Annotated in this window: 47 protein-coding genes and 1 pseudogene (1 of these 48 only partly in view); 16 read left to right on the top strand and 32 right to left on the bottom strand. The window is 65.5% G+C overall.

Going from position 1 to position 57,671, the window contains the following annotated elements; all coding sequences use genetic code 11:
* Positions 1–26: 26 nt before the first annotated feature.
* The 3 genes from IEX24_RS17545 to IEX24_RS17535 are packed head-to-tail and all read right to left on the bottom strand — an operon-like array spanning position 27 to position 2,538.
* A complete protein-coding gene (locus tag IEX24_RS17545; RefSeq protein WP_188680673.1) occupies positions 27–593 on the bottom strand; it encodes a DUF1697 domain-containing protein in 567 nt (188 codons plus the stop codon).
* Positions 594–597: 4 nt separating this feature from the next.
* Positions 598–2,235: a ribosomal protection-like ABC-F family protein gene (gene abc-f, locus IEX24_RS17540; protein WP_188680671.1), complete on the bottom strand. Its 1,638-nt coding sequence runs from the start codon at positions 2,233–2,235 to the stop codon at positions 598–600.
* Between the two features lie 39 nt (positions 2,236–2,274).
* Complete coding sequence (locus IEX24_RS17535) at positions 2,275–2,538, bottom strand: hypothetical protein (RefSeq protein ID WP_188680669.1); 264 nt, start codon at positions 2,536–2,538, stop codon at positions 2,275–2,277.
* A 92-nt stretch (positions 2,539–2,630) separates the two neighbouring features.
* Here IEX24_RS17535 and IEX24_RS17530 point away from each other — a divergent pair, with 92 nt between their 5' ends.
* From IEX24_RS17530 to IEX24_RS17520, 3 genes are read left to right on the top strand one after another with little or no spacing between them, the layout of a single operon-like run.
* The gene (locus tag IEX24_RS17530; protein WP_188680667.1) at positions 2,631–5,582 is read left to right on the top strand and encodes a phosphatidylglycerol lysyltransferase domain-containing protein; all 2,952 of its coding nucleotides are present in this window, start codon (positions 2,631–2,633) and stop codon (positions 5,580–5,582) included.
* 17 nt (positions 5,583–5,599) lie between these two features.
* The gene (locus IEX24_RS17525) at positions 5,600–6,604 is read left to right on the top strand and encodes an aldo/keto reductase family protein (protein WP_188680665.1); all 1,005 of its coding nucleotides are present in this window, start codon (positions 5,600–5,602) and stop codon (positions 6,602–6,604) included.
* 8 nt (positions 6,605–6,612) lie between these two features.
* A complete protein-coding gene (locus tag IEX24_RS17520) occupies positions 6,613–6,849 on the top strand; it encodes a hypothetical protein (RefSeq protein WP_188680663.1) in 237 nt (78 codons plus the stop codon).
* Positions 6,850–6,949: 100 nt separating this feature from the next.
* Here IEX24_RS17520 and IEX24_RS17515 read toward each other — a convergent pair whose 3' ends face one another.
* The 5 genes from IEX24_RS17515 to IEX24_RS17495 form a co-directional block, all read right to left on the bottom strand.
* A complete protein-coding gene (locus tag IEX24_RS17515; protein ID WP_372435817.1) occupies positions 6,950–7,897 on the bottom strand; it encodes an oxygenase MpaB family protein in 948 nt (315 codons plus the stop codon).
* Between the two features lie 60 nt (positions 7,898–7,957).
* On the bottom strand, positions 7,958–9,343 hold the full coding sequence (locus tag IEX24_RS17510; protein WP_188680661.1) for an NAD(P)/FAD-dependent oxidoreductase: 1,386 nt from the start codon (positions 9,341–9,343) through the stop codon (positions 7,958–7,960).
* A gap of 12 nt (positions 9,344–9,355) precedes the next feature.
* The gene (locus tag IEX24_RS17505) at positions 9,356–9,928 is read right to left on the bottom strand and encodes an isoprenylcysteine carboxyl methyltransferase family protein (protein ID WP_188680659.1); all 573 of its coding nucleotides are present in this window, start codon (positions 9,926–9,928) and stop codon (positions 9,356–9,358) included.
* On the bottom strand, positions 9,928–11,010 hold the full coding sequence (locus tag IEX24_RS17500) for a type III polyketide synthase (RefSeq protein WP_188680657.1): 1,083 nt from the start codon (positions 11,008–11,010) through the stop codon (positions 9,928–9,930). Before IEX24_RS17500 ends, IEX24_RS17505 begins: the two co-directional genes overlap by 1 nt.
* A 74-nt stretch (positions 11,011–11,084) precedes the next feature.
* Positions 11,085–12,323, bottom strand: a complete 1,239-nt coding sequence (locus tag IEX24_RS17495; RefSeq protein WP_188680655.1) for an MFS transporter — start codon at positions 12,321–12,323, stop codon at positions 11,085–11,087.
* 143 nt (positions 12,324–12,466) lie between these two features.
* Here IEX24_RS17495 and IEX24_RS17490 point away from each other — a divergent pair, with 143 nt between their 5' ends.
* Together IEX24_RS17490 and IEX24_RS17485 are read left to right on the top strand one after the other, a co-directional pair.
* Positions 12,467–13,135, top strand: a complete 669-nt coding sequence (locus IEX24_RS17490) for a GntR family transcriptional regulator (RefSeq protein WP_188680652.1) — start codon at positions 12,467–12,469, stop codon at positions 13,133–13,135.
* A 2-nt stretch (positions 13,136–13,137) separates the two neighbouring features.
* Positions 13,138–13,434 carry a hypothetical protein gene (locus IEX24_RS17485; protein WP_188680651.1) on the top strand — a complete coding sequence of 99 codons (297 nt, stop codon included), beginning with the start codon at positions 13,138–13,140 and terminating at the stop codon, positions 13,432–13,434.
* On the opposite strand, the gene IEX24_RS17480 is transcribed toward IEX24_RS17485, so the two are convergent.
* On the bottom strand, positions 13,336–13,938 hold the full coding sequence (locus IEX24_RS17480; RefSeq protein ID WP_188680649.1) for a GNAT family N-acetyltransferase: 603 nt from the start codon (positions 13,936–13,938) through the stop codon (positions 13,336–13,338). The genes IEX24_RS17485 and IEX24_RS17480 overlap by 99 nt on opposite strands.
* Before the next feature lie 114 nt (positions 13,939–14,052).
* Here IEX24_RS17480 and IEX24_RS17475 point away from each other — a divergent pair, with 114 nt between their 5' ends.
* Both IEX24_RS17475 and IEX24_RS17470 read left to right on the top strand, forming a co-directional pair.
* The gene (locus tag IEX24_RS17475; RefSeq protein WP_188680647.1) at positions 14,053–14,613 is read left to right on the top strand and encodes a TIGR03086 family metal-binding protein; all 561 of its coding nucleotides are present in this window, start codon (positions 14,053–14,055) and stop codon (positions 14,611–14,613) included.
* Positions 14,614–14,829: 216 nt separating this feature from the next.
* The gene (locus tag IEX24_RS17470) at positions 14,830–15,801 is read left to right on the top strand and encodes an SDR family oxidoreductase (RefSeq protein ID WP_188680645.1); all 972 of its coding nucleotides are present in this window, start codon (positions 14,830–14,832) and stop codon (positions 15,799–15,801) included.
* Positions 15,802–15,939: 138 nt separating this feature from the next.
* Here the strand turns inward: IEX24_RS17470 and IEX24_RS17465 are convergent, their stop codons facing one another.
* Positions 15,940–16,797 (bottom strand): LysR substrate-binding domain-containing protein, encoded by an 858-nt coding sequence (locus IEX24_RS17465; RefSeq protein ID WP_188680643.1) that lies wholly within the window; start codon positions 16,795–16,797, stop codon positions 15,940–15,942.
* A 300-nt stretch (positions 16,798–17,097) separates the two neighbouring features.
* Here IEX24_RS17465 and IEX24_RS17460 point away from each other — a divergent pair, with 300 nt between their 5' ends.
* Together IEX24_RS17460 and IEX24_RS17455 are read left to right on the top strand one after the other, a co-directional pair.
* Positions 17,098–18,375, top strand: a complete 1,278-nt coding sequence (locus IEX24_RS17460; RefSeq protein WP_229715533.1) for an MFS transporter — start codon at positions 17,098–17,100, stop codon at positions 18,373–18,375.
* A gap of 121 nt (positions 18,376–18,496) precedes the next feature.
* A complete protein-coding gene (locus IEX24_RS17455) occupies positions 18,497–19,156 on the top strand; it encodes a DUF1345 domain-containing protein (RefSeq protein WP_229715504.1) in 660 nt (219 codons plus the stop codon).
* Positions 19,157–19,245: 89 nt separating this feature from the next.
* On the opposite strand, the gene gatB is transcribed toward IEX24_RS17455, so the two are convergent.
* From gatB to mnmA, 7 genes are all read right to left on the bottom strand, one after another.
* On the bottom strand, positions 19,246–20,760 hold the full coding sequence (gene gatB, locus IEX24_RS17450; protein WP_188680641.1) for an Asp-tRNA(Asn)/Glu-tRNA(Gln) amidotransferase subunit GatB: 1,515 nt from the start codon (positions 20,758–20,760) through the stop codon (positions 19,246–19,248).
* Positions 20,760–22,343, bottom strand: a complete 1,584-nt coding sequence (gene gatA / locus IEX24_RS17445) for an Asp-tRNA(Asn)/Glu-tRNA(Gln) amidotransferase subunit GatA (protein WP_188680638.1) — start codon at positions 22,341–22,343, stop codon at positions 20,760–20,762. Before gatA ends, gatB begins: the two co-directional genes overlap by 1 nt.
* Complete coding sequence (gene gatC / locus IEX24_RS17440; protein WP_188680636.1) at positions 22,340–22,726, bottom strand: Asp-tRNA(Asn)/Glu-tRNA(Gln) amidotransferase subunit GatC; 387 nt, start codon at positions 22,724–22,726, stop codon at positions 22,340–22,342. The genes gatA and gatC overlap by 4 nt, the downstream gene beginning before the upstream one ends.
* A gap of 108 nt (positions 22,727–22,834) precedes the next feature.
* Positions 22,835–23,110: a hypothetical protein gene (locus IEX24_RS17435; protein ID WP_188680634.1), complete on the bottom strand. Its 276-nt coding sequence runs from the start codon at positions 23,108–23,110 to the stop codon at positions 22,835–22,837.
* A gap of 329 nt (positions 23,111–23,439) precedes the next feature.
* Positions 23,440–24,108 carry a hypothetical protein gene (locus IEX24_RS17430; RefSeq protein ID WP_188680632.1) on the bottom strand — a complete coding sequence of 223 codons (669 nt, stop codon included), beginning with the start codon at positions 24,106–24,108 and terminating at the stop codon, positions 23,440–23,442.
* Positions 24,109–24,192: 84 nt separating this feature from the next.
* Complete coding sequence (ligA, locus tag IEX24_RS17425; RefSeq protein WP_188680630.1) at positions 24,193–26,598, bottom strand: NAD-dependent DNA ligase LigA; 2,406 nt, start codon at positions 26,596–26,598, stop codon at positions 24,193–24,195.
* 19 nt (positions 26,599–26,617) lie between these two features.
* Complete coding sequence (gene mnmA, locus IEX24_RS17420) at positions 26,618–27,751, bottom strand: tRNA 2-thiouridine(34) synthase MnmA (RefSeq protein WP_188680628.1); 1,134 nt, start codon at positions 27,749–27,751, stop codon at positions 26,618–26,620.
* A 129-nt stretch (positions 27,752–27,880) separates the two neighbouring features.
* Between mnmA and IEX24_RS17415 the strand changes: the two genes are divergently transcribed.
* Both IEX24_RS17415 and IEX24_RS17410 read left to right on the top strand, forming a co-directional pair.
* Positions 27,881–28,873 carry an endonuclease/exonuclease/phosphatase family protein gene (locus IEX24_RS17415; protein WP_188680626.1) on the top strand — a complete coding sequence of 331 codons (993 nt, stop codon included), beginning with the start codon at positions 27,881–27,883 and terminating at the stop codon, positions 28,871–28,873.
* 69 nt (positions 28,874–28,942) lie between these two features.
* Entirely contained in the window at positions 28,943–30,820 is a 1,878-nt protein-coding gene (locus IEX24_RS17410; RefSeq protein WP_229715502.1) for a helicase HerA-like domain-containing protein, read from the top strand.
* A gap of 195 nt (positions 30,821–31,015) precedes the next feature.
* Here IEX24_RS17410 and IEX24_RS17405 read toward each other — a convergent pair whose 3' ends face one another.
* Positions 31,016–32,389, bottom strand: a complete 1,374-nt coding sequence (locus IEX24_RS17405) for a cysteine desulfurase family protein (RefSeq protein ID WP_188680624.1) — start codon at positions 32,387–32,389, stop codon at positions 31,016–31,018.
* Between the two features lie 58 nt (positions 32,390–32,447).
* Between IEX24_RS17405 and glgX the strand changes: the two genes are divergently transcribed.
* Positions 32,448–34,502 (top strand): glycogen debranching protein GlgX, encoded by a 2,055-nt coding sequence (gene glgX, locus IEX24_RS17400; protein ID WP_188680622.1) that lies wholly within the window; start codon positions 32,448–32,450, stop codon positions 34,500–34,502.
* A 106-nt stretch (positions 34,503–34,608) separates the two neighbouring features.
* Here the strand turns inward: glgX and glgP are convergent, their stop codons facing one another.
* Positions 34,609–37,218 carry an alpha-glucan family phosphorylase gene (gene glgP, locus IEX24_RS17395; RefSeq protein ID WP_188680620.1) on the bottom strand — a complete coding sequence of 870 codons (2,610 nt, stop codon included), beginning with the start codon at positions 37,216–37,218 and terminating at the stop codon, positions 34,609–34,611.
* Between the two features lie 191 nt (positions 37,219–37,409).
* Here glgP and IEX24_RS17390 point away from each other — a divergent pair, with 191 nt between their 5' ends.
* Both IEX24_RS17390 and glgB read left to right on the top strand, forming a co-directional pair.
* On the top strand, positions 37,410–39,527 hold the full coding sequence (locus IEX24_RS17390; protein WP_373283858.1) for an alpha-1,4-glucan--maltose-1-phosphate maltosyltransferase: 2,118 nt from the start codon (positions 37,410–37,412) through the stop codon (positions 39,525–39,527).
* 82 nt (positions 39,528–39,609) lie between these two features.
* Positions 39,610–41,829 carry a 1,4-alpha-glucan branching protein GlgB gene (gene glgB / locus IEX24_RS17385; protein ID WP_188680618.1) on the top strand — a complete coding sequence of 740 codons (2,220 nt, stop codon included), beginning with the start codon at positions 39,610–39,612 and terminating at the stop codon, positions 41,827–41,829.
* A gap of 132 nt (positions 41,830–41,961) precedes the next feature.
* Here glgB and IEX24_RS17380 read toward each other — a convergent pair whose 3' ends face one another.
* From IEX24_RS17380 to IEX24_RS17370, 3 genes are all read right to left on the bottom strand, one after another.
* Positions 41,962–43,098 carry an AI-2E family transporter gene (locus IEX24_RS17380; protein ID WP_188680616.1) on the bottom strand — a complete coding sequence of 379 codons (1,137 nt, stop codon included), beginning with the start codon at positions 43,096–43,098 and terminating at the stop codon, positions 41,962–41,964.
* Between the two features lie 85 nt (positions 43,099–43,183).
* Positions 43,184–44,212 (bottom strand): tetratricopeptide repeat protein, encoded by a 1,029-nt coding sequence (locus tag IEX24_RS17375; protein ID WP_188680614.1) that lies wholly within the window; start codon positions 44,210–44,212, stop codon positions 43,184–43,186.
* Positions 44,209–46,068, bottom strand: coding sequence for a DUF8094 domain-containing protein (locus IEX24_RS17370; RefSeq protein ID WP_188680612.1), 1,860 nt, complete (start codon positions 46,066–46,068; stop codon positions 44,209–44,211). The genes IEX24_RS17375 and IEX24_RS17370 overlap by 4 nt, the downstream gene beginning before the upstream one ends.
* Before the next feature lie 122 nt (positions 46,069–46,190).
* Here IEX24_RS17370 and IEX24_RS17365 point away from each other — a divergent pair, with 122 nt between their 5' ends.
* Entirely contained in the window at positions 46,191–47,246 is a 1,056-nt protein-coding gene (locus IEX24_RS17365; protein ID WP_188680610.1) for an AI-2E family transporter, read from the top strand.
* A 67-nt stretch (positions 47,247–47,313) separates the two neighbouring features.
* Here IEX24_RS17365 and IEX24_RS17360 read toward each other — a convergent pair whose 3' ends face one another.
* The 10 genes from IEX24_RS17360 to IEX24_RS17315 form a co-directional block, all read right to left on the bottom strand.
* On the bottom strand, positions 47,314–48,039 hold the full coding sequence (locus tag IEX24_RS17360; RefSeq protein ID WP_188680609.1) for an alpha/beta hydrolase: 726 nt from the start codon (positions 48,037–48,039) through the stop codon (positions 47,314–47,316).
* Complete coding sequence (locus IEX24_RS17355) at positions 48,040–48,342, bottom strand: Rv1322 family protein (protein WP_188680607.1); 303 nt, start codon at positions 48,340–48,342, stop codon at positions 48,040–48,042.
* 101 nt (positions 48,343–48,443) lie between these two features.
* On the bottom strand, positions 48,444–50,081 hold the full coding sequence (locus tag IEX24_RS17350; protein ID WP_188680605.1) for a cation:proton antiporter: 1,638 nt from the start codon (positions 50,079–50,081) through the stop codon (positions 48,444–48,446).
* A gap of 89 nt (positions 50,082–50,170) precedes the next feature.
* Entirely contained in the window at positions 50,171–50,746 is a 576-nt protein-coding gene (locus IEX24_RS17345; RefSeq protein ID WP_229715500.1) for a DivIVA domain-containing protein, read from the bottom strand.
* A 99-nt stretch (positions 50,747–50,845) separates the two neighbouring features.
* On the bottom strand, positions 50,846–51,814 hold the full coding sequence (locus IEX24_RS17340; RefSeq protein ID WP_229715498.1) for a phosphatidate cytidylyltransferase: 969 nt from the start codon (positions 51,812–51,814) through the stop codon (positions 50,846–50,848).
* Between the two features lie 8 nt (positions 51,815–51,822).
* Positions 51,823–52,377, bottom strand: coding sequence for a ribosome recycling factor (gene frr / locus IEX24_RS17335; RefSeq protein ID WP_188680601.1), 555 nt, complete (start codon positions 52,375–52,377; stop codon positions 51,823–51,825).
* Between the two features lie 48 nt (positions 52,378–52,425).
* Positions 52,426–53,151: a UMP kinase gene (gene pyrH / locus IEX24_RS17330; RefSeq protein WP_188680599.1), complete on the bottom strand. Its 726-nt coding sequence runs from the start codon at positions 53,149–53,151 to the stop codon at positions 52,426–52,428.
* Positions 53,152–53,327: 176 nt separating this feature from the next.
* A complete protein-coding gene (gene tsf / locus IEX24_RS17325; RefSeq protein WP_188680598.1) occupies positions 53,328–54,158 on the bottom strand; it encodes a translation elongation factor Ts in 831 nt (276 codons plus the stop codon).
* A 138-nt stretch (positions 54,159–54,296) separates the two neighbouring features.
* The gene (gene rpsB, locus IEX24_RS17320) at positions 54,297–55,307 is read right to left on the bottom strand and encodes a 30S ribosomal protein S2 (RefSeq protein ID WP_188680596.1); all 1,011 of its coding nucleotides are present in this window, start codon (positions 55,305–55,307) and stop codon (positions 54,297–54,299) included.
* 275 nt (positions 55,308–55,582) lie between these two features.
* Positions 55,583–57,100: a sugar porter family MFS transporter gene (locus tag IEX24_RS17315; RefSeq protein WP_188680594.1), complete on the bottom strand. Its 1,518-nt coding sequence runs from the start codon at positions 57,098–57,100 to the stop codon at positions 55,583–55,585.
* 175 nt (positions 57,101–57,275) lie between these two features.
* On the opposite strand from IEX24_RS17315, the pseudogene IEX24_RS17310 reads away from it, so the two are divergent.
* Positions 57,276–57,671, top strand: a pseudogene (locus IEX24_RS17310) (murein hydrolase activator EnvC family protein) (its annotated part continues 57 nt past the right edge of the window); the annotation flags it as partial.

Below are 57,671 nucleotides of genomic sequence, written 5' to 3'. Positions count from 1 at the left end.
GGTCACAAGCGCAGTCACAGTCGTAATCAGAGCCGGGCGCGCACGAGGGCGGCGAGCTTCGCGGCGGTATTCACGTTGCGCGCGGTGTAAGCGGGGCCGAGCTGCCGCCAGAACGAGGGTGGCACCGTGCTCTTCGAAATACCGTTCGGGCACCAGACATACACCGCACGCGGCCCCACCGCTAAGACGTCGGGCGATACCGAGTCGGGGTCGGGAATCGTCAGCGAAGTCGAGGTGAGGGCCGCGCGGGCATCCGAAGTCGCCGGCAGATACGCCACGACCAAGCGCGACGGGTCGGTCGCAACCGCGAGTAATGGGTTCTCGTCGGTGATCTCGAGAAAGTCGGCACCCGACAGAATCACGAAGTGGGCCGAGAACTCCGCCACCTGCGTGAACCGCTTCTCGATGGCAGCGACGTCTGCTGCGGTGAGTGGATGCGCCGCCGAGAACACCACATTGCCGCTTCTCAACAGCGTCTTCACCTCGGTATAGCCGAGGGTCTCGAACACGCCGCGAAAGTCGTTCATGCCGACCTGGTTTGCCGTGCCCACGTTGATTCCGCGAACGAGACCGACATATACGTGTTGAGGCATACGATCAGAGCTCGGTCACGATGCCATCGACAACGATGAGCTGGCGGTTCAGCGAGACCGTTTCGAGCATCCGCCGGTCGTGTGTGACGAGCAGAAGAGTGCCCTCGTACGATTCCAGCGCTTCTTCGAGCTGCTCGATGGCCGGCAGGTCGAGGTGGTTGGTGGGTTCGTCGAGCACGAGCAGGTTCACGCCGCGAGCCTGAAGCAGCGCCAACGCCGCCCGGGTGCGTTCGCCAGGCGACAGACTCGACACCGGCCGGTCGACGTGATCGGCCTTCAGCCCGAACTTGGCGAGCAGCGTACGAACCTCGGCGAGCGGCAGATCGGGCACCTGCGCCGCAACGGCCTCGACCAGCACGGACTCACCCTCAAGCAGCCCGCGCGCCTGATCGATCTCGCCGATCGCCACGCTGCGGCCGAGGCTCACCGAGCCCTCAGCCGGCTGCTGGGTGCCGAGCAGCAGCCGCAAGAGCGTCGACTTGCCCGCTCCGTTCGGCCCCGTGATGCCCACCCGGTCGCCGCCGTCGATCTGCAGCGAGACCGGCCCGAGCGTGAACGAGCCCTGCCGCACGACAGCCGCGCTCAGCGTCGAAACGACCGAGCTCGACCGCGGAGCCTGCCCGATGGTGAACTTAAGCTGCCACTCTTTGCGCGGCTCGTCGACCTCGTCGAGCCGCGCGATTCGGCTCTCCATCTGACGCACCTTTTGCGCCTGTTTCTCTGACGACTCGATGGATGCCCGGCGGCGGATCTTGTCGTTGTCGGGAGCCTTTTTCATGGCATTGCGAACCCCCTGCGACGACCATTCCCGTTGCGTTCGCGCCCGCCCCACGAGATCGGCCTTCTTCGCGGCGAACTCGTCGTATTCTTCGCGGGCATGCCGTCTCGCGGTCTGGCGCTCTTCGAGGTAGGAGTCGTAACCGCCGTTGTAGACGGCCACGCTGTTCTGCGCGAGGTCGAGCTCGACCACGGTGGTGACGCAGCGCGCCAGAAACTCGCGATCGTGCGAGACCAGTACGACGCCGCCGCGAAGGCCCCGCACGAACGATTCCAGTCTCGCCAGACCGTCGAGATCGAGGTCGTTGGTGGGTTCGTCGAGCAGCACCAGGTCGAAACGGGAGAGCAACAGGGCGGCGAGAGCTACCCGCGCGGCTTGCCCACCGGAGAGGCCCGTCATGAGTGCGGTGACATCTGCGTCGAGGCCCAGTTCGGCCAGGGTGGCGGGTATTCGGTCATCCAGGTCGGCCGCACCGCTAGCCAGCCAGCGGTCGAGCGCTACCGAATACGCGTCGGCAGCGAGCGGGTCGGGCGAGCCGAGCGCTTCGGAGGCGCGCTCGAGTTCGAGGGTGGCCGAGGTAGCACCTGTGCGCCGGCCGATGTAGCCCGCGATGGTTTCGCCGGGCATACGCTCGTGTTCTTGGGGCAGCCAGCCCACAAATGCGTCGCCGGGCGCGAGCGTGACCGCGCCCTCGAGCGGGGCGTCGACGCCCGCCAGGAGCCGCAGCAGTGTGGTCTTGCCCGCGCCATTCGCGCCCACCAGCCCGACCACGTCGCCCGGGGCGACGGTCACATCGAGCCCCGAGAACAGAACGCGGTGCCCGTGCCCGCCCGAAAGGTTCTTCGCGACGAGGGTTGCAGTCATGCCCCTAGTCTGGCCCACCAACGGAGTCTGGCGCGCAGGTCAGCGGCCATGCTCGGCGAGAATCTGGTCGACGTCGATGGTCTTCAGCAGTGCATCCCAGTCGATGGCGCGCGCCTCGGCCTCGAGCGAGCGTTCGGCGTAGGCCTTTCCGTTGCGGTGCACCTCGATGCCAACCGGCAGCAGTGAGTTCAAGCGGGCGAGCACCGCATCGTCGACGGCCTCAGTGTTGAAATCGGCGCCGACGGTGGCGTAATAGTCGGCCGACACGGTGTACGAAACGGTGGTGATCTCAACTTGGCTCATGCGCTCAAGACTACGCCGAGGCCAGCCCGCTAGGGTGAATGACGAGAGCGCGCGACCGCACGTCAGGTCGCCGACGAACAAGGGGCGAAACCGTGGACCAGTGGCTCGCAACGATTCCACCACTTGCGATCATGCTCGTCGTGTTCGGCTTCGTGGCCGTTGAGAGCCTCGGCGTTCCATTGCCCGGCGAAACGGTGCTCATCGCCGCCACCCTGGTTTCTCTCGACGGGCACATTTCGCCGTGGCTGGTGTGGGGTTCCGCCGTGGTGGGCGCCGTTGCCGGCGACTCGATCGGCTATCTGATCGGCCACCGTTTCGGCATTCGCCTGCTCACCATCGGCGCCCGACGCTTTCCGAACAGATTCGGGCCCGAGCGGGTGCACAACGCCATCGGCGCCATGAACCGCTGGGGTGTGCTGGCCGTCATCGGCGGCAGGTTCGTCGCGCTGTTGCGGGTCTTGGTCGGCCCCCTAGCTGGTACGCTCCGGATGCCCTACCGCCGCTTTCTGGTGGCGAACAGCATCGGCGCCCTGCTCTGGGCCGGCGCCGTGGTGTTCGTCATCTCGTCGCTGGGCAGGGCTGCCATCGAGCTGATCCATCGCTTCACCTGGATCGCCCTGCTCACGGTGCTCGTCGTGGTCATTGTGATCGCCATCGTGATGGTCTACCGCTCGCGTAAGGCGGCAGCGAACCCGGTGGCCGCGGGCTCGCCCACCAGCCCCATCGACCTCGCCGACACGGCGACCGGATCTCTGCAAATCAGTGACCTGTTTCAAGCCGATGGTTCACTCAGCCCGCTTGCGGCGAAGGCCGGACTGGAATCGACGTCTGAGGGAATCGGCGGAGTGCCCGGGCTCGCCGGCGTCGCAGAGCTGGCGAACAATACCGGGCTGGCCGGAGTCACCGCGGCCGCCCGCCAGGTGCTCGGCCCCATCGGCAGAACGGCCCGCCGCTTTCCCTTCACGACCGGCCTTTTCGGGGTGTTTCTCGTCGTAGCGATCGCCACCGGGTCACTCTGGTACCCCGTGCATCGCCAGCCCTGGTACCACGACATCGCCTACGGCCTGCCGTCGTTTCTGAACGGTCAGTGGTACACGCTGATCACGGGCACGTTCTTCTCCCAACTTCCGATTCACTACGCGCTCGTGCTGGTGGGATTGATCGTCGGGGTGGGCTGGGCCGAGAGCAGGTTCGGCTCGAGGCGCGCGTTCGGCATCTTCGCGGGCGGGCAGATCGTTGCGGTGGTGGGCAGCCTGTTCATCCTGCTCGGCGCCCGCTCGTTCGACAGCACCTGGGCAGATCACCTCGCCACCCAATACGACGTGGGGCCGTCGGGCGGAATGCTCGCCTGTCTCGCGGCAGCCATGATCACCTTGCGCGCTCCCTGGCGCCTGCGGGCCCGGTTCGCGCTCTTCGCCTTCGTGACCGTGTCGTTGATCTACATTGGCACTCTGGCCGACCTCGAACACTTTCTGGCGGTTCTGGGCGTGGTGCTCGTGGCGCCGTTCATCCAAGGTTTCAGACGGGTGAAGGGCGGCCCGTCGAGTCGGGAGTGGCGCATTCTCGCCTTCGCCGGCCTGGTGATTCTGGCCGCCGTCGAGATCGCCGGAACGCTGCTGCCCTCTGATGACCCGTCAACGAGCCCCAACCCCGGCGCGAGCACCTGGATCGATCTCGCCATCGACGTGATCGTCATAGCCCTGATTGCGAACGGCGTTCGTCTCGGCTACCGCCTGCCGTGGGTGATCGCCGTGATCTTGGGCGTCTTCAACGTTCTCGAGTTCGCGGGGCTCGCGATCTACGCCGTCGTCGCGGTCGACTTTCCGCCCAGCCTGTTCGAAGCGATGACCAACTCGTCGCTCTGGATCGCCCTCTTGGTGATTCTCTGGCTCGGCCGCCGCGCCTACCGCGTACCCTGGCGCCGCTCGAGACGAGTCGTCAGCCAGCAGGATGCCCGTAAGAACCCGCTCGAGATCTTGACCGAAGACGGCGGCGGCACCCTCTCGTGGATGACCATGTGGAAGGCGAACTCCTACTTCGTGGCCGCCGACGGAGACAGTTTCGTTGCCTATCAGAGGCACTCAGGCGTGGCCATCGCTCTCGGCGACCCGATCGGCCCGGCCGCGAAACGGCAGCAGACCATTGCGGAGTTCGTGGCCGAATGCGAGCGCATCGGGCTCGCGCCGTGCTTCTTCTCGGTGTCAGACGAGACCCTCGACGGCGCGCCCGACGGTTGGACACACCTGCAGGTGGCCGAAGACACCATCATCGATCTTCCGACGCTCGAGATGACGGGCAAGAAGTGGCAGGCCATTCGTTCGTCGCTCAACCGGGCAACCCGCGAGAACATCAGCTTTCGAATGACGAATCTGAGCGCTGAACCGTGGGCGATCGTGTCGCAGGTTCGGGCGATCTCCGAAGAGTGGGTGGGTGACAAGGCGCTGCCCGAGATGGGGTTCACGCTGGGTGGGGTCGATGAAGCGCTCGATCCGCACGTGAAGACCGCGCTGGCACTCGATGAGAACAACACGGTGCAGGGAGTGCTGTCGTGGTTGCCGGTGTACGGCCCGGGCGATGAAAGCGCTGCCGAGGGCGGTGGAGGTGATGGGGCTGAGGGCGGCGTCGAGGCGGAAGGTGCTGCCGAGCATCCATTCGTTCGCGGCTACACACTCGACCTGATGCGGCGCAAAGACGACGGCTTCAAACCCGTCATGGAGTTCTTGATCGCCTCGTCGTGCCTCTTCTTTCAGGCCGAAGGAGCGCTGTTCGTGTCGCTTTCGGGCGCACCGCTCGCGCGCGCCGACGACCAAAGCGAAGCGACCGGCATCGACGCCGTGCTCGAATCGGTGGGCACGATTCTCGAGCCGCTGTACGGCTTTCAGTCGCTGCACAACTTCAAGACGAAGTTCAATCCGCGGTACGAGCGTATGAGCCTGCTCTATCGTGACGAAGCCGATCTGCCGAAGATCGCTCTCGCGCTGACTCGAGCGTTCTTGCCGAACGAGTCGCTGCTCGGTATCGCGCGCATGGGGCTGCAGCGCTAGGCGGTTACGCTTGAGATATGGAATTCAGGTATCTCGGCAATAGCGGTCTCAAGGTCTCAGAAATCACCTACGGAAACTGGCTGACCCACGGCTCGCAGGTTGAGAACGAAATCGCCAGAGAGAGCGTTCAGGCGGCTCTCGAGGCCGGTATCACCACTTTCGACACCGCTGACGCGTACGCGAACACCGCTGCCGAGAAGGTGCTCGGCAAGGCGCTGAAGAATACGCGCCGTGCTTCGGTGGAGATCTTCACGAAGGTCTACTTTCCGACCGGGCCGAAGGGGCCCAACGACACCGGCCTCAGCCGCAAGCACATCATGGAGTCGATCGACGGCTCGCTGAACCGCTTGCGCACCGACTATGTCGACCTCTACCAGGCCCACCGGTACGACTACGAGACTCCGCTCGAAGAGACTATGACCGCGTTCGCCGACATCGTTCGGGCGGGCAAAGCGCTCTACATCGGCGTGAGCGAGTGGACTGCGCCGCAGCTGCGCGAGGCGTCGGCGCTGGCGTCGAAGCTCGGTTTTCAGCTCATCTCGAACCAGCCGCAGTACTCGATGCTGTGGCGGGTCATCGAGGCCGAGGTGGTGCCTGCCTCGCTCGAACTCGGCATCTCGCAGATCGTCTGGTCGCCGGTGGCGCAGGGTGTGCTGACCGGAAAGTACAAGCCGGGCCAGCCCGTGCCCGAGGGTTCTCGCGCCACCGACACCAAAGGCGGCGACGCCATGATCGAGAGCTGGTTGTCTGACGAGACCCTGACCCGTGTGCAGAAACTGCAGCCCATCGCCGATGATCTCGGTGTGACGATGGCGCAGCTGGCCGTGGCGTGGGTGCTGCAGAACCCGAACGTCGCTTCGGCCATCATCGGGGCATCCAAACCCGAACAGATCGCGTCGAATGTGGCCGCGGCCGGGGTGAAACTCGACGCCGAGGTGCTCACTCGAATCGATGAGGCGCTCGGCGATGTGGTGGAGCGCGGGGCCGACAAGACCACGTCGCCCGCGTCGCGGCAGGCGTAGGTTCGCTGATGGATCGCGCGACACGTTTCTCGCTGCTGGGGCTCGGCGGCTCGTTCATGGTAGTGGTAGCTGCGGTGATCGACGCGGTGACGCACGGCGTCTACGGCACGGTGTTTCTGATCATCATGCTCGCGGGCATCGTGTTCGCGCTGGTGATGGTGGTGTCAGCGCGGCTTGAACGGCGGCGGGTGCGTAAGCTCTCAGAGCCGCCGAAGCCCACGCCGCCGACGATGCGGCTGCGCTGAGGTAGCGGGTGTGCTGCGGCTGTGGTCGCAGTGGATGCCCGCTTCTTACTCGCGCCGGGTAGCAGTGTTGGCGCGCCGGGTCAGCCACCCGCACTGCGGGCTATGCCGCGGAAGTGCTCACGGCAGCGGCATCGGCCGCGCCTGCGGCCGCGAGGCGCGCCAGACGGCGACGGGCCGCGAGTTCGCTCGGGCCAGGGCCGGTGCCGAGCATGTTGCCGATGACCTTCAGCACGAGGTTCGTGGCGGCGACGGTGGGCAGAAGGTGGGCGATGCGCGCGGGGTTCAGGCCGAGCATCCGGCGGTATTCGGGTGCGATCGACGAGACCGCGCCGGCGAAGAGAATGCCGTAACCGGGCATCATGGAGCGGGCGAGCGGCGGCCTGCGAAGAAAGCGCACGGTTTCGGCGACGCGCTCGTCGCTCTTCAGGGTGCCTGAGGTGAGAAACGCGCGCAGCTGGCTCTGCAACTCGGCTTCTGAACGAGGCGGGTTTGGCACGCCCATCAGCTCGCCGGCCTTCGCCCACTCGCGCACATAGGCGTCGGGGCCGCCGGGAATGGGGCTGCTCCAGAGCTTGGCGGTCGCCAGAAACGAGTCGGTGAACGCGAGGTGCACCCAGCTGAGCAGTTCGGAGTCGTTCGCCGCGTACGGGCGGTCGCGTCCCTGGGCGTCGATGTACCTGCCCACGACGCGCTCGTGCAGCTTCAGCACCCAGTTCGAGGCGTCGATCGCGGTCGCGGTGTCGGCGTAGGTGACCGTGAAGATCCAGCGGATGGTACCGGCGAGACGCCCGAGCGGGTCTTCTTTGTAGCGCGACCAGTCATGCACTCCCGCCAGAGCGCCCGGGTGCAGCGATTGCATCAGCAGGGCGCGAACGCCGGCGACGATGGTGGCGGTCTGGCCGTGCACGGCCCAGGTCGCTGAATCGGGCGCGAAGAAACCCGCGTCGTCGCCTGTGTCGAGGGCGAGAACCCAGTCGGGCGGCCCATCGAGTTGCCCGGTGAAGGTCGATCGCAGCCGGTTGCGCATGCTGTCTGGAAAGATACTCACGCGTTTCAGTCTGCGGCCAGTGGATGCCCGGCCCCACCCCTTGACGACGAACTCCCAGCGTCACTCAGCAAGGCGCTCGACCGCCGCAGAGAACACCGCGGGCACGTGCGAGCCCGCCGGCACAAACGCCGCCCGCAGCGGCGTGCGCGAAAGCGCGTACAGCGCTGCTGTGAACCGAGTGGGGCCGCCCGACACAGTCAGCCAGCCGCGTTCGTACCGCGCCACCACCTCTGCGGCCGAAGCCAAGTCTGCGGCGGGCCCACGAGCCGCGGCCGGCACCGAAGCGACCTGCCCAGTCGAAGCGGCCAGCGCGGCGACCGGCGCGTCGCGGGCGGCGACCGGCGCGGTAGCGGGCGCGTCGGAGGCGATAGCCGACGCGACGCGGGCGGCGACCGGCGCGGTAGCGGGCGCGTCGGAGGCGGTAGCCGGCGCGACGCTGGCGGCGACCGGCGCGGTAGCCGGCGCGTCGGAGGCGGTAGCCGGCGCGACGCGGGCGGCGGCCAGCCCAATCGGCGCGGCGAGCGCAGCGACGGCTGCCGTAGCCTGGGCGAAGCCGAGGCGGAGGCCCTCGCCGGTGAGGGCGTCGACGTAGCCGGAGGCGTCTCCGATCAGCAGAACGCGGCCTCGAGCATGCTGGGCGACGCGTTGCCTCAAGGGGCCCGCCCCGCGAACCGGCGTCATCGCGTCGGCCCCGTCGAGGCGGGCGGCGAGCTCGGGGGTGGCCGCAATGGCGGCGGCGAGGTCGAGACCGCGTTCACCAAGCAGAGCCACCCCGATCATCCGCTCGCCCACCGGCGTGACGTAGAGCTCGAATCGGGGCGACCAGTACACCTCGACGTGGTCACTCCAGGGCGTGACGGCGAAGTGCTGGCGCAGTCCGAAGCGCCGCCGCGAACGCTTCGGAGCGGGTGGGGGGTCGAGTTCGAGCATGCCCCGAATCGACGAATGCAAGCCGTCGCAGCCGAAGACCCATTCGCTGCGCAGGGTTGACGGTAGATCGCCGTTACCCGATGCGAGCGAGAGGGTCACGCCCCGAGCATCCTGAACCAGCGACTCGACCCGGGCGAGCCGAAATCGCACCCCACAGGAGGCCGCTCGTTCGGTCAGCAGCGTCGACAGCTCGGTTCGGCGCATGCCCACGCCCGGGCCGGCCCGAAAATCGTGCCCGGCCTGGCGCCACGTGGGGTGAGCCGCGCTCTTGTACGTGATTCCGGTGAGCGGATGCCCGTGCGGCCGCACCCCGAGCCGCAGAAGTTCGGCAACCGCGCCCGGCATGAGCCCCTCGCCGCACGCCTTGTCGACGGCAGCGCCGCGCGGCTCGACCACGACCACCTCGAACCCGCGAAGCCGCGCGCCGATCGCCGCCGCAAGCCCGACTGGGCCACCGCCCACCACGGCCACATCGCAGTCGAATTCGCCCGCAGGCGCTGACTCGGCGAACGCCATGGCCCTACCCGCTCAGCTCGAAAACGCTTGGGGCGGCGCGGCACCATCTGCCGGCGACGACGCCGGCGACTGCGACAGCCCGAACGCCAGAGCCTTCTCTTCTACCGGAATACGGAAGCGCAGCAGCAGCACGAGATTCACGACCGTGAACACGGTCGCCGTGATCCACGCGTTGTAAACGAGCGGCAACGCGATACCCTCGGCCACCACTGCGACATAGTTCGGGTGATTCAGAAACCGGTACGGCCCGCGTTTCACCAGTGGCAGACCGGGAACCACAATGACCCGCGTGTTCCAGCGCTTACCGAGCGACCCGATGCACCACCAGCGCAGCGCCTGACAGGCCAGCGCGATGGCGAGCATCGGAAACCCGAGCCACGGCGTGAACGATCGCTGCAGCAGAAAGACCTCGGCGAGGCAGGCAACGAGCATCGACGTGTGCAGCACCACCATGAAGGGAAAATGGCCGCGCCCGAACTCAACTCCCCCGCGCGCGAACGCCCACTTCGCGTTGCGCGCAGAGACACCCAGCTCCACGAACCGTTCGGCCCCCGTAGCGAAGATCAGCGCCGCGTAAAGCAGCACTACTCGGCTGCCTCCGGCCACTGCACGAGCACGATTTCGGCGCAGACGCCAGGGCCGAGCGCAAAGAGCAGGCCTCGGTCACCCGACTCGAATTTGTTCTGCGCAAGGGTCTCGGCGAGCACATGCAGCACCGACGCCGACGACATGTTGCCTTTGTCGGCCATGGATGCCCAGCTCACGTCGAGCGCACCTTCGGCCAGCCCCAGGGCGGCCTGAAACGAGGTGAGTACCCGTGGGCCGCCCGGGTGAGCCATCCACACGTCGACGTCACTGACCCCGAGCTCGTGCTCGGTGAGCAGCCCCACCACATCGGAGTCGAAGTGCTCGTCGATGACGTCTGCGACGCCGGCCGTCAGCACGATGCGAAATCCGCTTTCGCTCGGGTTGAAGCCGAGCACCTCGCGCGTACCCGGGTAGAGCCTGCTGCGGGTGTCGAGCACGTCGGGCCCGGTGACCGGCATGGTCGTGGCACGTTCGGAGCCCACCATCACAACGGCCGCCGACCCATCACCGAACAGGCCGCTCGCCACGAGGTTTCCCATCGAATCGTCGCCGCGCTGCACCGTGAGGGAACAGAGCTCCACCGAAATGAGCAGCCCCACCTCGCCCGGATGGCCGATCAGGTAGTCGTTGACCCGCGCAATACCGGCAGCGCCGGCAACACAACCGAGCCCGAACATGGGCATGCGTTTCACGTCAGAACGAAAGCCTAAGCGGAGGGCCATCAGGGCATCCACTGACGGCGCAGAAATGCCGGTCACCGAGGTGAAGACGATGAAGTCGACGTCGGTCGGCTGCAGGTTCGCCTTGGCGAGTGCGCCCACCGTGGCCTCTTCTGCCAGATCGACTGCGGCCACAATGAATGTGTTGTTGGTGAGGGTGAAACTCAGGTCAGTGTCTTTGTACCAGTCGTACGGCATCACCAGGTGCCGTCTGTCGACCTTGCTGTTCGCGTGCAGCCTCTTCAACAGCGCCAATTTCTTGGGATCATCGGTGATGATGGGCCCCAGCAATTCGGTGATGGCAGATTGCGGGTAAGAACGAGGGGGGAAGGCTGCGGCAACTCCCGCGATTCGTGGCATTTTTGCACGGTACCACGAGGCGCTTGGGTTCGTTTGCCGCGCCTCGCGCTGATAACGCTCTGGTCACATTCGGTCTACAGTTTTTTACCCGAACGCTTGTCAACGAGAGGCACCAGAGGGATTGCGATAAGCGGCAGAAGCGCCGTCAGCCCGAATGAGGCGGCGAAGCCGAAACCACCGATGAGAGCGCCCATCACGGGCGCTGTCGCGGCAGCCGCGAGAAATTGTGCGGTGTTCTGCGCGCCGAGGGCGCGGCCCGACCAGCGACTGCCAGCCAGTTCGGCCACGGCGGTGAAGGCCAGCCCATTGTCGGCCACCGTGATAGCCGAGGCGACGATGACCACCAGCGCGGCGATGGCCGACAGACCCCACCAGTCGGTCAGGGCCAGAACGATCATGATGGCGCTGGCGCCGCCGGCGACAATTCGAAGCGGCAGCATGCGACTGCCCACCCGGTCAGAAACCAGGCCCACCACAATGCGGCCGAGAGCTCCGACGAATTGCGCAACACCCACCACGACGCCGGCGGCCAGGGGCTGCCAGCCTTCGTCGGTGATCAGCCAGACCAACGCGAACGTCGAAATGACGAACTGCGGAAAGACGAGCAGAACCGAGACACCGTGGATGCGCCAGAGCAACGTCGACTGCCGGTACGGGTTCGGCGGCTTCTGACCCACAGGCAGCACGTCGTGCGCCGCGCGCTTCGGGTCGACGATGAAGACGGCGCTCAGCACCGCCGCAACCGCCGTGACGATGAAGGGAAACAGCAGCGCGGTCTGCAGCCCACCGCTCGCGGCCAGCGGCGGAATCACGATCGCGGCCGCTGCGACCCCCAGCGGCTGGGCCATTTGGCGAATGCCCATGGCCAGCCCGCGCCGGTTGGCCGGAAACCAGCCCACCACGAGTCGACCCCCAGCGGCGTTGGCACTCGCGGCGCCCATGCCGCCGACGAGCAAGAAGATCGTGGTGACCACCAGGTCGGTTGAGACGAGTGCCCCGAAGGCCGCGAGCGCCGTCACGGTGAGCCCGGCGGCGATGACCCAGTGTTCACCTACCTTGTCGGCCAAGGCACCCCACGCGATGAGTGTCAGCACCATGCCCAACGAAGGCGCGGCCACCACGAGGCCGGCCTGAGCGAGCGACAGGCCTCTGTCGCTATGCAGCAGCGTGATCAGGAAGGCGGGTGAACTCACCGCGATGGTGCCGGCGACCTGCGCGAAGAGACCGAGCGCGAGCATGAACCACGGGCGAAAGCCGAGGCGCGGCTTCGCTGGGGGTCGGTCGCGGGGTGCGGTTTCGACGGGGTCGGTCATGGTCGTGCGTTCTCTTCTCGGGTGTGGAGGTGCGGCGCCGTGTGGCGCCGCACCTGCGGTGCAGTGGAGTACTCGTGCCGAGTGCGTCATGGAATACCCTAGCGGTATACCACCAAGGTATACCAAACGGATATGCTGAGGGCATGAGTGAAACGTCGCAGACCGTGCTGATCTACGAGCGGCTTCGGGAGGGCATCCTGAGCCTTTCGATGACGCCGGGCGAACGGCTCACCGAGCGAGGGCTCGAAACAGAACTCTCGGCCTCGCGTACGCCCGTGCGCGCCGCGCTGATGCGGCTCGAAGCCGAAGGGCTGGTACAACGTGACGGGCGCGGCTGGATGGTGTCGCCCATCGACCTTGCCGAGATCGCCAGCCTGCTCGAATACCGCGAGGTGATCGAGGCCGCCGGTGTGCGGCTGGCGGCAGAGCGGGCGAGCGACGGCGACCTCGCGGCTCTGGATGAACTGCTGCACGCGTTCGATCCGAGTGGTTCGAGCGAGCAGGGGCACCGCATGGGCACCGACTTTCATGTGGAGCTGGTGCGGCTCAGCGAGAATCCATTCTTGGCTTCGGCCGCCGAAGGGGCGATGACAAGGCTGTCGCGCACCCGCTGGCTCGAGGTGCAGACCGAGCAGGCCAGGGCCCTGGCCGTGGCCGAGCACCAGGCGGTTCTGGATGCGCTTCGGCGGCGAGACGCAGACGAGGCGGTGCGGCTCGCGGTCGCGCACATTCGCAGTACGCGTGATCGGTTGCTGGCGTCGCTCGCCGCCGATCGGCGGTTTCTGCGGGCGCGAGGGGTTGCGATCGTGTGAGGGTGGGCGCCGCGCCGGCGGTGCTGGCGGCGGTGCTGGCGGTGCTGGCGGCGGTGCTGGCGGTGCTGGCGGCGGTGCTGGCGGCGGTGCTGGCGGTGCAGGTGGCGCAGGCGGTGCTGGCGGCGGTGGCGGCGCGGGTGGCGGTGCATGTGGCGGCGCTGGCTGCGCAGGTGGCGGCGAAGGCCCTGCCAGGTCGTGAGTTAGAGCACGGGCGCGGCCAGCAACGAGACGAGCACTTCGCCGCCCTTGGTGGCCTGCTGGCCTACCTCTTCGAAGCCGAGGCGGTAATGAAAACGTAAAGACCCGGGGTTCGGCGGCTCGAGGTTGACCTCGCAGAACACCTCGGCGGCACCGAGAGCGCGGGCTTCGTCGAAGACGGCGGTGTAGAGCAGGCGGCCCACCCCTTTGTCGCGCGCGCCTTCTGACACCACGATGCGGTCGACGTAGAGAAAGTCGTGCGAGCGCGATTGAAACCAGGTGTAGTTCTCGCTCTGGTAGTCGGCGCCGGGGGCCAAGGTGACGACGAAACCCAAGGCGGGGGCCAGGGCGGCTGGCGCGGCTGCGGGCGACTCGGCGGCTGGCGCGGCTGCGGGTGCGGCGGTTGGCGCGGCTGCGAGTGCGGGCGCGGGTGCGGGCGGCTCGGCCCCTGTCGCGTCGACGACCGCGATGCTGGCGTGGGCCACCGCCAGAATGGCGCTCAAGGCAGACTCATCGAGTTCGTTGACGGCCGGCACGGCAGCGTTGTTGAGGGCGAGCAGGTGCGGCAGATCATCCGGAGTCACGGGGCGCGTTTGAAGAGTCACCAGTCGAAACTACACGTGCACAATCGCTGTCAGCGTAAGTTATGCACAGATCGGTTGAGGCGGAATGGATGCACGAGTGCCGGGCTTTACTCTTGAGAAAGAACGGGAGACCCCATGAGTATCGACTGGATTAGCCTCCGTCAAACGGCGCACAACGAATTCAGCGCACGGCTGGCGGCGGTGACCGACTGGTCGGCGCCCACGCCCGACACCGAGTGGAACACGCACCAATTAGTGCAGCACGTCATCGAAGAGCAGCAGTGGGTTCCGCTGCTGCTCGAGGGGCGAACCGTGCGGCAGGCGCAGCCGTACATCCGTGCACTCGGTGACGACCTCATTGCCGAATGGCACCGGTACTCCGCGGCCGCGGCATCGGCCTGGGCGAAGGCGCCTAGTGACGCGCCCGTGCACGTGTCGTACGGCACCATTCCGGCGAGCGAATACCTCAGCGAGCAGGTGTCAGACGTGACGATTCACACGTGGGATCTCGCACGTGCGACCCACTCGAGCGACCAACTCGACCCCGCCCTCATCGAGGCCGTGTACACCGTCTTCGAGCCGCAGAAAGACACCCTCGAAGCCAGCGGGCTCTTCGCGTCGCCGGTTCCCATCGCAGACGATGCACCGCTGCAGTCGCGGCTGCTCGCGCTCACCGGCCGCGACGACCGCCTCTGACCGCGAGTCGCGCGGTCGCGGCGGAGTGTGGGCGTGTGGGCGTGTGGGCGTGTGGCACGAGTCTGACGCGTGGCGCGCCGATCGCGTCTGACCGCGACGCGCGGTGACGCAAGACGACCGGCTCCGAGTAAATGAGCGGCTGTCACGGCGACGGCGCGCGAAGCGGGTCCGGCGCGCGAAGCGGGCCTGTCGCGCTGAATAGGTCAGGCTGTGAGTATGGCGCGCACTCCGAATATTGAGCTACCCGATTTGACCGGGCGGCGAGCGTTGGTGACCGGGGGTAACTCCGGGCTCGGGTTCGAGACGGCAAGGCGGCTGCTCGCGGCCGGCGCCGATGTGATCATCACGTCGCGCTCGGCAGAGAAGGGTGCGGAGGCGATGGAAAAGCTCGCGTCGGGCGCTGAAACGACCACGGCCTCGACCACGGGGGGAGGCAGAACGCGGGGCTCGGTGCGAGTCGCGGCGCTCGACCTCGCGAATCTGGGGTCTGTACGGCGGTTGGCTGACGAGATCGTGGGTGACGGGCATCCACTCGACCTGCTCTTCAACAATGCAGGAGTGATGGCTGTGCCACGCAGAACACTCACCGACGACGGGTTCGAGCTGCAATTCGGCACCAACCACCTCGGGCATTTCGCGCTCACCGGCCGACTGATGCCTGCGCTGCAGCGGGCCGACGCACCGCGGGTCGTCACCATGTCGAGCATCATGCACTGGATGGGCCGCATCGACTTCGAAGACCTGCACCACGAGAGCCGCTACAACGCCTGGGGTGCATACGGGCAGTCGAAGCTCGCGAACCTGATGTTCACGAAAGAGTTCGCCCGCCGCAACGCATCGCTCGGCTGGGGTGTGCTGAGCCTCGCGGCGCATCCCGGGTTCAGTCGTACGAATCTGCAGTCGTCGGGCCCGAACCTCGGTCGGGCGAAGCCGTCGCGCGCCATGACCGCCATGAACCGGATGCCCGGAATGACGCAATCCGCTGCCGAGGGGGCGCTGCCTGAGCTCTTCGCGGCCACCAACGACGAGGTGCTCGGGGGCGACTACTTTGGCCCGTCGGGCTTTCTCGAGCTGACGGGCGAACCGAACTTCGCCCACTTCACCCGTCGCGCCGAGAGCGAGAAGCAGGGCGCGCTGCTCTGGCTACGCTCAGAGGAGCTGACGGGCGTGCACTTTCCCACCGATTAACCCTCGCGCCGCCTGGGCGCCGACGCGCCCGTGACACTCGCTCGGTTTGACGCAAAAGCTCCTTAAAACGCGGTATGGCGAGCCTTTTCGTCAAGTCGATCGTGGCGTGCGCCCCGCGGCGGAGCAGGGCGGAGTGGCCTAGGGCGCGGGGCGGTTCAGCGGGCGACCCATGATGGCCGTGGTGAGCGCCTCCACGGGCGAGGCCGCCGCCGATGGGTTCGCGAGCAGGCGAAAGTCGACGTGCCCAAGCTCGGGCAGGCCGAAGCGCGGGCCCACCGGCACGAGATCGTCGGGAATCAGCGACTGCGGAAACACGGCGATTCCGATTCCCGCCCGCACGGCCGCGAGCATGCCGTTCACCTCCCGGGTGTTGCACGTGATGCGCCACGTGCGGCCGGCCCCCTCGAGCGCATCGATGGCGCTCTGCCTGCTGATGCTCGGCGCCTGGTACGCGATCAACGGCACTGGCGCACCAGACTCCACCACGGTCTTCGGCTGACCGACCCAGACCAGACTGTCGCGCCTTACCAGCGCACCCTCGTCAGAGTCGGCCATGCGCTTGATGAAGATGAGGTCGAGCCGCCCTGCTTTGAGCTGCCGGTAGAGCGGCGTGCTCTGGTTCACGGTCAGCTCGAGGTTGATCTGCGGGTAGAGCTGCCGAAAATGCCTCAGGATGCGCGGCAGTTGGGTGATGGCCAGGTCGTCAGCAGCGCCGAACCGCAGCCTGCCCTTCATTGCCGACCCGCTGAAATACGTGGTCGCTGCCGAGTGCGCGGCAAGAATGCTGCGAGCGAACCCTGCCATAGCGTCACCGTTGTCGGTCATCCGCACGTCTCGCGTATCGCGAGCGACCAGTTGCCTGCCGGCCGACTCCTCGAGCTTACGAATGTGCTGGCTGACGGTGGGCTGGCTGATGCCCAGCCGCGCCGCCGCTCCCGTGAAACTGTGCGTATCGGCTACCGCGAGAAACGTGGTCAACAACACCGGATCGAACATCTACCCGAACACCTCATTCGAAAACGTAATAGGAGTAATAGCCTCAATTTAGCAAGAGAATGAGCGCGCGCGCGATACCGTCGAAGAACACCACCCATTACTACGTAACTTAGGTTTTTTGTGATTGCTCCACCGCCCACCCTGCCCATCGACATCGTTCGCCCCGAAGCATCCGACTCGCCGAGACCGCCCGCCGGCTCACGAGCCGCCAGCCCATCGCCCGTCTCTCCGCCGCCCGCCGCCGCACCGCCGCCCGCCGCCGCGCCAGCAGCCACTGCCCCCGCGACCGCCCCCGTCGCGATCATCCGGCACCGCCCGCCGTGGCGCGACACCCTCGTGGCCTTGCGCATCTACAACTACCGGCTGTTCACGTTCTCGAACATGGTGTCGATGACCGGCACGTGGATGCAGCGCATCGCCCAAGACTGGCTCGTTCTCGAGCTGACCGGCAGCGTCACCGCGGTGGGCATCACTGTGGCGATGCAGTTCACCCCGATGCTGCTGTTCGGTCTTTTCGGCGGTGTCTTCGTCGACCGGCATTCGCGCCGGCTGCTGCTGATTGCCACGCAGATCGGCATGTTCGTGCTGGCCGCGGCCCTCGCTGTGCTCACCCTGACGGGCGTTGTCGAGGTGTGGCAGGTGTACATCATCGCGTTTCTCGTGGGCGTGGTGACTGTGTTCGACAACCCCGCCCGCCAGGTCTTCGTCAACGAGCTCGTGGGGCCGAAATACCTGCACAACGCCATCAGCATCAACTCCTCGGTGTTTCAGCTGGGCGGTCTCATCGGGCCGGCCATCAGTGGCGCGCTGCTGGTCGCTGTGGGCGCCGGATGGTCGTTTGCCATCAACGCCGTCAGCTGCTTGTTCGTCGTAGCAGCGTTACTCCTGTTACGCGTGGCAGACCTGCACAAGAGCACACCCGCGGTGCGGGCCCCGGGGCAGCTTCGCGAGGGCCTTCGTTATGTCGTGTCGAAGCCGTCGATTCTCTGGACCATGGTGATGATGGCCGTGCTCTCGCTCTTCACATTCTCGATGCCCGTGCTGCTCGCGGCGTTCGCCAGTGGGGTTTTCAACGTGGGCGCTGCGGGTTACGGTCTGTTCAATACGCTCTTGGCTGTGGGTGCCTTCACGGGTGCTGTTGCCTCGACGAGGCGCATGGGCATCCGGTTGCGAACGGTTATTGCGACGGCAGCGCTCTTCGGGTTGCTGCAGGCTGCCGCCGGGCTCATGCCGAACCAGCTGTTCTTCTCGGTGGTGCTCATCGGGGTGGGCTTCGCGAACCTGCTGTTCATCACGGGCGCGAACTCTCTGGTGCAGATTTCGTCGAACATGGCGGTGCGCGGGCGAGTGATGTCGGTGTACGTGCTCGTGCTGCTCGGCGGGCAGGCCATCGGCGGGCCGTTCATGGGCTGGATCGTGGAGACGTTCGGGGCACACACCGCGATGGCTATTTCGGGGTTGGCACCAGTGTTGGCGGCTGTCGTGATCGGGGCGATCCTCGCAAAACAGGGGCGGTTGCGGCTTCGGCTGACGTTGCGGTCGGCACCTCGATTCGTGAGCATCGTGCAGGCCGACTAAGGCGCTGTCTTTCAGGGGGTCTCGTGCCCCGAGATTCCTGAGAGGTTTCGAAGGAGTGGCTCGGGGTTCTCGAGCGCGGGTCTGAGCATCCATTCGCCATCGTGCGTGCGATGATCGCAAGATGAGTACCACGACCGCAAAACTGCCGCTGATGCACCGATCGGTGACGCGAGCCGTCATCATGCTTCTGGTGGGGCTCGTGGCGGGGCTGATTGCGGGAATCACCTACGACTGGGCCGACGCGGCGGTCGTTGGGTGGATCTGCGCGGCTCTCGTCTACGACATTTGGACGTGGTCGCGCACCCACAACAAGAACGCGGCCGATACGCAGAAGCATGCCACGCGCGAAGACCCCTCGCGGGCGACGGCCGAGTTGCTGCTGCTGCTCGCGAGCCTCGGTAGCATCGCGGCCGTCGTGGTGGTGATTCTGGGGTCGAGCGACGAGCACGGGGTCGACAAGTTCGGGGCCGGGGCGCTCGGTGTGCTGAGCCTGACGCTGTCGTGGGTGCTCGTGCACACGCTTTTCACGCTGCGATATGCCTCGATCTACTACCGCGATACGCCGGGCGGCATCGACTTCAACCAGAAGGAGAACCCCCGGTACAGCGACTTCGCGTACCTCGCGTTCACTATCGGCATGACGTACCAGGTGTCAGACACCACGTTTCAGACCAGCGCCTTTCGTTCGCAAGCTCTGCGGCACGCGCTGCTGTCGTATCTCTTCGGTGCCGTCATCTTGGCGTCGGCCATCAACCTCGTGGCGGGGTTGGCGTCGAACTAGGTGCGGTGCGAAAAAAGGCGGCGAATCGCACAGGGCGGCGGCGCATAGGCCGTGCCCGGTGTAATCCGCTGCCCTTTTGTGTGTCGCGGCTAGGCGCTTGCGCGCTCGAGTACGAGCTCGCGCACGCGCGCGGCATCGGCCTGACCCTTCATGGCCTTCATCACCGCGCCGATGACGGCACCGGCGGCCTGAACCTTGCCGTCGCGAATCTTGGCGAGCACGTCGGGCTGCGCGGCGAGCGCCTCGTCGATGGCGGCGATGAGCGCTCCATCGTCTGAAACCACGGCAAGCCCTCGGCCGGCGACAACCTCATCGGGGGTGCCTTCGCCCTCGATGACGCCCTCGAGCACTTGGCGCGCGAGGCGGTCGGTCAAGGTGCCCGACTCGACGAGCGCGATGAGCTCTGACACGTGCAGCGGCGAGACCAGGCTTGACGCGTCGACCCCGCGCTGGTTGGCGATGCGTGCGATCTCACCCGTCCACCATTTGCGTGCTGACTGAGCGGATGCTCCCGCCTTCGTCGTCTCGACGATCTCGGTGAGGAGCCCCGAGTTCACCACGTCTTGAAACTCGAGGTCGGTGAATCCCCAGTCGGCCTTCAATCGCCGACGCCGAGCGACTGGAGCCTCGGGCAAGCCGGCCCGCAGCACTTCGATCAGCTCGAGGCTCGGCACTACCGGCAGAAGATCGGGCTCCGGAAAGTACCGGTAGTCGTCGGCGTCGCTCTTCGGGCGGCCCGCCGAGGTCTGGCCGGTGTCTTCGTGCCAGTGCCGGGTCTCTTGGATGATCGTTCCGCCGCCCTCGAGAATGGCGGCCTGGCGCTGAATCTCATAACGAATCGCGCGCTCGACCGATCGCAGCGAGTTGACGTTCTTCGTCTCGGTGCGGGTGCCGAGTTTCGCGGGCGGCTCCCCCGGCGCGGTACGCGGACGCAACGAGATGTTCGCGTCGCAGCGCAGGTTTCCGCGCTCCATCTTCGCGTCTGAGATGCCGAGCGCCACCACGATGTCGCGAATCGTCGACACGTACGCCTTCGCCAGCTCGGGCGCGTCACCCTCTGCCCCATAGATGATGTCGGTCACGATCTCGACCAGCGGCACGCCGGCCCGGTTGTAGTCGACGAGCGAGTACTCGGCCCCTTGGATGCGGCCGGTCGCGCCGCCGACATGCGTCAGCTTGCCGGCGTCTTCTTCCATGTGCGCCCGTTCGATCGGAACGGTGAAGAGTCGCCCGTCGGGCAGCTCGACCTCGACCGAACCGGTGAACGCGATAGGCTCGTCGAACTGCGAGATCTGGTAGTTCTTCGCCAGGTCAGGGTAGAAATAGTTCTTTCGCGCGAAGCGCGAGCTGGGTGCTATCGAGCATCCGAGAGCCAGACCCAGACTGATGGCGTACTTCACCGCCTGCTCGTTCACCACCGGCAGCGAGCCCGGCAGGCCGAGGTCGACGGGAGTGACGTTCGTGTTCGGTTCGCCGCCGAAGAAGTTCGGGGCGTCAGAGAACATCTTGGTCTTCGTGTTCAGCTCGACGTGCACCTCGAAACCGAGCACCGGTTCGTAGAGTTCGATGGCCTTCTCGTAGGGCATCAATGCGGGCTTGGCCATCAGACGGCACCTTCTTCAGACGCGAACATTTCTTGCGGGGCGAGATCGGGGGCTTCGCTGAGTAGTGGATGCCCCCGCTTCTCTTCGAGCAGCGCCTCGAGGGTTGCGCCGAGTTTGTACAGCCGGGCATCCTCTCGGGCGGGTGCCATGAATTGGATGCCGACGGGCAAGCCGTCTTCGGGCGCGAGGCCGACGGGCAGGCTGATTCCGGGAACCCCGGCGAGGTTCGCGGGAATCGTGGTGAGGTCGTTGAGGTACATCGCCAGCGGGTCGTCGAGTTTCTCGCCGAGCTTGAACGCCGTGGTGGGCGCGCTGGGGCTGACGAGCACATCGACGTCGGCGAAGACGCGGGCGAAGTCGCGCTGGATGAGCGTGCGAACCTTCTGGGCACTGCCGTAGTACGCGTCGTAGTAGCCCGCGCTCAGTGCGTAGGTACCGAGGATGATGCGGCGCTTGACCTCGGGGCCGAATCCGGCCTCGCGGGTCGCCGACATGACGTCTTCGACCGTTCCGCCGCCGGGCGGGTTCACTCTGAGGCCGAAACGCACCGAGTCGAACTTGGCGAGGTTGCTCGACGCCTCGGCGGGAAGGATCAGGTAGTACGCCGAGATGGCGTACTCGAAGCTCGGGGTGCTGACCTCGATAACCTCGGCGCCCGCAGCGGTGAGCAACGCGACGGCTTCTTCGAATCGCTGCGTCACGCCCTTTTGAAAGCCGTCACCCTGCAGTTCTTTGACAATGCCGACTTTGAGGCCCTTGAGGCTTCTGGTTGCGGCACCCTCGCGTGCGGCGGCGGCGAAGCTGGGCCACTCGTCACGAAGGCTCGTGGAGTCGCGGGCGTCGTGGCCGCCGATCACGTCGTGCAGCAGCGCGGCATCCAGAACGGTGCGGCTGACGGGGCCGACCTGGTCGAGGCTCGAGGCGAGCGCGATGGCGCCGTAGCGGCTCACTCCCCCATAGGTCGGCTTGACGCCGACCGAGCCCGTGACTGCTGCGGGCTGGCGAATCGAGCCGCCGGTGTCGCTGCCGAGGGCGAGGGGCGCTTCGAACGCGGCAACCGCTGCGGCGCTCCCGCCGCCGGAGCCGCCCGGGATGCGGTCGAGATCCCACGGGTTGTGGGTCGGGCCGTAGGCCGAATGCTCGGTCGACGAGCCCATGGCGAACTCGTCCATGTTCGTCTTGCCGAGCGGAATGAGGCCCGCACGCCTGAGCTTCGCGACCACGGTTGCGTCGTACGGCGGAACCCAGCCCTCGAGAATCTTCGAGCCCGCAGTGCTTGGCATGTCGATGGTGCAGAGCACATCTTTGATGGCGATGGGTACGCCCGCGAGCTCGCTGGCGCTGCCGCCACGTGCTGCTCCGGTCTCGTCTGCACTTAGGTCTCCGGATGCCCGGCGAGCGTCGATCGCCCGCGCCGTCGCCCGGGCCTGGTCAGCCGCAACGTGCAGAAACGCGTGCACGTCAGGGTCGACGGCCGCGATGCGGTCGAGGTGGGCATCCACTGCTTCGAGGCTGCTGACCTCTCTGGTGCGCAGCTTCTCGGCGAGGGCCGACGCCGTGAGGCGGGTCAGGTCGTGGCTCACTGCTCTTCTCCCAGAATCGCTGACACGCGGAATCGGCTGCCGTCGTGCTCGGGCGCGCCTGAAAGCGCTTGTTCTTGCGTCAGCGTCACGCCCACCACGTCATCTCTGAAGACGTTCTGCAACGGAATGGGGTGGCTCGTGGCGGGCACGTCAGGCGTCGCCACCTCGGTGACTTTCGCGACGTTGTCGACGATGGCCACCAGCTCACCGGTCAGCTTCGTGATCTCTTCGGGCGTCAGCTTGATGCGCGCGAGCCCCGCGAGGTGCTCGACCTGTGCGGATGTGATCTCTCCGGGCGCACCGTCGCCGTCGGCCTTCGCCGGGCGGCTGTTGGCGCTCGTCGCCGGGCGGGCGCTCTCGCTGGGCGGTGTTTCGGTAGACATGCGACTCCGTACTGCTGGGTGCGCGCCGAGGCGCGCCTGTGAACCCATCAAGTGTATTCGGTGCGCCTGACTCTCACTCGCATGCCGGTCGTTGGAGCAGCCCTACGTTCAGGGCACGGCCGGCCAGTCGATCGTCCACAGATCGGGTACCGATGGATTGCCTTTCACAGGAAAAGTCGCGCCAGGCACGACAAGCGAATATTTTTCGCGCGGAATGCGTTGCCCGTTCTTCGAAACATACGCAGCACCGCCCGGGTAGGTGATGCTCATCATGATGCCCAGCACCGGGTCGCCGTTCGGGGCGGTGATGTTACCCACGCTGAACGTCTGCTGCACCACTCCGCTGGCCGCGGTTCCGGTCTCTCGGAGCGCATCCCCAGACATCGCTTGCCCAGGAGTGACACCTCCCGGTCCACCACCCCGCGAACACGTTGTTCGGAATTATCTGATTGAAGTCGATCGCCACCCGCTGCTCATTGTTGCGATCTACCCGAACAAAGACGGTTGAACCAGGCAGAATTCCTCCGACGAGTAGGCCGGGTAGGGCCTGGTTAGTACGCATCTGATATGGCTGCTTGCCAGGGAATCGAACTTCAAGATCAAACGTCACCACGTGATTTCGAAGTTCCCTCCTCTGATACGAAAGCGCAGTCGCGGCCATTCCCAATACCATCGAGAATCGATTCGCAAAGAAAACCGATTGTCTTGCCCAATCAGCCAATGGCTGACCAATCGATCACTGCTAAGTCAGGAATGTTCGGGTCTCCTTTGACGGGAAAAGTCGCTCCGGGCACGAGTAGTTTCAGCTTGTCTCGGGGGACACGCTGGCCGTTGCGCGAGACGAAGGGAGGCTTGCCAGGCCAGCTGACAATCATGACGACTCCGCGAATGGGATCGCCTCCAAGATTAAGGACGGCCTGCCAGGTCTTGAAGACCCTGTGAACGACTGCCGAACCCGGCTCTCCGGTTTCGCAAACCTGATCCGCTGTCACCCGACCCCTCGGGAATTCGCCGCCACCATGCAACATCTGGTTGAAGTCGATAGCGAGTCGACCGAAGTTCGCAGGATCGATTCGCACGTCGACTGTTTTGCCCGGGCGGATGGCCCCAATCAAGAGATGCGGAACTGCTTGATTTGTACTCAATGCATAGTCCGGCCGACCTGTCGCTGAGACCAGAAGCTCAAACGTGACGACTTGACCAGCACTGAATTCGGCACCGAAATCGGCACCGAAGCCTACATTTGTACCCTGCATTCCGCGAATTACGGCAGTGCCATGCAATCCGTTGAAGTACAGATCCGACGGCATCGATCGCGGGGTATCGGCCGCCGCGAAGGTTGCGTTGAGGCCGAGACTATCTACGAAATCATCTAAACCCATGATCGAATTCCTAACTGACGCCCGACTCGACGCCAGCGATGAATCCGACTATAACATGATTATTTCTCGCTAGTGAAAGAAGCTCTATTTCTCGCCGAGGGCTGCGGGGCCTTCGGCCAAAAGGAGGGCGAACTGCTCGGCGTCGATGATGCGGAGGCCTAGGGCCTCGGCCTTCGGGAGCTTGGAGCCGGCGCCGGGGCCGGCCGCAACGAAGTCGGTCTTTTTCGAGACAGAGGAGGCCGCTTTGCCGCCTGCCGCGATGATCGCCTCGATGGCGCCCTCCCGGGTGAAGCCCTCGAGCGCACCGGTCGCGACGATGGTGAGGCCATCGAGGGTTCCGCCAGCGCCGACGTTCGCGCCGGGGCCGGGATGCCCGGGGGTGGTGAATTGCACACCCGCCGCCGCCCAGCGATCGATGATCTCAACGTGCCAGTCGACCGCGAACCAGTCGATCAGGGCGTCGGCGATGATGCCGCCGACGCCGTCTACGGCCGCGAGTTCTTCGCGGGAGGCGGCACGGATGGCCTCGAGCGAGCCGAAGTAGTCGGCGAGCGCACGCGCGGCGACAGGCCCGACGTGGCGGATGCTCAGGGCGACGAGAATGCGCCACAGCGGGCTGGTTTTCGCCTTACCGATGTTCTCGATGAGCCGGATGGCGTTCTGGGAGGGAACGTAGAGCTCGTCGCCGTTGAAGGGAGCCGGCGCGTCGGCCGTGTGACCGGACTCGCCTCCGGCCGGGGCCGACGCTGCGCCTTCGGTCGTGGCGTCGCTCGCAGCCAGAGCGTCACCGCTCGGCGGCACGAACGGGCCGTCTTTCTTTTGGCGGCGACGGCGGAAAGGTGCCTCGCGTTTGGGGTCGCCGTTCTCGTCGGGCTTCTCGAGGCCGGTTTCGTAGTCGCGCACGATGGTGGTGATGGGAAAGATCTGCTCGAGCGTCAAGTCGAACATGCCCGCCTCGGTGACGAGCGGCGGCTTTGCGGGCTGATCAGGCTGAGTGAGGGCTGCCGCTGCGACCTCACCGAGCACCTCGATGTCGAGCGCCCCGCGTGAACCCACGTGCTCCACTCGCCCACGAACCTGCGCCGGGCAACTGCGCGCGTTCGGGCAGCGCAGATCGATATCGTTCTCTTTTGCCGGAGCAAGGCGAGTGCCGCACTCGGGGCAGAACTCGGGCATCACGAATTCGCGCTCGGTGCCGTCACGAAGCTCGACGACCGGGCCGAGAACCTCGGGAATCACGTCGCCCGCCTTGCGCAAGATAACGGTGTCGCCGATCAGCACACCCTTCAGCTTCACGACGTCTTGGTTGTGAAGCGTGGCCTGCCGCACTTCAGAACCGGCAACCCGCACCTTCTGCATGACCGCGAACGGGGTCGCTCGGCCGGTTCGCCCCACGCTCACCACGATGTCGAGCAGTTTCGTCTGCACCTGCTCTGGCGGGTACTTGTAAGCGATGGCCCACCGTGGGGCTCGGCTTGTTGCCCCGAGCTCTTCGTGCAAGGCCAGCTCGTCGACCTTGATCACAATGCCGTCGAGTTCGTGCTCGACGCTGTACCGGTGCTCGCCGAAGTACTGGATGAAGTCGGCCGCGCCGGCCGCGGAGGGCTTCACTTCGTAGTGCGTGCTCGTAGGCAGGCCCCACGACTTGAGGAGGTCGTAAATACCCGATTGAGTGTCGACGGGAGGGTTCGGCCACGCGCCGATGCCGTGCACGAGCATCCGCAGCCCCGTGAGCCGCCGGTGCATGAGGTCGAGCTGGGCAGCGTTCTTGTTGTCTGCTTTCTGGCGCAGCGAACCACTTGCCGCGTTTCGGGCGTTCGCGAAGAGCCGGTCGCCGGCAGCGAGTTGCGATGCGTTCAGTTCATCGAACGTGGCGACGGGAAAGAAGATCTCGCCGCGAACCTCCATGAGCGGCGGATGCCCGCTGCCTTCGAGCTTCGTCGGGATGCCCGGGATGAACGCCACGTTCTCGGTGACATCTTCGCCAACGACTCCGTCTCCGCGAGTCGCCGCCGAGACGAGCTGCCCGTTGACGTAGCGCAGATTCATGGCGAGGCCGTCGATCTTGAGCTCGCAGAGGTAGTGCACCGACCGGCCCGAGTCGCGTTCGACCTTGGTTGCCCATTCGGCGAACTCATCGAGCGAGAACACATTGTCGAGGCTCAGCATGCGTTCGGCGTGCTGCACCGGCGAGAACAGAGTGGTCTCGGCCCGACCCCCCACTGTCTGCGTGGGGCTGTCTTGGCTCTGCAACTCGGGGAAGAGCCGCTCGAGCTCGCCGAGCCGCCGCAGCATGAGGTCGTACTCTTCATCAGAAACCAGCGACGCGTCTTTGTCGTAGTACGCGTCTCGCAGCTCCTGGATGCGCGTGGTGAGCGCAGCAGCCTCATCTGCGGCGGCGGCAAGCGTCAGTTCTTCGGTCGCCGCTTCATCGCTCGTTGCCCGAGCGTTTGGTGAGGTGTCGGTCGCTTCTGTTTGCCGGCCAGCCATCTTGTGCCCCCGAATTTCGTCAGGCAGCCGAGACAGCGGGTTGGTCTACGGCACTCACGGTGCGGTCGATCGTGGTCTGACCCAGCACCCGCGTACCGACGTACACCACCGCCGTCTGCCCGGGCGAAACTCCGATGAGAGGCTCATGAGGCCGAATCACCAGTTCGAGCGACCCGTCGGTCAACGAAACGACCTGCGCCACGGCAGGCACCGGGTCGGCGTGCGCCCGAATCTGCACCTCGCAGTCGAACGCGACCTCAGGCTGCTCTGGCGCCCGACCAGCCCAGGTGAATCGCGAGCCCGCAATCTCGGCGATAGCCAGCGCTTCTTTCGGGCCGACAACCACCGTATTCGTTGCGGTCTTCACTTCGAGCACAAACCTGCGGCGGCCGTCGTCAGCCATAACACCGAGGTTCAGCCCCCGGCGCTGCCCGATGGTGAACCCGTGGGCCCCTTCGTGGCTGCCGATGACCGTGCCGTCACGCTCCACGATGTCACCCGCGGCGGTTCCGACCTTCTCGGCCAACCAACCGCGGGTATCACCGTCGGGAATGAAGCAGATGTCGTGACTGTCGGGCTTGCTCGCCACACTGAACCCGCGTTCAGCCGCCTCGGCACGCACCAGCGCCTTCGACGGCGTCGCCCCGAGCGGAAACATCGAGTGCGCCAGCTGTTCGGCGGTCAGCACCCCCAGCACATAACTCTGGTCTTTCGCCCACGCACTCGCGCGGTGCAGCTCTCGATTGCCCGCCGCGTCAGTCAGAATCGTGGCGTAATGCCCCGTGGCGACGGCGTCGAACCCGAGGTCGAGTGCCTTCTCGAGCAAAGCCGCGAATTTGATGCGCTCGTTGCACCGCATGCAGGGGTTCGGGGTGCGCCCCGCCGCGTATTCGGCGATGAAGTCGTCAACCACGTCGAGCTTGAAACGCTCAGAGAAATCCCACACGTAATACGGAATGCCGATGATGTTCGCCGCTCGCTGAGCATCAGACGAGTCTTCGATCGTGCAGCACCCGCGACTGCCCGTTCGCAGCGTGCCGGGCATGCGACTGAGCGCGAGATGCACACCAACCACGTCGTGCCCCGCGTCGACCGCGCGCGCCGCGGCCACTGCGGAATCGACGCCGCCACTCATTGCTGCCAGAACCTTCATGAAACAAGCATATGCGGAGGCACCGACAGCCGCCTCGGTCGAGCCCGATCTGTGCAAACTCGGGCGACACGCCTGCCTGTGAAGAACGTGTTCACGAAAGCATCAGACAGATGCGCAAGACTGATTTCGATGTCTTTGCTCCTGGCCACCCGCCCAACTCCCGCCGTCAGTGCCCCCAACCGCCCTGACCGCCGAACGAGCCGACCGGCCTTCGTTGCGCTCACAATCGCGTTCTCGCTCATCCTCACCGGCCTGATTCTCTTTCACACTGCGGTACCCGACATCGGCGGAATCGGCCTGTTGCTCGACACCGCGATTCCCTGGTTCGGGCTGCTCGTCGTGCCACTTTTCGTGATGGCGCTCCTCAGCAGACGGCGGCGTACCGCGCTCATCGTTCTTCTACCCGCACTGGTGTGGGGCGTCGTTATCGGCCCCGGTCTCGTGCCGTTGAACTGGAGTGCACCCGCCGCATCCACTGCTGACGGTACGCATCTCACCGTGGCCAGCCAGAACATCGAGGCAGATTCGGGCACCGGCGCGACCTCGGCCGCAACGCTCGCCGCGACCGGCGCAGACGTGATCGCCCTCGAAGAGATGACGTCAGACGATTTCGACACCATCTCGTCGACCCTCGCGGCCGACTACCCCTACTCTTACGGCGTGGGCACGGTGGGCGTGTGGAGCAAATACCCCGTCATCAACGCCCAGCCGCTGAACCTCGGCCTCGGCTGGAACAGAGCACTCGCGGCCGACGTGCAGACCCCGCAGGGCCTCGTCAGCATTTACGTGATCCACGCCGCGTCAGCGCGCCCAGGCGACGTCTCGGCACGAGACTCCATGCTCGCCGCCTTAGCCAGCACGTTACCCAACGACGAGAACAGCAGAGTCATCGCGGTGGGCGACTTCAACGCGGCATCCACTGACCGGGCAATGGGGGGCATCGAGGGTCAGCTGACAGAGGCCAATCAGAGCGAAGGGATGCTCGGCAGCACCTGGCCCGCCAGCCTGCCGGTCACCCGTCTCGACCACCTCTTGCAGCGCGGAATGACGGTCACCTCGAACACCACCCTCACCGCGGGCGACAGCGACCACCGCGCGATTCTCACGTCGATGAATCTCTGACTCCACCATGGCGGCCGAACGGCCGAACTCGTCATAGCCGCCCGAGCGGTCGCGGCTTAGGCTGACGGCATGACCGATGACGCTCTGAGAATGGCCCAAGAAGAAGCTGCCGCCGCCGTTGAGACCGCGCGGCTCGCTCAGCAGGCGGCTGAGGCGGCGCTGAAGCGGGCACAGGATGCAGCGGCAGCGGCCACGGCCCATGCGGCCGCCGCGACGACAGCAGCGATTCCGGCCCCAGCCGCCGCACAGGTCACACCCGTCGCGCCGCCAGTCGCCGCGCCCGGCGCCAGCGGACCCCTCGACACCGACGCTGTCGCCGCGATACGTGCGGGTTACGATTTCGCGGGCGCCGCCCTGCAGATGGGCGCCCTCGTCAACGGCGAGGCCGACCCGGCCGTGCAGATTCGTATTCCGCTGGCCATGACCAATCGGCACGGGCTCGTTGCCGGCGCGACAGGAACCGGCAAGACGAAAACGCTTCAAGTGCTGGCCGAGCAGCTCAGCGCCGCAGGAGTTCCTGTCTTCGCGGCAGACATCAAGGGTGACCTCTCGGGCATCGCTTCGGCCGGGGAGTCGAACGAAAAACTCCTGAGCAGAACGCAGGGCATCGGCCAGACGTGGGAGTCGGTGGCGAGCCCGACGGAGTACTTCAGCCTGGGTGGGGCCGGCAAGGGCATCCCGATTCGTGCGACAGTGACAGGGTTCGGGTCACTGCTCATGAGTAAGGTTCTGGGCCTCAACGACACGCAAGAGTCAAGCCTCGGGCTCGTTTTTCACTACGCCGACAAGGCCGGGCTACCCCTGCTCGACCTCAGCGACTTGCGCGCCGTGCTGAGCTATCTCGCGAGCGCCGAAGGCAAATCTGAGCTCATCGAGCTCGGCGGCATTTCGGCGCAGACCATCGGTGTGATTCTGCGCGAACTCATCACCTTCGCCGACCAGGGCGCCGACGTGTTCTTCGGCGAGACCGAGATAGACACCGCTGAGTTCTTGCGAACGACGGCAGACGGCAAGGGAATCGTGAGCCTGCTCGAGGTGCCGGGAGTCGCCGACAAACCTGCGCTGTACAGCACTTTCTTGATGTGGCTGCTGGCCGATCTGTACAACGATCTGCCCGAGGTGGGCGATCTCGACAAGCCGAAGCTGGTGTTCTTCTTCGACGAGGCGCACCTGCTCTTTCGCGACGCGTCGAAAGACTTTCTGAGGTCGATCACCCAGACGGTGCGGCTGATCCGTTCGAAGGGAGTGGGCATCTTCTTCGTGACTCAGACGCCGAAAGACGTGCCGAGCGAGGTGCTCGCGCAGCTCGGTTCGCGCATTCAGCACCAGCTGCGTGCCTTCACGCCTGACGACGCCAAGTCGCTGCGGGCGACGGTGTCGACCTACCCGAAATCGGGGTACGACCTCGCCGAGGTGCTGCAGAATCTGGCCACCGGTGAGGCCGTTGTGACGGTCATGAACGAGAAAGGTGCGCCGAGTCCGGTCGCCTGGACTCGTCTGCGAGCGCCCCAAGGCTCGATGTCACCGACTCCGGATGCCCAGATCGATGCATCGGTGACAGCCTCGCCCCTCTTGCCGAAGTACGGCGCCATCATCGATCGTGAGTCTGCGCGGGAGATTCTCACGGCGAAACTCAACCAGGCGTCAGAGGCCGCCGCAGCCGCCGCCGCAGCCGAAGCCTCGGCGAAGGCTGAACGCGAGGCCGCGAAAACCCAAGCTGCTGCCGAGAAGCAGCAGGCCAAGGCGCAAGCCGACTATGAAAAGGCTCAGGCCAAAGCCCAGCGCGAGGCGGATGCCGATGCCGAACGCGCCCGCCGGGCATCCGGAACCCGCACCACGGCCACGAGCGCGCCCAAGGTTCTGGCCGATGTGCTGGGGTCGAAGGCGACGCAGTCGATTCTGACGAGCGTCGTCTCGGGTATCTTCGGTACACGGCGCCGCCGCTGAGCGGCGCGGTGTGCGCGGCAGCTGTGAGCGGCGCGGTGCGCGCGGCAGCTGTGAGCGGCGCGGCGCAGCGCAGACTAGTGCGCGAGGCGCCGAGCGGCGCGGCACAGCGTGCGCTACGCCACGGAGCTGACTAGCGCGGCGCTGCGCGGACTTGCGCGCCGCGGCGCGGCGCCGAGCGGAGCGGCTCGCCGAAAGCTACGCCACAGCGCGGTCGGCGAAGCCGGCCTTCGAGGCGCGCGCGACCGCCGCGGGCATGGCCGCTACGAGCGCATCGACCTCGGCCGCAGTGGTGCCGTGCCCCAGCGTGAAGCGCAGCGCTCCACGCGCCTCGAGTTCTGGCACGCCCATCGCGGTCAGCACGTGCGAGACCTCGGGCACTCCGGCTTGGCACGCAGAGCCGGTTGAGACCGAGAAACCTGCCACATCGAGCAAGAACAGCAGCGAATCGCCCTCACACCCCGCGAAAGTGAAGTGGGCATTGCCGGCGAGCCGGGCATCCGGAGCCGGGTCGCCACGCAAGACAGCGGTAGGTACGGCCGAGCGGATGCTCGCAATCAGCCGATCACGAAGAACACTCAGCTCGGCGACGAACGACGGCATCGTCTCGATGGCGTTCTGCGCTGCCGCCGCGAACGCTACCGCGCCCGCCACATCTTGCGTGCCTGATCGGCCGCGCTGCTGGCCTCCGCCGTGAATCAGCGGAACAACCTCGGCCGTTCGCGCCAGCAGCAGTGCGCCGACACCCACGGGCCCGCCGATCTTGTGCGCCGAGACGCTCAGCGCGGCGACGCCGATCTCGTGAAAGTCGATGGGCAGGTACCCGTATGCCGACACGGCGTCGACGTGCACCGGCACGCCGTACCGTGCGGCGACTGCCGCGAGTTCGGCGACGGGCTGAATGGTGCCGACCTCGTTGTTCGCCCACAAGAAACTCACGAGTGCAACGTCGTCTGCGGTTGCGGCGCCCGCGGGCAGTGGATGCCCGGCCTTCGCCTCGCGCGTCGCAGAAGCCTCGGCGTGCTCGCCGCCCCCCTGCACGTCGCCGCCGCTACCGCCCGCGAGCGCCGCCTCGAGCACCTCCGGCGTCAGTCGCCCGAGCGCATCGACAGGCAACCACTCGATCTGCGCGCCCTCGTATTGAGCGAGCCACTCGACAGCGTCGTTCGTGGCGTGATGCTCGCCGCCTGGAACGAGCACGCGTGGCCGCCGCAGCGCAGAGGGGGCGACCGGCCCGACGTCGCTCAGATTAGCGCCGCCAGCCGATGCAACACCGGCCCGAGCCTCCGCGGCCGAACGCACGCCACCCGCCCTGCCCTGCCGATGCCAGAACAACCCCTTGATGGCGAGGTTGATCGACTCGGTGCCGCCCGACGTAAATACCACTTCAACCGGGTCTGCCCCGAGCGACTCGGCGACGACCTCGCGCGACTCCTCGAGCATCCGTTTCGCCTGCTGACCTTGCGAATGAATCGACGACGGGTTGCCCACCACTCCGAGCGCCGAGACGTACGCCGAAAGCGCGGCCGGCACCATGGGTGTGGTCGCTGCGTGATCGAGATAAATGGCCATAGCCGGGCGTAAACTCCTGTTTTCATTGCCGAAACAACTACTCACTACTCTAAGACTCATGACCATCGCCGATCCTTTCGCCCACCTCGGAATCAGGCAGACGGCGTCGGGCGGCGAGATCAGGGTCTGGTCTGAGAACGCGAGCCGAATCGAGCTCTGCCTGTTCGATCACAAAGACCCGAACTGGGTGTTCAAGAACGTCGAACTCGTTCGTGACGCGAACAACGTCTGGTACGGCAAAACGAAAGCTCTTGCGCCCGGCCGCAAGTACGCCCTGCGGGTCAGCGGCCCCGACGGCCCCATGAACGCCTTCGACGCCAACACGCTGCTGATCGACCCCTACGCCCGTGGCCTCACCCGCACCGGCCCCGACCTCTGGCGCGGCGTCGTGGTCGACGCCGAGTTCAACTGGAACGGCGTGCAAAAACCCCGCACCGAGCTCGATCACACCGTCATCTACGAGGGTCACGTCAAAGGCCTCAGCAAGCTGAACACGCGGATGCCCGAACACCTCCGCGGCACGTACGCGGGCCTCGCGCACGAAACCACCATCAGCTACCTGAAGAAACTCGGCGTCACCGCGGTGCAACTGCTGCCCGTGCAGGCCTTCGTCTCCGAGCGGCGGCTGATGAAGCAGGGGCTCAGCAACTACTGGGGCTACAACACGCTCAATTTCTTCAGCCCGCACAACTTCTACGGCACGCGCGCAGCACAGGCCGAGGGGCCGAGCGGGGTGCTGCGCGAGTTCAAGGGCATGGTCAAGCTGCTGCACGAGGCCGGGCTCGAGGTCATTCTCGACGTGGTGTACAACCACACCGCCGAAGAAGGGCGCATGGGGCCCACCACGAGCTTTCGCGGCATCGACAATGCGAACTACTACCGGCAGACTCGCACCGGGTCGTACATCGACGTCACCGGGTGCGGCAACAGCGTCAATACATCGGTTCCGGCGGTGTCGCGGCTCATTCTCGACTCGCTGAAGTACTGGGCGAACGACGTGCAGGTCGATGGGTTCCGGTTCGATTTGGCGGCCACGCTCGGGCGCAACGGCGACCACTCGTTCGACCCCGGGCATCCACTCATCCAAGGCATCGTCAACGACCCCGAACTCGCCGGCACGAAAATGATCGCCGAACCGTGGGATGTGGGAATGGGCGGCTGGCAGACCGGCAACTTTCCCTCAGGCTGGCACGAATGGAACGACCGCTACCGAGACCGCATGCGCAAATTCTGGCTGCGCGACATTCGCTCGATTCGAGAAAACGGCTCACCGGGCGACGGTGTCGGGATGCTCGCGACCCGCCTCGCGGGCTCATCGAACACCTTCTCGCCCGAACGCGGCCCTCTGGCGTCGGTGAACTTCATCACGGCCCACGACGGGTTCACCATGGCCGATCTCACCGCATACGACGTGAAGCACAACGTGGGCAACGGAGAGTCGAACCGCGACGGCACCGACAACAACATGTCGTACAACCACGGCATGGAGGGTGCTACCTCGAACCGTGCCATCGAGGCCAGCAGGCGCCGCACCATTCGCAACCTGATGGGCACTTTGCTGCTCTCGGCAGGCGTGCCGATGATCACCGCGGGCGACGAATTCGGCCGCAGCCAGAAAGGCAACAACAACGCGTACTGTCACGACTCAGAGCTCACCTGGCTCAGCTGGGATCGCCGCAAGTGGCAGAACGGGCTGTGGCAGACCACGCAGCACCTGCTGCGCCTGCGGCGAGAGAACCCGGCGCTTCGCCCGGAGCATTTCGGTGTGTTCGGCGAGACGACCCCCAGCGCGAGCCAGATGGACTGGTACGACGGCGGCGGCAACTCGATGAGCGTCTACGAGTGGAACAGCCCTGAGAACCGCACGCTGCAGTTCCTCGCGGCATCCACCCCTGAACACGAGGCCTTCAACCGCATTCTCGTGGTCATCCACGGCATCGAGTCGCCGACGTGCGTGGTCATGCCGCACCACGAGGGTGTGTCGCAGTACACCTTGCTGTGGGACAGCTCTGACGACGCTCCCCCGGCCCCCGACGCGGCCCCCGTCACCCGGCCGCCGGGCGGCGACTACGACGTGGCGGCCTCCTCCATCCAGCTCTTCCGCGCCGACTGACCCGCCCATCGACGGCGAGAGAAGCAGTTTCGGTCGAAAGAAGGTGGTGCGACGGCTTCTTTCGACCGAAACGGCTTCTCTCGTGGGCAGGCGGAGGCGGCGCCGGTCAGCGGGCGGTGGCCACCAGACCGAGCTCGGCCGACGACGCCAGGTTCGCGTGGCGGGGCACGACGCGCACGGTGTAACCGAAGGAGCCCGCGCGCTCGAGCACAACGGTACCCGAGAAACCCCAGAGCCCGTCGGAGTCGGTGTGCTGCGATCCCGGGTTGATCACCGTGATGGGCGTGGTGGTGGTGGGCAGTTGCGCCGGCGAGAGCGCGATCGAGTTGACGCCGGTAAGCGAATCCCCCGCCCCTGCGTGCCCATAGACCACTTCGACCGCCACGTCGTCTGGCGTCAATGAGCCGAGTTGGATGCGCGCCCGAACCTGCAGCTCATCGCCGACCTGGGGCGTGTCATCCAACCCGCCCGACTCGACGTGCACCACAGCGACCGAGGCCCACGCCGCGCGCTCGCGCTCTTTCCACTCTGCGAGCTCGACGGCCGGCGTGTAGTCGTGACCCTCGATGGTGTGCGAGGCGGCAGCCGCGGGCAGGTAGAGCCGCTGCACATACTCCGACACCATGCGGTCTGCTGAGAGCGAGGGCGACAGGGTCGAGAGCGTGTGGCGAATCGACTTGGTCCATCGCTCGGGCAGGCCCTGTGCGGTGCGGTCGTAGAAGCGCGGCGCCACTTGGTGCTCGATGAGGTCGTAGAGCGCCTCAGACTCGAGCTGGTCGCGCTCCTCTGGGGTGTCGGCCGAGTCTGCGGTGGGAATCGCCCAGCCGTTCTCGCCGTCGTAGTACTCGTTCCACCAGCCGTCCAAGATCGACAGGTTGAGGCCGCCGTTGAGTGCGGCCTTCATTCCGGATGTTCCGCAGGCCTCCAGCGGCCGCAACGGGTTGTTCAACCACACATCCGTGCCGGGGTAGAGCTTCTGCGCCATGCCGATGTCGTAGTTCGGCAAGAACGCCATACGGTGCCGCACCTCGGGGTCTGACGCGAACTGCACCAGCTTCTGGATCAGGCGTTTGCCTTCTTCGTCGGCGGGATGCGATTTGCCCGCGATCACCATCTGAACGGGCTGCGCCGGGTTGAGCAGAATCGACTTCAGGCGCGCGGGGTCGTGCAGCATCAGCGTGAGCCGCTTGTAGGTGGGCACCCGCCGGGCAAACCCGATGGTCAGCACGTCAGGATCGAGCAGTGTTCGGTACCACGAGGGCGGAATTGACCCGGGGCTCCGCTCAAGCCATGCCTCGGTGACCCGGTGCCGCGCATCCGCCACCAGCTGGCGCCGCATGTCGTTGCGCACGGCCCAAAGGTCTTCGTCGGTGACGTCTGGCGAGGCCCAGTTCGCGCGCGCAGTGTCTGAGGTGCCGAGCTTGTTCTCGGCGAGCTCGATGAGTAGCGGGTCTGTCCAGGTGGGGGCATGCACGCCGTTAGTCACCGAGGTGATGGGAACGTCGGCCTGGTCGAATCCGGGCCAGAGCCCCGCGAACATGCCGCGACTGACCTCGCCGTGCAGCTTCGAAACGCCGTTCGCGCGCTGAGCCAGGCGAAGGCCCATCACGGCCATGTTGAACTTGTCGGCGCTGCCGCCGTTGGCCACCTCGTTGCCGAGCGCCAGAATCGACTCGACGTCGACCCCGGGCAGCAGATCGGTGGAGAAGTATTGGCGAACCAGTGCGGCGTCGAACCGGTCGATGCCGGCGGGCACGGGCGTATGCGTCGTGAAAACGGTGCCCGCGCGAACGACCTGCAGCGCGACGTCGAACGACAGCCCCTCGCCGATGAGGTCGCAAATGCGCTCGAGCCCCTGAAAGCCGGCGTGCCCTTCGTTGGTGTGAAACACCTCGGGCTCGGGCGAATCGGTCAGCTCGGCCAGAATCTTCAGCGCCCGAATGCCGCCGATACCGAGCAGCAGTTCTTGCAGCAGCCGGTGTTCTCCACCACCGCCGTAGAGCCGGTCGGTCACCGAACGCAGGTCTTCGTCGTTGTCGGGAATGTCGGTGTCGAGCAGCAGCAACCGGATGCGCCCCACCTGGGCCTGCCAGATGCGCGCGTAGAGCGCGCGGTCATCCGGCAGCGCCAGTACCACCTGGGCCGGCGAGCCGTCGGCCAGCCGCAACACGTTCAGCGGCAACCCGTCGGGGTCGAGAACGGGGTAGCTCTCTTGCTGCCATCCGTCGCGCGAAATGGCCTGTCGAAAGTACCCCGCGCGGTAGAACAGCCCCACGCCGATGATGGGCACGCCAAGGTCTGAGGCCGCCTTCAGGTGGTCTCCGGCGAGAATGCCGAGGCCACCCGAATACTGGGGCAGCGCCGCGGCGATGCCGAACTCCGGTGAGAAATAACCGATGCTGCGGGGCTTCGGTTCAGCAAGCGACTGGTACCAGCGCGGCTCGCTCAGGTACCGGTTGAGGTCGTCGCGCAGACTGTTCGCCCAGGCGACGAAACCGGAGTCAGCGGCGAGCTGAGCGAGTCGTTCTGAGCTGACCGCACCAAGCAACGCAATAGGGTCGCCAGTGGTGGCCTCCCAGTCGTCAGGCGAGATGTGGGCGAGCAGCTTACGCGTAGGTTCATGCCATGACCAGCGCAGGTTGGCGACCAACTCACCGACGGCCGAGAGCTCGGGTGGCAGAACAGACCGAACGGTGAACTTGCGAATCGCTTTCACTACTGACGCTCCTTCGGGGCAGGTGGCACTCGCCACAGCCATAATCTCGAGCGTCGGCGCAGTGAGCCGCCGCACCACCCTGTGGCGCCAGCCTAGAACAGGTAGGTGACGAAGCCCTAAACGCGCAAGGGGTAACAGATTGCGACTCGCTTCGAGGCCTTTGTGGGTAGGGTCGAATTGTGGCTAAGACAGTGGCAAAACCAGCAGTGAAGTCATCTGGCCGACCGGCGACGGCGAAGCCCGGCGTGAAGCCGGTGGCGGCGGCGGCGTTCGAGCCGATCATCGGGCGCATTCCCATCGTCGACGTGTTTCCCGAGGTTTCGGGCGGGCGCTGGCCGGCGAAGGCTTACGCCGGTGAGGTCGTTCCGTTCGGCGCGACCATCTTTCGCGAAGGCCACGACGCCGTAGGAGGGCGTGTCGAGCTCGTCGACCCAACAGGTGCCAGCTCTTCATACGGCTTGCGGATGATCGGCACGGGCATCGACCGCTTTCAACGACTCGCGCATTTGCCCACCCAGGGCACCTGGCGCTTTCGCATTCGCGCCTTCAGTGACGACTTCGCCACCTGGCAGCACAACGCCGCCATCAAGGTGCCCGCGGGCATCGACGTCGACCTGATGTTTCTGATCGCCAGCGAGCTGTTCGTGCGGGCCGGGGCGGAGGCCGCGCGCCCGGCCGCTGATCGCGCGCTTTTCGACGATCTGGCGCTGCTCATGGCCGACGCCACGCTGCCCGCCGAAGACCGATTGGCTGCCGCCACTGCGCCCACCGTGCTCGACGCGGTCGAGCGCTTTCCGATCGCGAGCCTCGACACCTTCTCCGAGTGGCACGACGTCAAAGTCGAGCGCCAGCGCGCCGGTTACGGCGCTTGGTACGAATTCTTTCCGCGCTCGGTGGGCGCGGTGCAGAACGCCGACGGCACCATCACGAGCGGTACCTTCCGCACCGCGGCGCGCCGCCTGCCCTCCGTCGCGGCTATGGGGTTCGACGTGTTGTATCTGCCGCCCATCCACCCCATCGGCGAGGCGTTTCGCAAAGGGCCGAACAACACCCTGACTGTGGAGCCCGGCGACCCTGGCTCACCGTGGGCCATCGGCGGCGCGGCCGGCGGGCACGATGCGGTGCACCCCGATCTGGGCACTGTGGCGCAGTTCAAAATCTTTCGGGAGGCCGCGCAGAAGGTGGGGCTCGAGATAGCGCTCGACTTCGCCTTGCAGGCTTCGCCCGATCATCCGTGGGTCACCACGCACCCCGAGTGGTTCACGACGCTGCCCGACGGCTCTATCGCGTACGCCGAGAACCCGCCGAAGAAGTACCAAGACATCTACCCCATCAATTTCGACAACGACCCGGCGGGCATCCGTGCCGAAGCCTTGCGGCTGCTGAAGTTCTGGATCGCCACCGGCGTGAAGATCTTTCGCGTCGACAACCCGCACACGAAGCCGCTCGACTTCTGGGAGTACGTGATCACCACGATCAACGCCGAGTACCCCGACGTGATCTTCTTGGCCGAGGCGTTCACCCGGCCTGCGCTGATGCAGACGCTCGCGAAGGTGGGCTTTCAGCAGTCGTACACGTACTTCACCTGGCGCAACACCAAGGAAGAACTCGAAGAGTTTCTCGACGGGCTCGCGCACGAGACGGCCGCGTTCTTCAGGCCGAACCTCTTCGTGAATACGCCTGACATTCTGCACGCCTACCTGCAGTTCGGCGGGCGGCCGGCCTACAAGATCAGGGCCGCCATCGCCGCCACCGGGTCGCCGTCGTGGGGTGTCTACTCGGGTTACGAGCTCATCGAGAACGTAGCGCGTCCGGGTTCTGAAGAGAACATCGACAACGAGAAGTACCAGCTCAAGCCGCGCGACTTCGCCGCCGCCGAGGCTGCCGACGCGTCGATCGCGCCGTACATCACCCAGCTCAATCAGATCAGGCGCGAGCATCCGGCGCTGCAGCAACTGCGAAACCTCGACATTCACGCCAGCGACGACGACTCGATACTCGTCTACAGCAAGTACATCGCGGGTTCGTTCACCGAGAGCGGCGAAGACGACGGCATCATCGTGGTCGCCAACGTCGACCCCTGGTCGGTTCGCGAGACCACCGTGCGCCTCGACGTAACGAAGTTCGGCCTCGACCCGGGCGCTCAGTTCAGGGTCACCGACCTGATCACAGGCGTGACCTGGCTCTGGGGTGCCGACAACTACGTGCGCCTGAACGCATTCGGCGAGCCCGTGCACATTTTGCGAGTTCACTACGAACCCGACGCTCTGGATGCCCGCGCCGAGCCCGCGACCGACGAGGCGCCATGACGACCGCGCTCCGCAGCCAGCTCGGGCATGTGTGCCACCGAGCCGCCACCACGACCACAAACTCGAACGAAGGCGATTCCTGATGACCCAGATCGACGGCCTCACCACCCTCAGCATCGACGAGGTACCCGTTTCGGTGCTGCAGCAGGTTGCCAGCGGCTCGTACTTCGACCCGCATAAAGTGCTCGGGCAGCACCTCGTGAAAGGGGCTGGGGTCAGTGACCCCGTCACGGTCATCCGCACCCTTCGCCCGCTCGCATCAGAGGTCGCCGCGGTGCTCTCGAACGGCGCTCGCGTGCAGCTCACCCACCTCTACGGCGGCATCTGGCAGGGCTTCACGCTCACCGGCATCAACGATTACACGATCGACGCCACCTACGACGACGGTTCAACCTGGTCGGCCGACGACCCCTACCGGTTCGGCCCCACGCTCGGCGAACTCGACCTGCACCTCATCGGCGAAGGCCGGCACGAGCAGCTGTGGGATGTTCTGGGCGCCCACTACCGCACCCACTACGGCGCAGAGGCCGCCTTCGCCGGAACCGCGTTCGCCGTGTGGGCTCCGCACGCCCGCGCCGTTCGCGTGATCGGTGACTTCAACGGCTGGGACGGCACGCGGCACTCGCTGCGCAGCCTCGGTAGCTCAGGCGTCTGGGAGATCTTCATTCCCGACCTCGAACCCGGCAGCAACTACAAGTTCGAGCTGCTCGCGCAACACGGCGGCTGGGTCAGCAAGGCCGACCCGATGGCGCGGCGAACCGAAGTTCCGCCGCTCACGGCGTCGGTCATCACCGACTCGTACTACGAATGGGCCGACGGCGAGTGGATGCGCGCTCGGGCCGAGCGCGACCCGCACAACTCCCCCATGAGCGTCTACGAAGTGCATCTCGGCTCGTGGCGGCCGGGGCTCGACTACCGCAGCATCGCCGATCAGCTCATCGACTACGTACACGAGCTCGGGTTCACTCATGTGGAGTTCATGCCGCTGGCCGAGCATCCATTCGGCGGATCGTGGGGCTACCAGGTCACGGGATACTTCGCCCCCACCGCGCGCTTCGGGTCACCGGATGACCTGCGGTACATGATCGACCGCCTGCACCAGGCGGGCATCGGCGTGCTGCTCGACTGGGTTCCGGGCCACTTTCCGAAAGACGAATGGGCGCTGGCGAAGTTCGACGGAGAGGCGCTGTACGAGCATCCCGACCCCCGGCGCGGCGAGCAGCCCGACTGGGGCACGCTCGTCTTCAACTTCGGTGACTCGAAAGTACGCAACTTTCTCGTGGCGAACGCGCTGTACTGGCTCGAAGAGTTTCACATCGACGGGCTGCGCGTCGACGCCGTGGCCTCGATGCTCTACCTCGACTACTCGCGCAAAGAGGGCCAGTGGCTGCCGAACCAGTACGGCGGCCGCGAGAACCTCGAGGCCATCAGCCTGCTGCAGGAGGTCAACGCGACGGCCTACCGCCGCTACCCCGGCATCGTGATGATCGCCGAGGAGTCGACGAGCTGGCCCGGCGTCACGCACCCCACCAATCAGGGCGGCCTCGGCTTCGGCATCAAATGGAACATGGGGTGGATGCACGACACCCTCTCGTACATCGAGACCGACCCGCTCTACCGCTCGTATCACCACGGCGAGATCACCTTCTCGTTCTTGTACGCGTTCAGTGAGAACTTCATCTTGCCCATTTCGCACGACGAGGTCGTGCACGGCAAGGGGTCACTGCTCTCGAAGATGCCCGGCGACCACTGGCAGAAGCTCGCGAACCTGCGCGCCTACCTCGGTTTCATGTGGGCGCACCCGGGCAAACAGTTGCTGTTCATGGGCCAGGAGTTCGGTCAGCCTTCTGAATGGAGCGAAGAGCGTGGCCTCGACTGGTGGATTCTCGACCAGCCCGTGCACCGTTCGCTGCTGCACCTCGTGTCGTCACTCAACCGCGTCTACGTCGAGAACCCCGCGCTCTGGCTGCGTGACAACGAGGCTGGCGGGTTCGAGTGGATCGACGGCGGTTCGAGCGAGAAGAACCTCGTATCGTTCTTACGGTGGGATGCCGAGGGCAATCCGATCGCGGTGCTGATGAACTTCAGCGGCGCTCCGGTCGGCCCCTACCGCGTGGGTCTGCCCTTCGGCGGCGTGTGGGATGAGATCATCAACACAGACGCCCTTGAATACGGCGGATCGGGCGTGGGCAACTTCGGTGCCGTGCAGGCCGAGTCAGTGCCCTGGTCGGGTCGCCCGGCTTCTGTAGAGCTCACCCTGCCGCCCCTGGCAGCCCTGTACCTGAAGCCCCGCCCCCGCTAGGGCTGCCGGCGCCGGGTGCCGCCCGCCGATGCCGCGCCACCCGAACGGTACTTTCGTCGGAGCAGAGCCGACATGGCCACAATACGTGGCCATACGCGCTCTGCTCCGACGTAACTCCCGCTGCTCGACAGGTTACTTCGCGTCTTGCTTCGGGAAGACCACTTTTTCGATGATGATGATGGCCGACGCCGCAATGGGAATGGCCACGAGCGCACCGAGCACGCCCGCGATGGTACCGCCGGCCACCGCGCCGATGACCACGACCGAACCCGGAACCGAGACCGCCCTGTTCATGATGCGCGGGCTGAGGAAGTATGCCTCAACCTGCATGTAGACGAGGTAGTAGATCGCGGCCACGAGTGCCGTCAGCGGCGACGCCAAGAAGCAGACGAGCACGATGATCGCCGAACCTGTGACCGTACCCACCAACGGAATCAGCGACAACAAGAACGCGATGAACGCCAGCAGCACCGGCAGCGGCGCCCCGATGATGGTCAAGAAGATGAAGCTCAGAATGCCGTTGACCAACGCCAGCGCGAGCTGCCCCACCACGTAGCGCCCCACAGCCTGTGTGATCTGCTCGGTGATTTCGGCGAAGTTCGCCCGCTTGGTCGCCGGAACGAACCGGTACGTCACGCGCTTCATCGACCGCAGCGAGGCGAGAAAGTACAGCGTCAGAATCAGCACGATGACCGACCCGGTCACACCGCTCGCCACCCCCGCGCCGACCGCCAGCAACCCGCCGCCCAGCGAAAGCACCTTGTCGGGGCTCAAGAAGCTCTGCAGATTCTTCACCACATCGTCGATGCTCACGACCCCCGAGAGCTGCGACTCCAGACCCTTGAACCAGTCCGAGTTCTGCAGATTCGTGATGTAGGTGGGAAAGTTCGTAATGAGGTTGCTGGTCTGCGTCACGATGATCGGGATGATCGTGAGCAACAACCCCGCCAGAATCAGCACCACGACACCGAACACGATGGTGATCGCCAGCGGACGCGGCATTTTGCGGGCGAGCCTCGAGACCAACGGATCAAGCCCCAAGGCGATGAACAACGCAACACCCACGTAAATGAGCACCGTGCCGAGCTGCGTGACGAGCCCACCGATGACGAGCGCCACGAGCACACCCAGCCCGCCGAGCAGGCCGATCTTGAAGGCATTGATCTGCGAATAGGTCTCAGACCCTTGAGTCACCGACTGAATTTCGGGCGAGACCTTCGCCTGCGGCGCAATGGCCTTCGACGACGATGCTGAGTGGCGTTTGAACATACCCTGACTGTATTGCCTCAGCGGCGCTCGCGCAGGTATGGGGTGACCGATTGACACGAAGCCGACGGGCGGGTACCCGCCTGGGTCAGTACAGCAGCATGGTCAGGCGGCGACGAGCCACCGTCACCCGAGGGTCGTCGAGGCCGACGACTTCGAAGAGTTCGAGCATCCGCTCGCGCAGCTTGTCTTTCGTCGCCTGATCGGCCTTGGTGAACAGGGCGAGAATGCGGTCGAAGGCGTCTTCGACGTGGCCGCCGGAGACATCGAGGTCGGCGACCAGCAGCTGGGCGTCGATGTCGGTGGGGTTGGCCGCACCGTCGGCACGAATCTCGTCGAGCGTTTTGCCGTCGAGTCGGTCGAGCAGCTTGACCTGGGCGAGCCCAGCAGCGGCAAGCGCGTCGCGTGGGTTCTGCACGATGGCTTTTTCGTACTCGGCGATGGCGGTCTTGTAGTCGCCCTGCGAGATGGCGTCGAACGCCTCGGCGTGGTGCGGCGGCAACGGCTCTTCGACGGGCTCGGCTACCTCGCCTTCGACTCCGTCTGCACCCACACCGCCGGGGCCGCCGTGGCCGTCGGCGGGAAGCGCGGTGCCCGTGACACCGTTCTGCGCGGCGAGCTGAACGACCTGATCGAGCACGTCGCGAATGCTCTGCTCGGGCTGAGCACCCTCGAACAGGGCGACAGGTCGGCCCGCGATGATGGCGGCGACCGTCGGCACCGACTGAGCCTGAAAAGCCGCGGTGAGCTGAGGGTTGCCGTCGGTCTCGACCCGAACGAGCACGAACTGGCCGCCGTATTCGAGAATCAGCTTCTGCATGAGCGGCGCGAGAATGCGCGAGCCGTCAGACCACGAAGCCCACAACTCGACGATGACAGCGACCGCGTTCGAGAGATCGAGAATCTGAGTGAACGTGGCGTCGGTGCCGTCGAGCAGCAGGCTCGGCACCGAGACTCCGGCGCCCGGGGCTCCGGGAACGCCCGGTGCACCCCCAGCACCTCCTGGCGCGCCCCCTGCGGCTCCGGCAGCACCCGCAGGCGCGGCGGCCCGGTTCACGAGCGACGAGAGGTCGACAGCCCCTCTGAGGCTGGCGGCTGAGGGGGGAACCTGGCTCACGGCAACTCCTTGGCAGACAGCAGGCCTTGAGCGAACCCGAGAAGTTTGACCTTCGACGTGTCGCCCGACGGCGGAATGTAGAACAACAACTGATAATCGTAGATCGCTTCGGTGCCCTTTGCGGTCTGTGAGACTCCCGAAGCGGCCTTCACCGCTCCTTCGGGGCTCACCGTCGCACCGGCCTCGACCGGCTTCACAGTGACAGATTCGCGGATGTTCGTGGCAACGATTGCGCCCGATTGGTTCGTGGCGAGGGCGATAGTCTGCCCCACACCGGGCACCTTTGCGAAGTCGATGCTCGCCGTGTTCGGCAGTGCGGCTTTCGTGGCGGCCTTGTAGTCGGCCCCGACGCTCGTCTGCAGGGTGTCGCCGGTGGGATCGAACTTGTCGTAGTAGGGGCTCTGGCTGCCGAGCATGAGTATGTCGGCGTACCCCGCCGCCGCGTCTGTCGGCGTCAACGAAAGCAGTTTGGTGTCGTTCGGCAGTTGAGACGTGCCCACCGTTGCCGGCGCGACCGGCGGCAACGTGGTGGCCGGCTCGAGCGGAATGGCGTAGTAGACCTTGTACTGGCTGCGCGGGGTGTCTTGAATCAGCATCAACGACAGCGGGGCGACCGTGGAGTCGGCCGTGTTCTCGGCAATGGTGAAAACCGTTCGTGGCCACGAGTCGGTCGCCTGCGGCAGCACGACCGACGACGGGCCGGCGGGAATCGCGGGCTGCGCCGGGTAGTCGGCGTCGGTCTTGCGAATCGAGTACGTCGCCGTGCGCAGGTCGAGAGCGGGCCCCGTCATGCGGGCGGCGAGTGCGGTCGGGTCTGAAGCGGCGTCGGCGGCCGTCGTCACGGTCGAGATCTTGCCGAGGATGGTGTCGAGTTGCGCCTCAGACACGACGGGCGGCGGCCCCTGATCTGGCGTCGGAACGGGAGTCGGCACTGCGGTGGTGGTGCCTGTCGTGGTGGCACCCGGGGTCGGGGTGCCGGTGCTCGGGTCGCCCGTGCTCGTGTCGCCGGTGGAGACAGGCGCGGGTGTGGCCGTGTCGGCGATGGCGGCCGGCAGAGACTGGGCCGAGCATCCACTCAGCACAGCTGCGCTCAGCATGGCCGTGGGAACCAGCACCGCAATCGACTTCGTAATGGAGCGGCGGCCGCGCCGCACCCCCGATTCGATGCCATTGGTGCGAGAAGACGAGAAGCGTTTGCCTTTAGGCAGGGTCGGCTGCTTGCGACGGGGGCCCTGCGACTTCTTCATGTGCCGAAGGCCGAGCAGCAGCAGAATGAGGCCGATCACCACGAAGATCGCACCGGTCAGCAAGAACGGCACGGCCAACGGCGTGCTGTCGTCGAGCGGCCACGAGATGCGAACGGTGGTGGGTGCGGGGGCTGTGCCGTCGTCGGCGACGATGAGCGAATAGCCTGCCGGCAGACTGAACGTGCGCGTCATCGACGAGTCTGCGGTGTACTCCTCGAGCCAGAGATCAGAGCCGGCCGGGTCGACCGAGCCGCTGGCGACGTTCGCCGCTCCTGCCGGGTCAGCGGGCACGATGGTCGACGTGAGGCTCGGCTTGCTGCCGGTGTTCACTGTGAGGTCTGCGTAGCTCGCGCCGTTCAGCCAGGCCTTGACGTCATCGGTGCGGCCGTACGCGGCGAAGACCTTCGGGCTGCCGGAGAAGGTGACCGTCTGTTCGCCCGACTCTGCGAGTAGGGCGTCACTGTCGATGAAAACGTAGGGCGTCGAGGTGGTCTGAGTGGTTTCGACACTCACCGACGACGGCGGCAGAAGGAACGTGCGCTCGGCGATACCGATGCCGATGAACGCCAGCGCTATGACGAAGGCGATGATGGCAAGAATAAAACGCACGAATGAACTCTCCAGACAAAGACATTAAAAGATAGCCGATCCTCCTTGTGAATGCTCCCAGACTTCTGGGTTGTCATGTGCAGGGGCTAGATTTGCGAAAAGAAAACAGCGAGGGAGTGACGGTGAAGATCAAGAACGCTTTCACCCTGGGGCTCGTCGCCACGCTCGGCGTGGGGCTCGGCATCGTCATTCTGATGGCCATCGGAAACCTGGCCACCGTGCTCACCTACATCGGCATCGCCATCTTTCTGGCGCTAGGCCTCGACCCTGTCGTTTCGTGGCTCGAGGCCAGGCATGTGCGGCGTTCGCTCGCCATTCTGATCGTCATCATCGGAGTCGCCGCAGTCATCACCGGCCTGGTCTTCGCCGTTCTGCCCATCATCATCGACCAGCTGACCCAGCTGTTCGGCCAGGTGCCCTTGCTGTTGCGAGGCTTTCAATCGTCGACCTGGGCCTCTGACCTCAGCGAGCGGCTCGGCGGGTTCATCGACGTTCAGGCAGTGGTCGATGCCGTGACCAAGTATTTGCAAGACCCGGGCAACGTCACCGCCATCGCCGGTGGCGCGCTGGCCGTGGGCGTCGGAATTGCGAACGGCATCTTCGGCACGGTCATCGTGATCATTCTGACGCTGTTCTTCACCGCGAACCTGGCGATGATGAAGCGGACGGTGTATCTGCTGGTTCCGGCCAGCAAACGGGAGCGGTTCGCTGACCTCGGCGAGCAGGTCACCGATGCGGTGGGGCGTTACGTCATCGGTCAGGTCGCACTGGGGGTGTGCAACGGCGTCTTGAGCTTCATCTTCTTGACGATCATCCAGGCGCCCTACGCGGCCGTGCTGGCGTTCATCGCCGGGCTGCTGTCGCTGATACCGCTCGTCGGAACCATCTCGGGCTCGGTCATCATCGTTGCGGTGTGCCTGATTCCCGGAATCGGGTCGCCGCTGACTGCGCTCGTTGCAGCCATCTACTACCTCATCTACATGCAGGTGGAGGCGTACTTCTTGAGCCCGAACATCATGCGGCGGGCCGTGTCGGTGCCGGGGTCGGTGGTGGTCATCGCGGCTCTTGCGGGCGCGTCACTGCTGGGCGTGCTGGGAGCGCTCATTGCGATTCCTATTGCTGCGTCGATCATTCTGATCGTGAAGCAAGTGGTCATTCCCATTCAGAACGAGCGCTGATTCAAAACGAGCGCTGAGGGTGCGGCCTCGGCTGACTCGGGCTGCGGCTCCGGATGCCCGGCAGCGCTCACTCGACCTCGAACGTCTCGGGCAACGGCGCCTTCGCGGGATTCACGTGCGAGACGATCTCGTTGAGCACCCGCTTGACCTGGTTCTCGCCCACCCAGAGGTGTTTGCCGCCGGCGATCTCGACGAGTTCGACGTTCGGCACGACCGAGAACTTCTCGCGGGCCTCGGCGGGCCGCAGAAAGTCGTCGAACTCGGGAATCAGCGCGACCAGCGGAACGCTGTTCGTCGCCCACGCTCCGAGCTCTGCCTCGGTGGCGCGGTGCAGCGGCGGCGAGAGCAGAATGGCGCCGTCGATGTGATGCTCGAGACCATACTTCAGCGCCACTTCGGTGCCGAACGACCAGCCCACCAGCCACGGGTGCGGCAGGTTGTTCTCTTCGACGAAACGCATCGCTGCGTCGAGGTCGAGCCGTTCATCCGTACCGTGACCGAAACTGCCGCCACTCGTGCCGCGGGGTGACGAGGTGCCGCGGGTGTTGAAGCGCAACACGGCGAGGTCGGCGAGCGCGGGCAAGCGCGCTGCCGCCTTGCGAAGCACGTGCGAATCCATGAAGCCACCCGAGGTGGGCAGCGGGTGCAACGTGACGAGAGTGGCGACGGGCGGCACGCTCTCGGGCACTGCGAGCTCGCCCACGAGGGTGAGCCCGTCTGCCGTGTGCAATTCGATGTCGGTGCGCCGGGCCGGCAGTTCGACGCCGCTTCGTACTTCGACGGTGTGTGTCACTTAGAAACCAATCCTCCAGCAGTGCGAATGCCAATGGCGCCGGGCAGCCAAGTCGGCGCCGTCGCCCAGAACCCCGTCGGCCCGCCACGCCACGAGGTGTGCGGTGCCGGGGATGATCGTCTGCGAGCATCCCGGGCAGACGTACTCTTTCGTGGCTTGCAACGCCGAGATGGGCTGTACGTTCCAGTCGCCGTTGCGGCGGTGCTCTACGGTGCGCCAGCCCGTGGTCAGACGTTCGAACCCATCGTCGTTATCGTCGTCGCCGCCGCGCTTCGCGTTGCGAGGGCGGTTACTGCGGGGCATGCATCCATCCTACGATCGTGTGCCTCGCCGAATGCTCGTCGCGTAGCAGGCGGCCCTGAGGCGCACCGTTGCCCCGACCACGTGCACTGCGACGTCGACGATCAGCCGCTGAGGCCCTCGTTCTGCGCCAGGCGCGACTCTTCGAGGTCGAGCATCTCGTGTGCCTGCGTGAGCACGTGCGAGCTGAAGGTCTCGCGTTCGCGGGCATCGAGCAGCGTTTCGCGTTCGACGCGCAATACCTCGAGGCGCAGTTCGCGGTACTGCTGGTTCGGCATGGCGACCGAGGCCTCGCCGGCGGTCTGCGCGAGCTCCCACGCCGACTGGCTGCGCAACATGGCATCACGTCGCACGCGCTCGACCACGCCGTCATCGGGCGTCGACCCGTCAGAGAGGGCCAACTCGGGGTTCTCGAGCAGCCCGGCGCCCGCCTCCTGCAACTCGTCGAGCAGTGCGGCGAACTCAGCGCGCTCGCCGGCAGGATCGGCGCGACGGATGCCCGACCAGCGAATCACGAACGGCAACGTCGACCCTTGAAGAACGAGGGTCACGATGGCCACCGTAAAGGCGATCAGAATGAGTTGCGGCCGGTAGGGCGTGTCTTCGGGGAGCGACTGCGCCGCCGCCAGCGTCACGACGCCGCGCATGCCACTCCACGACAGCACTACTCCTCCGGCGGCTCCGGCTGGCGCCTCAGGGTCGGCTGCAACCTGCGCTGCGCTGATTCCGGCGCGTGCCATTCGTCTGCGGTAACGCCACGACATCAGAACGGCGGGCGGCATCACGAACGCGAACCGCAGAACGATCAGGAGTGCCGTTGCCAGCAATCCGAAAAGTACCGCCTGCGGCACGCTCAGGTGCTTGTCGACTACATGCTCAACGAGACCCTTGAGTTGCAAGCCCATGATGAGAAACACCGCGTTCTCGAGCAGAAACTGCAACGTGCGCCAGGTGAGCCGCTCGCTTATTCGAGACGGCGCGGTGAAGTACTTGGCCCCGAAATGCCCGGTCAGCAGGCCTGCTGCGACGACCGCCAGCACGCCCGAAGCGCCGATCGCTTCGGCCGGAACGTACGCCAGAAACGGCACCGCGAACGACACAGCGGTGGTCAGCACGGGGTCGGGCAGCTTCGAACGCACCCACACCGTGACCGCACCGACCGCTGCGCCGACGAGCGCAGCCACGACGACCGAGTAGAGAAATTCGCCGCCCACCTGCCACACACTCACGACGCCGGCCGTGGCGGCAACCGCCGAGCGCAACAGCACCAGCGCAGACGCGTCGTTCACCAGGCTTTCGCCCTCGATGACCGCGGTCAGCCGGTGCGGCAACCCGAGTCGCTTGGCGATCGACGCGGCCGAAACCGCATCGGTCGGGCTGATCACCGCGCCGAGCGCGATGGCCGAGGCGAGGCTGAGCTCAGGAAACAGCCAGAACAGCAGCAGCCCGGTGCCGAAGGCGCTCACGAAAACGAGAGCCACCGACAGCCCCGTGATGCTGACGATGTTCTTGCGAAAGTCGCTGAGCGGCAGATTGATGGCCGAGGCGTAGAGCAGCGGCGGCAAGACCACCGTGAGAATGAGCGCCGAGGGCACCACCACCGGCTGCACGCCGGGAATCAGCGAAATGCCTACGCCGATGAGCACCAGAATGATGGGCGCCGCGATCTTCAGCCGCGGTGCGAGTGCCGACACCCCCACGATGACGATGACGCCGATGACGGCGACGACCTCATTGCGCATGCAGCAACTCTATTGAGTGCCGGCCTGCTCGGCGTGCCGCGCGCTCAGGGGCTTTCGACGGCGCGGGTGCCGGGCGAGCATCCATCGCCCTAACGAACCGAAAGCATCACGTCGACGACGGCATCGAGCACCATGTCGACCTGGGCCTCGTTGTAGCCGCCGAGCTTCGGCCGAAACACGGCCCCGCGAATGTCTTCGATGGTGACGACTGCACCCTCGCGAAAGTAACTGATGATCACGTCGCAGAAGTCGTCGACGTCACCGCGGTCGTAACCGCCAGTCAGAATGCCGACCCGGCGAAACCGGTGGCCGCGGCTGCGTTCGAGCCGCGCCACGATCTCGCGGGCCCGGTCACGACTGAGGGTGTACCACTTCTCGTCGCCGATCTCGTGCATGGCACGGGCTCGCTCCCGAGCCGAGAAAGCGTCTTCGAGCCGCTCGAGCGCCGCATCGACGTGTGCCGTCGAGTAGCCACCCTTCTGCAACGAGAACGAGGCGCGCCGGATGCTCCGCGAATCGAGCTCGGCGTCTTGATCGATGTGCGCGGGGTCGCCCTGCGCCTCATAGGCGGCCCTGGCATCGCTTAAGAACTTCTCGACCTCGTCGACGTTGTAGCCCATCGATGACTTGCGGCTGACCGGAAACGTTTGACTCACGCACCCCATTGTGCCAATAGTTCGGGCCAGAAGCTGACCGTACCCCCGGTGAGCGCTCGGCAAGGCCTTCGAAGGTGGCCAGCGAACGGGCTCGTGCCGACGAATCGGCTAGTGAAACACCACGAACAGAACGTACGCGGCCGCCGCAGAGGGCAGCATCGAGTCGAGCCGATCAAGAAAGCCACCGTGGCCCGGCAGCCAGGTGCTCATGTCTTTGATGCCCATGTCGCGCTTCAGCAACGACTCGGCCAGGTCGCCGAAGGTCGCCGTCGCGGTGATGACGGCGCCCAGAATCAGGCCGAACCACCACGGCTGGTGCAGAAGGAAGATGCCGAGCACGACGCCCGCGATCAGGGCGAGAGCGACCGCGCCGGCGAGCCCCTCCCAGGTCTTCTTCGGGCTGATGCGCGGCGCCATCGGGTGTTTGCCGAAGTTCAAACCTGTGGCATAGGCGCCCGTGTCGACGCAGATCACCACGATCATGAACGAGAGCACCCACCACTGCCCATCGGGTTGGGCAACGAGCAGAATCGAGATGCAGCCGAGAAACACGACATACGCCTGCACGAAGAAGCCAGCCGCGAGGTCGCGCAGAATCTCGCGGGCAGTGCCGCGGTACTTCGGCACCGCGAGTTCGGCGAGGCGCCACAGAAACACGAGCACACTGCCCGCGAGCAGAATCAGCCACGCGCCCTGCTGACCCCAATAGAACGACGCCACCGCGACTGCCGCGCCCGACGCCACCGTGGGAATCAGGGGAACATGCCGCCCCGATTTGCCAAGCGCGCCCACGAGTTCGGCAGACGTGATGCAGACCAGAACACCCACGAAGATGAAGAACACCACGGGCAGAAAGATCAGGCTGAACAGCATGATCAGCCCGAGACCCAGGCCGATGGCGATGGCGCTGATCAGGTTTCGGCCGGTGCGCGCCTGAATCTTCTCGTTGACCTCGGCGAACTGCTCGCGGCGCGCGCGAACCCGGTCTTCGAGTTCTTCACGCGAAATGCCCTGGGGCGATCGCTTCGGCTTCGGAGGCTTAGCCCGCGAGTCGCCAGCCCCCCCATCAGTGCTCACTCGTGCGCCTAGATTTCCAGCAGTTCGGTTTCTTTGCGCTTCAGTGCGTCGTCGATTGCGTCGACGATGGCCTTCGTGCTGGCTTCGAGCTCTTTCTCGGCCCGGGCTACTTCGTCGTCGCCGACTTCGCTCTTCAGGGCATCCAGATCGTCTTTCGCCTTGCGACGGATGTTACGCACCGACACCTTGCCGTCTTCGGCCTTGCCCTTGACGACTTTCACGAACTCTTTACGGCGCTCTTCAGTGAGGTCGGGCAGCGTCACGCGAATGATGTTGCCGTCGTTCGTGGGGTTCGCGCCGAGGTTCGGCATGTCACGCAGCGCCTGCTCGATGTCGCGCAGCGCACCCTTGTCGTAGGGCGTCACGATGATGGTGCGCGCTTCGGGGTTCTGCAACGAGGCCAGCTGCGAAAGCGGCGTGGGCGAACCGTAGTAGTCGACCAGCACCTTCTGAAAGAGTGCGGGGTTCGCGCGACCCGTTCGAACGGTCGAGAAGTCTTCTTTCGTATTCTCGAGAGCCTTCTTCATTCGTTCGGAGGCGTCACTCAGTACATCGGCAATCACGGTACAACTCCCTTACTTCAAACCCACAGTTTACGGTGAAAGACGGCGCTACTCGTGCGACGTGTGAACGAGCGTACCGATCTCTTCGCCGAGAATGGCGCGGGTCACGTTGCCGTGCGGCTCCATGCCGAACACCACCATGGGCATCCGGTTGTCCATACACAAGCTGAACGCGGTGGAATCGACGACCTTCAGCTCGCGCTGCAGAGCGTCGATGTAGGTCAGCCGGTCGATCTTCTTCGCCTCGGGGTGCGTGCGCGGGTCGGCGTCGTACACGCCGTCGACGCCGTTCTTGGCGACGAGCACCACATCGGCGCCGATCTCGAGCGCCCGCTGAGCGGCAACGGTGTCGGTCGAGAAATACGGCAGCCCGGCGCCGGCGCCGAAGATGACCACTCGGCCCTTTTCGAGATGACGTTCTGCGCGGCGCGGGATGTACGGCTCAGCCACTTGGGTCATCGAAATCGCCGACTGCACCCGCGTCTCCGCCCCGGCCTGCTCGAGAAAGTCTTGCAGCGCGAGAGCGTTCATCACGGTGCCGAGCATGCCCATGTAGTCGGCGCGCCCACGGTCCATACCGCGCTGCGACAGCTCGGCGCCGCGAAAGAAGTTGCCGCCGCCAACGACGATGGCGATCTCGACCTGTTTGGCGGCCTCTGCGATCTCGCGGGCCAGTGCGCTCACCACGTCGGGGTTCACACCGAGCGAGCCGCCGCCGAATGCCTCTCCCGAAAGTTTGAGTAGAACCCGTCGTTTTCCGGTTGTTTCTGGCATAGAGGTCAGATTCCCTTCGTCGCTACTTTGTTCAGGCTACCGGTAATCGGGCCGCCGTTCGGGCGCCAAAAAAGGGGCAGCTCGCGCTGCCCCTTTTCGGCAATTGGCTCACGCGCCGGGCAGGGCCGGTGCGTTATCGGTTCACGCGCCGGGCAGGGACCAGCGCGCTAGTGGCTCTACGCGCCGACCTTGAACCGGGCGAAGCCGGTGATGGTCAGGCCAGCCTCGGCCACGACCTTGCCGACCGACAACTTGTTGTCTTTGGCGTAGTCCTGGTCGAGCAGGGCGACCTGCTTGAAGTAGCCGGTCAGGCGACCCTCGATGATCTTGGGCAGCGCGGCGGCCGGCTTGCCCTCGTTCTCGGCGATCTCGGTGACGATCTTGCGCTCGGCCTCAACGGCGTCGGCGGGAACGTCGTCGCGAGTCAGGTACTCCGGGTTCGCGAACGAGATGTGCTGAGCAATGCTGCGCGCGGTGTCAGCGTCGTCGCCGATGTAGCCGACGATCACACCGACCTGCGGGGGCAGGTCTTTGCTGGTGCGGTGCAGGTAGATGGCGAAGTGCTCGCCGCCCACCTGGGCGACGCGGCGCAGCTCGAGCTTCTCGCCCAGAATCGCGGCCTCGTCGGTGATGACCTCGGCCACGGTCTGGTTGGGCCCGCCCGAAGCGCCGAGCGCCTCGGCGACGGTCGACGCGTTGGCGGCGACCACGGCGTCGAGAACCTTCTCGCTCAGGTCGATGAACCGCTGGTTCTTCGCCACGAAGTCGGTCTCACTGGCGAGTTCGATCAGCGTGGCGCTGTTACCGCTCTCTTTCGCGGCGACAAGGCCCTCGCTGGTGGCGCGGCCTTCACGCTTGGCGACACCCTTCTGGCCCTTGAGTCGCAGAATCTCAATGGCCTTGTCGATGTCACCATCGGCCTCGACCAGAGCGTTCTTGCTGTCGACCATTCCCGCACCGAGGCGGTCGCGGAGGATCTTAACGTCGGCAACGTTGAAATTTGCCATAGTGCTTCATTACTCCTAGCTAAATGGCTGTGCCCGAGTCTCCCCGGGCACAGCAACAATTGTGTTCGAATCCCCGCCGCCACCCCACCTTCAGGTTCTGCGAGGATTTATTCGATCATGCAGCCGTGGCTGCAGGATCTATTCGGATAGGGTTTCGCCACGCGACGCGGCGACGGGGTGCGCCACCGGGTCGCCGATGTTCTTGCCGATGAGCTGCGCGTCAGCGTCGTTCTCTTCGGTGTTCGGCTCTTCGGCCAGCTCGACGACATCGACGAGAATCTCGGCGGCATCCTCAGCAGCAGCCTCGACGGCGGCGTCAGAGGCGCCCTCTTCGACCAGCTCGGCGGTGACTTCGAGTTCGGTTGCTGCCAACTCGACGGTGCTCGTCTCGAGAAGCTCGCGCTCCCACTCGGCGAGGGGCTCGACGGCCGAGACATTACCGGCCTCTTCGGGCTTCTGGTGGCGCTGGATGAGGCCCTCAGCGGCAGCGTCGGCGATGATGCGGGTCAAGAGACCAACCGAGCGGATGGCGTCATCGTTGCCCGGAATCGGGTACTGAACTTCGTCGGGGTCGCAGTTGGTGTCGAGAATGCCGATGACGGGAATGCCGAGCTTGCGCGCCTCGTCAATGGCGAGGTGCTCCTTCTTGGTGTCGACGACCCACAGGGCCGACGGTGTCTTCGTGAGGTTACGAATTCCGCCGAGGCTCTTGTGCAGCTTGTCGAGCTCGCGCTTCTTGATGAGCAGCTCTTTCTTCGTGAAACCGCTCTTGGCGGTGTCTTCGAAGTCGAGCTCTTCGAGCTCTTTCATGCGGGCGAGACGCTTCGACACCGTCTGGAAGTTGGTGAGAAGGCCACCGAGCCAGCGCTGGTTGACGTACGGCTGGCCGACGCGGGTCGCCTGCTCGGCGATGGAGCCCTGAGCCTGCTTCTTGGTGCCGACGAAGAGAACGGTGCCGCCGTGAGCGACGGTCTCTTTGACGTAGTCGTAGGTCTTGTCGATGTAGGTCAGCGACTGCTGAAGGTCGATGATGTGGCTGCCCGAGCGCTCGGTCAGAATGAAGCGCTTCATTTTCGGGTTCCACCGGCGGGTCTGGTGCCCGAAGTGCACGCCACTGTCGAGCAGCTGGCGAATGGTTACAACGGCCATGGCCGTCTCCTGTTCTGCGGGGCCGCGGCGCACGGATGCACGGCGAACCCAAATCGGTTGCTAGCCACGACCGGATGATCGTAGCTCCTGGTGCCCGGCACAAACCCGCCCCGAAAGCTCAGCCAGAAGGCTCAGATTCGCGGACCGAATGGATTTGGCGGCCGAAATGGCACGCGTAGTCACCACGACGAGCGCGGTGCAACCAACAGAATAGCACTTTTTGCCGGTGGAATGGCCGGGCATCCGGAGCCGACAGAGCGAGCGAAACGAAGAGCCTATGCGGGCGCGTCTGCCTTCAGGGCTGCCGCAGCCTTGGCGGCGCGGCCGCCACGGTCGACCTTCAGATCATCCATGCTCTCAAGCGAACGGCCCTTGGTTTCAGGAACCGCGAAGAACACGAAGACGAACGAGACGAGCGCGAAGAACGCATACATGCCGTACGTGAAAGGAAGGGAGAACGCCGAGAGCGCCGGGAAGGTTTCGGTGATGGCGAAGTTGGTGAGCCACTGGGCGGCTGCTGCGACACCGAGCGCCTTGCCGCGAATGCGGTTCGGAAAGATTTCGCCGAGCAGAACCCAGACGAGCGGGCCCCAGGTGGCACCGAACGAGATCACGAACACGTTGGCCGCCACCAGAGCGATCGGACCCCAGGCACCGGGCAGCGAAGGGCTACCGTTGACCTGAACAGACTGGGCGAACGACAGGGCCATGACGCCGAGCGATACGAACATGCCGATAGACCCGCTGAGCAACAGGGGCCTGCGGCCGATCTTGTCGACAAAGAAGATCGCCACGAAGGTGACGGCCACGTTCACAACGCTCGTGATGACCGAGATCGTCAGCGATGTGCCCGGGTTTGTCGTGTCGAACCCGACCGACGCCCAGAGCGAGGTGGAGTAGTAGAAGATCACGTTGATGCCGACGAGCTGCTGGAACATCGACAACAGGATGCCCACCCAGACCACGGGCAACAGGCCGAACATCTTGCCGCGCAGCGACGCGGTGCGAGCGTTCTCCTTGTCTTCTTTGAGATTGCGCTCGATTTCGTTCAGGGCATCGTCGACCTGACTTTTCGGCATGACACTGGCGAGAACATTTCGGGCGTCGTCTTGGCGGCCTTTGTTCGCGAGATACCGCGGCGATTCGGGCAATCGCAGGGCCAACAGGCCGTAGACGACGGCGGGGATGGCGCACATGACGAACATCCACCGCCAGGCATCGGCGCCGAACCAGAGCGGGCTGTTCGCGTCGCCCGCCGCGTTGGCGAGAATGGCGTCAGAGAGCAGAGCCGCGAAGATACCGAGGGTGATGGCGAGTTGCTGCAGCGAGGCGAGGCTGCCACGCACGGCTTTCGGCGCGATCTCGGCGATGTAGGCCGGGGCGATAACCGAGGCGATGCCGATGCCGAGGCCGCCCAGAACGCGCCAGAGCACCAGATCCCACACGGCGAAGGCGAACGCAGAACCGATGGAGCTGACCAAGAAGAGGGCGGCGCCGATGAGCATGACCGGAATGCGGCCCATTCGGTCGGCGAGGCGACCGGCAAAGTAGGCACCGATGGCGCAGCCCAGAAGAGCGGATGCGACGACGAAACCGCTGAGCAGCGGAACGCCGCCGAGGTCGAAGTCGCTCTTGATGGCGTCGACTGCGCCGTTGATGACAGATGAATCGAACCCGAACAGAAACCCGCCGAGAGCGGCAGCCACAGAGAGCCCAATGACCTTTCGATTGAGCTTCTTCTGCAGATCTTTCTCTGAAACGCCAGACCCCGTTGTACTAGCCGTGCCAGACATTGCTAACCCCTTTGAACAGTGAGCCCGCGCAAAGTGTCGCGGTTGGTCGTTCTGCTATCACGTGGGTCGAAAGCTGTTTGCAAGTTGTCTCCCTCACAACTTCGATCTTGGCACGAGTTTTCACAGATGGCGGGAATTGCGTCAGGGCTTGCGCGGCGGCGCCGAGGCTGTCTCTATGAAAAATCTACGAACTCGGGTGTGGGCGGCGGCTCTTTTCGCGATGGTTACTGCGCTGGTGTCGTGCGCGGCGATCACCGCAGACTCGGCAGGTGCAGGAGTGAGCCTGCGCGGAGTGTGGCCCGTGGGGCCGGGGCACACCGTGCTGCGCGGGTTCGAGGCGCCGGCGACGAGGTATTCGGCCGGTCATCGTGGCATCGATATTGCTGCTGACGTCGGGCAGCCGGTCGTGGCCTTGGCCGCGGGAGTTGTGTCGTTTGCGGGAGTGGTGGTCGACCGGCCCCTCGTCTCGATCGTGCACGGTAGCGGGTACGTCAGCACCGTCGAACCCGTCACCCCGTCGGTGGCCGCTGGCGATGTTGTCGCTGCCGGCCAAGTCATCGGGGTGGTGGTG

It is taken from the genome of Subtercola lobariae (assembly GCF_014640255.1).
GTDB lineage: Bacteria > Actinomycetota > Actinomycetes > Actinomycetales > Microbacteriaceae > Subtercola > Subtercola lobariae.
This window is presented reverse-complemented; position numbering and strand designations above follow the sequence as displayed.

Excerpts from the sequence above, each read along its gene's own strand:
- IEX24_RS17545 (WP_188680673.1), bottom strand. The coding sequence starts at position 593 with ATGCCTCAACACGTATATGTCGGTCTCGTTCGCGGAATCAACGTGGGC.
- abc-f (WP_188680671.1), bottom strand. The coding sequence starts at position 2,235 with ATGACTGCAACCCTCGTCGCGAAGAACCTTTCGGGCGGGCACGGGCAC.
- IEX24_RS17535 (WP_188680669.1), bottom strand. The coding sequence starts at position 2,538 with ATGAGCCAAGTTGAGATCACCACCGTTTCGTACACCGTGTCGGCCGAC.
- IEX24_RS17525 (WP_188680665.1), top strand. The coding sequence starts at position 5,600 with ATGGAATTCAGGTATCTCGGCAATAGCGGTCTCAAGGTCTCAGAAATC.
- IEX24_RS17520 (WP_188680663.1), top strand. The coding sequence starts at position 6,613 with ATGGATCGCGCGACACGTTTCTCGCTGCTGGGGCTCGGCGGCTCGTTC.
- IEX24_RS17510 (WP_188680661.1), bottom strand. The coding sequence starts at position 9,343 with ATGGCGTTCGCCGAGTCAGCGCCTGCGGGCGAATTCGACTGCGATGTG.
- IEX24_RS17500 (WP_188680657.1), bottom strand. The coding sequence starts at position 11,010 with ATGCCACGAATCGCGGGAGTTGCCGCAGCCTTCCCCCCTCGTTCTTAC.
- IEX24_RS17495 (WP_188680655.1), bottom strand. The coding sequence starts at position 12,323 with ATGACCGACCCCGTCGAAACCGCACCCCGCGACCGACCCCCAGCGAAG.
- IEX24_RS17490 (WP_188680652.1), top strand. The coding sequence starts at position 12,467 with ATGAGTGAAACGTCGCAGACCGTGCTGATCTACGAGCGGCTTCGGGAG.
- IEX24_RS17475 (WP_188680647.1), top strand. The coding sequence starts at position 14,053 with ATGAGTATCGACTGGATTAGCCTCCGTCAAACGGCGCACAACGAATTC.
- IEX24_RS17470 (WP_188680645.1), top strand. The coding sequence starts at position 14,830 with ATGGCGCGCACTCCGAATATTGAGCTACCCGATTTGACCGGGCGGCGA.
- IEX24_RS17465 (WP_188680643.1), bottom strand. The coding sequence starts at position 16,797 with ATGTTCGATCCGGTGTTGTTGACCACGTTTCTCGCGGTAGCCGATACG.
- IEX24_RS17455 (WP_229715504.1), top strand. The coding sequence starts at position 18,497 with ATGAGTACCACGACCGCAAAACTGCCGCTGATGCACCGATCGGTGACG.
- gatB (WP_188680641.1), bottom strand. The coding sequence starts at position 20,760 with ATGGCCAAGCCCGCATTGATGCCCTACGAGAAGGCCATCGAACTCTAC.
- gatC (WP_188680636.1), bottom strand. The coding sequence starts at position 22,726 with ATGTCTACCGAAACACCGCCCAGCGAGAGCGCCCGCCCGGCGACGAGC.
- IEX24_RS17435 (WP_188680634.1), bottom strand. The coding sequence starts at position 23,110 with ATGTCTGGGGATGCGCTCCGAGAGACCGGAACCGCGGCCAGCGGAGTG.
- IEX24_RS17430 (WP_188680632.1), bottom strand. The coding sequence starts at position 24,108 with ATGGGTTTAGATGATTTCGTAGATAGTCTCGGCCTCAACGCAACCTTC.
- ligA (WP_188680630.1), bottom strand. The coding sequence starts at position 26,598 with ATGGCTGGCCGGCAAACAGAAGCGACCGACACCTCACCAAACGCTCGG.
- mnmA (WP_188680628.1), bottom strand. The coding sequence starts at position 27,751 with ATGAAGGTTCTGGCAGCAATGAGTGGCGGCGTCGATTCCGCAGTGGCC.
- IEX24_RS17415 (WP_188680626.1), top strand. The coding sequence starts at position 27,881 with ATGTCTTTGCTCCTGGCCACCCGCCCAACTCCCGCCGTCAGTGCCCCC.
- IEX24_RS17410 (WP_229715502.1), top strand. The coding sequence starts at position 28,943 with ATGACCGATGACGCTCTGAGAATGGCCCAAGAAGAAGCTGCCGCCGCC.
- IEX24_RS17405 (WP_188680624.1), bottom strand. The coding sequence starts at position 32,389 with ATGGCCATTTATCTCGATCACGCAGCGACCACACCCATGGTGCCGGCC.
- glgX (WP_188680622.1), top strand. The coding sequence starts at position 32,448 with ATGACCATCGCCGATCCTTTCGCCCACCTCGGAATCAGGCAGACGGCG.
- glgB (WP_188680618.1), top strand. The coding sequence starts at position 39,610 with ATGACCCAGATCGACGGCCTCACCACCCTCAGCATCGACGAGGTACCC.
- IEX24_RS17380 (WP_188680616.1), bottom strand. The coding sequence starts at position 43,098 with ATGTTCAAACGCCACTCAGCATCGTCGTCGAAGGCCATTGCGCCGCAG.
- IEX24_RS17355 (WP_188680607.1), bottom strand. The coding sequence starts at position 48,342 with ATGCCCCGCAGTAACCGCCCTCGCAACGCGAAGCGCGGCGGCGACGAC.
- IEX24_RS17350 (WP_188680605.1), bottom strand. The coding sequence starts at position 50,081 with ATGCGCAATGAGGTCGTCGCCGTCATCGGCGTCATCGTCATCGTGGGG.
- IEX24_RS17345 (WP_229715500.1), bottom strand. The coding sequence starts at position 50,746 with ATGGGGTGCGTGAGTCAAACGTTTCCGGTCAGCCGCAAGTCATCGATG.
- pyrH (WP_188680599.1), bottom strand. The coding sequence starts at position 53,151 with ATGCCAGAAACAACCGGAAAACGACGGGTTCTACTCAAACTTTCGGGA.
- tsf (WP_188680598.1), bottom strand. The coding sequence starts at position 54,158 with ATGGCAAATTTCAACGTTGCCGACGTTAAGATCCTCCGCGACCGCCTC.
- rpsB (WP_188680596.1), bottom strand. The coding sequence starts at position 55,307 with ATGGCCGTTGTAACCATTCGCCAGCTGCTCGACAGTGGCGTGCACTTC.
- IEX24_RS17315 (WP_188680594.1), bottom strand. The coding sequence starts at position 57,100 with ATGTCTGGCACGGCTAGTACAACGGGGTCTGGCGTTTCAGAGAAAGAT.